49 protein-coding genes and 1 riboswitch are annotated in these 49,792 nt (G+C 72.3%); of the genes, 23 read left to right on the forward strand and 26 right to left on the reverse strand.

The window, feature by feature from the left end; all coding sequences use genetic code 11:
• Positions 1 to 75 precede the first annotated feature (75 nt).
• Entirely contained in the window at positions 76 to 594 is a 519-nt protein-coding gene (gene ftsL / locus M8J74_RS34050; RefSeq protein ID WP_249840138.1) for a cell division protein FtsL, read from the reverse strand.
• A gap of 42 nt (positions 595 to 636) precedes the next feature.
• Positions 637 to 1,596 carry a 16S rRNA (cytosine(1402)-N(4))-methyltransferase RsmH gene (gene rsmH / locus M8J74_RS34055; protein WP_249840139.1) on the reverse strand — a complete coding sequence of 320 codons (960 nt, stop codon included), beginning with the start codon at positions 1,594 to 1,596 and terminating at the stop codon, positions 637 to 639.
• Between the two features lie 355 nt (positions 1,597 to 1,951).
• Here rsmH and M8J74_RS34060 point away from each other — a divergent pair, with 355 nt between their 5' ends.
• The 4 genes from M8J74_RS34060 to M8J74_RS34075 all read left to right on the forward strand — a co-directional run bounded on the left by M8J74_RS34060 (position 1,952) and on the right by M8J74_RS34075 (position 7,719).
• Complete coding sequence (locus M8J74_RS34060) at positions 1,952 to 2,560, forward strand: beta-class carbonic anhydrase (protein WP_372500352.1); 609 nt, start codon at positions 1,952 to 1,954, stop codon at positions 2,558 to 2,560.
• A 238-nt stretch (positions 2,561 to 2,798) separates the two neighbouring features.
• Positions 2,799 to 3,836: an AAA family ATPase gene (locus M8J74_RS34065; protein ID WP_249840173.1), complete on the forward strand. Its 1,038-nt coding sequence runs from the start codon at positions 2,799 to 2,801 to the stop codon at positions 3,834 to 3,836.
• Complete coding sequence (locus M8J74_RS34070) at positions 3,836 to 5,215, forward strand: DUF58 domain-containing protein (protein ID WP_249840140.1); 1,380 nt, start codon at positions 3,836 to 3,838, stop codon at positions 5,213 to 5,215. Before M8J74_RS34065 ends, M8J74_RS34070 begins: the two co-directional genes overlap by 1 nt.
• Positions 5,212 to 7,719, forward strand: a complete 2,508-nt coding sequence (locus M8J74_RS34075; RefSeq protein ID WP_249840141.1) for a transglutaminase TgpA family protein — start codon at positions 5,212 to 5,214, stop codon at positions 7,717 to 7,719. The genes M8J74_RS34070 and M8J74_RS34075 overlap by 4 nt, the downstream gene beginning before the upstream one ends.
• Before the next feature lie 89 nt (positions 7,720 to 7,808).
• Here the strand turns inward: M8J74_RS34075 and M8J74_RS34080 are convergent, their stop codons facing one another.
• The 3 genes from M8J74_RS34080 to M8J74_RS34090 all read right to left on the reverse strand — a co-directional run bounded on the left by M8J74_RS34080 (position 7,809) and on the right by M8J74_RS34090 (position 10,045).
• A complete protein-coding gene (locus tag M8J74_RS34080) occupies positions 7,809 to 8,201 on the reverse strand; it encodes an SCO2097 family morphological protein (protein WP_058925830.1) in 393 nt (130 codons plus the stop codon).
• A 276-nt stretch (positions 8,202 to 8,477) separates the two neighbouring features.
• Positions 8,478 to 9,248 carry a methyltransferase gene (locus M8J74_RS34085; RefSeq protein WP_249840142.1) on the reverse strand — a complete coding sequence of 257 codons (771 nt, stop codon included), beginning with the start codon at positions 9,246 to 9,248 and terminating at the stop codon, positions 8,478 to 8,480.
• Between the two features lie 230 nt (positions 9,249 to 9,478).
• The gene (locus tag M8J74_RS34090) at positions 9,479 to 10,045 is read right to left on the reverse strand and encodes an SAV_6107 family HEPN domain-containing protein (RefSeq protein ID WP_058925828.1); all 567 of its coding nucleotides are present in this window, start codon (positions 10,043 to 10,045) and stop codon (positions 9,479 to 9,481) included.
• A 171-nt stretch (positions 10,046 to 10,216) separates the two neighbouring features.
• Between M8J74_RS34090 and M8J74_RS34095 the strand changes: the two genes are divergently transcribed.
• The 5 genes from M8J74_RS34095 (at position 10,217) to M8J74_RS34115 (ending at position 16,199) form a co-directional block, all read left to right on the forward strand.
• Positions 10,217 to 10,954: an ATP-binding cassette domain-containing protein gene (locus M8J74_RS34095; protein ID WP_249840143.1), complete on the forward strand. Its 738-nt coding sequence runs from the start codon at positions 10,217 to 10,219 to the stop codon at positions 10,952 to 10,954.
• The gene (locus M8J74_RS34100) at positions 10,926 to 13,010 is read left to right on the forward strand and encodes a YhgE/Pip family protein (RefSeq protein ID WP_249840144.1); all 2,085 of its coding nucleotides are present in this window, start codon (positions 10,926 to 10,928) and stop codon (positions 13,008 to 13,010) included. Before M8J74_RS34095 ends, M8J74_RS34100 begins: the two co-directional genes overlap by 29 nt.
• 47 nt (positions 13,011 to 13,057) lie before the next feature.
• Positions 13,058 to 13,693 (forward strand): TetR/AcrR family transcriptional regulator, encoded by a 636-nt coding sequence (locus M8J74_RS34105; RefSeq protein ID WP_058928469.1) that lies wholly within the window; start codon positions 13,058 to 13,060, stop codon positions 13,691 to 13,693.
• A 352-nt stretch (positions 13,694 to 14,045) separates the two neighbouring features.
• A complete protein-coding gene (locus M8J74_RS34110) occupies positions 14,046 to 14,663 on the forward strand; it encodes a DUF4126 domain-containing protein (RefSeq protein ID WP_249840145.1) in 618 nt (205 codons plus the stop codon).
• 30 nt (positions 14,664 to 14,693) lie between these two features.
• Positions 14,694 to 16,199: a phytoene desaturase family protein gene (locus tag M8J74_RS34115; protein WP_249840146.1), complete on the forward strand. Its 1,506-nt coding sequence runs from the start codon at positions 14,694 to 14,696 to the stop codon at positions 16,197 to 16,199.
• A 21-nt stretch (positions 16,200 to 16,220) separates the two neighbouring features.
• Here M8J74_RS34115 and M8J74_RS34120 read toward each other — a convergent pair whose 3' ends face one another.
• The 5 genes from M8J74_RS34120 to M8J74_RS34140 all read right to left on the reverse strand — a co-directional run bounded on the left by M8J74_RS34120 (position 16,221) and on the right by M8J74_RS34140 (position 20,725).
• Positions 16,221 to 17,180 carry an SCO2102 family sporulation regulator gene (locus tag M8J74_RS34120; protein ID WP_249840147.1) on the reverse strand — a complete coding sequence of 320 codons (960 nt, stop codon included), beginning with the start codon at positions 17,178 to 17,180 and terminating at the stop codon, positions 16,221 to 16,223.
• 56 nt (positions 17,181 to 17,236) lie between these two features.
• A complete protein-coding gene (gene metF / locus M8J74_RS34125; RefSeq protein WP_249840148.1) occupies positions 17,237 to 18,160 on the reverse strand; it encodes a methylenetetrahydrofolate reductase [NAD(P)H] in 924 nt (307 codons plus the stop codon).
• Between the two features lie 109 nt (positions 18,161 to 18,269).
• Positions 18,270 to 18,929: a thiamine phosphate synthase gene (gene thiE, locus M8J74_RS34130; protein WP_249840149.1), complete on the reverse strand. Its 660-nt coding sequence runs from the start codon at positions 18,927 to 18,929 to the stop codon at positions 18,270 to 18,272.
• 128 nt (positions 18,930 to 19,057) lie between these two features.
• Positions 19,058 to 19,429 (reverse strand): Rv2175c family DNA-binding protein, encoded by a 372-nt coding sequence (locus M8J74_RS34135; protein ID WP_058925820.1) that lies wholly within the window; start codon positions 19,427 to 19,429, stop codon positions 19,058 to 19,060.
• A gap of 66 nt (positions 19,430 to 19,495) precedes the next feature.
• Positions 19,496 to 20,725: an NAD(P)/FAD-dependent oxidoreductase gene (locus M8J74_RS34140; RefSeq protein WP_372500353.1), complete on the reverse strand. Its 1,230-nt coding sequence runs from the start codon at positions 20,723 to 20,725 to the stop codon at positions 19,496 to 19,498.
• A 136-nt stretch (positions 20,726 to 20,861) separates the two neighbouring features.
• Positions 20,862 to 20,973, forward strand: a riboswitch (TPP riboswitch).
• Here M8J74_RS34140 and thiO point away from each other — a divergent pair.
• From thiO to M8J74_RS34170, 6 genes are all read left to right on the forward strand, one after another.
• Entirely contained in the window at positions 20,971 to 22,125 is a 1,155-nt protein-coding gene (gene thiO / locus M8J74_RS34145) for a glycine oxidase ThiO (RefSeq protein ID WP_249840150.1), read from the forward strand. Its footprint overlaps the riboswitch before it by 3 nt.
• The gene (gene thiS / locus M8J74_RS34150) at positions 22,122 to 22,322 is read left to right on the forward strand and encodes a sulfur carrier protein ThiS (protein ID WP_249840151.1); all 201 of its coding nucleotides are present in this window, start codon (positions 22,122 to 22,124) and stop codon (positions 22,320 to 22,322) included. Before thiO ends, thiS begins: the two co-directional genes overlap by 4 nt.
• Positions 22,323 to 22,325: 3 nt before the next feature.
• Entirely contained in the window at positions 22,326 to 23,120 is a 795-nt protein-coding gene (locus M8J74_RS34155) for a thiazole synthase (RefSeq protein ID WP_249840152.1), read from the forward strand.
• A 118-nt stretch (positions 23,121 to 23,238) separates the two neighbouring features.
• Complete coding sequence (gene pknB, locus M8J74_RS34160; RefSeq protein ID WP_249840153.1) at positions 23,239 to 25,161, forward strand: Stk1 family PASTA domain-containing Ser/Thr kinase; 1,923 nt, start codon at positions 23,239 to 23,241, stop codon at positions 25,159 to 25,161.
• 34 nt (positions 25,162 to 25,195) lie between these two features.
• Entirely contained in the window at positions 25,196 to 26,074 is an 879-nt protein-coding gene (locus M8J74_RS34165; RefSeq protein ID WP_249840154.1) for a deoxyribonuclease IV, read from the forward strand.
• A 76-nt stretch (positions 26,075 to 26,150) separates the two neighbouring features.
• Positions 26,151 to 26,651: a DUF4396 domain-containing protein gene (locus tag M8J74_RS34170; protein WP_249840155.1), complete on the forward strand. Its 501-nt coding sequence runs from the start codon at positions 26,151 to 26,153 to the stop codon at positions 26,649 to 26,651.
• Positions 26,652 to 26,667: 16 nt separating this feature from the next.
• On the opposite strand, the gene M8J74_RS34175 is transcribed toward M8J74_RS34170, so the two are convergent.
• Positions 26,668 to 27,309: a sulfite oxidase-like oxidoreductase gene (locus M8J74_RS34175; protein WP_058925813.1), complete on the reverse strand. Its 642-nt coding sequence runs from the start codon at positions 27,307 to 27,309 to the stop codon at positions 26,668 to 26,670.
• Positions 27,310 to 27,464: 155 nt separating this feature from the next.
• Between M8J74_RS34175 and bfr the strand changes: the two genes are divergently transcribed.
• Entirely contained in the window at positions 27,465 to 27,944 is a 480-nt protein-coding gene (bfr, locus tag M8J74_RS34180; RefSeq protein ID WP_133042876.1) for a bacterioferritin, read from the forward strand.
• A gap of 10 nt (positions 27,945 to 27,954) precedes the next feature.
• On the opposite strand, the gene M8J74_RS34185 is transcribed toward bfr, so the two are convergent.
• Both M8J74_RS34185 and M8J74_RS34190 read right to left on the reverse strand, forming a co-directional pair.
• A complete protein-coding gene (locus tag M8J74_RS34185) occupies positions 27,955 to 28,188 on the reverse strand; it encodes a (2Fe-2S)-binding protein (RefSeq protein ID WP_249840156.1) in 234 nt (77 codons plus the stop codon).
• 134 nt (positions 28,189 to 28,322) lie between these two features.
• A complete protein-coding gene (locus M8J74_RS34190; RefSeq protein WP_249840157.1) occupies positions 28,323 to 29,675 on the reverse strand; it encodes a class II 3-deoxy-7-phosphoheptulonate synthase in 1,353 nt (450 codons plus the stop codon).
• 96 nt (positions 29,676 to 29,771) lie between these two features.
• Here M8J74_RS34190 and M8J74_RS45085 point away from each other — a divergent pair, with 96 nt between their 5' ends.
• Positions 29,772 to 29,828, forward strand: coding sequence for a trp operon leader peptide (locus M8J74_RS45085; protein WP_071528813.1), 57 nt, complete (start codon positions 29,772 to 29,774; stop codon positions 29,826 to 29,828).
• A 96-nt stretch (positions 29,829 to 29,924) separates the two neighbouring features.
• The gene (locus M8J74_RS34195) at positions 29,925 to 31,805 is read left to right on the forward strand and encodes an anthranilate synthase family protein (RefSeq protein WP_249840158.1); all 1,881 of its coding nucleotides are present in this window, start codon (positions 29,925 to 29,927) and stop codon (positions 31,803 to 31,805) included.
• On the opposite strand, the gene M8J74_RS34200 is transcribed toward M8J74_RS34195, so the two are convergent.
• The 5 genes from M8J74_RS34200 to M8J74_RS34220 all read right to left on the reverse strand — a co-directional run bounded on the left by M8J74_RS34200 (position 31,757) and on the right by M8J74_RS34220 (position 36,620).
• On the reverse strand, positions 31,757 to 32,752 hold the full coding sequence (locus M8J74_RS34200) for a 2-hydroxyacid dehydrogenase (protein ID WP_249840159.1): 996 nt from the start codon (positions 32,750 to 32,752) through the stop codon (positions 31,757 to 31,759). The two genes, M8J74_RS34195 and M8J74_RS34200, sit on opposite strands and share 49 nt — an antisense overlap.
• Before the next feature lie 63 nt (positions 32,753 to 32,815).
• A complete protein-coding gene (locus M8J74_RS34205; protein WP_249840160.1) occupies positions 32,816 to 33,844 on the reverse strand; it encodes a 6-phosphofructokinase in 1,029 nt (342 codons plus the stop codon).
• Between the two features lie 108 nt (positions 33,845 to 33,952).
• On the reverse strand, positions 33,953 to 34,630 hold the full coding sequence (locus M8J74_RS34210) for a response regulator (RefSeq protein ID WP_249840161.1): 678 nt from the start codon (positions 34,628 to 34,630) through the stop codon (positions 33,953 to 33,955).
• Positions 34,627 to 35,841: a MacS family sensor histidine kinase gene (gene macS, locus M8J74_RS34215; protein ID WP_249840162.1), complete on the reverse strand. Its 1,215-nt coding sequence runs from the start codon at positions 35,839 to 35,841 to the stop codon at positions 34,627 to 34,629. The genes M8J74_RS34210 and macS overlap by 4 nt, the downstream gene beginning before the upstream one ends.
• A gap of 26 nt (positions 35,842 to 35,867) precedes the next feature.
• The gene (locus M8J74_RS34220) at positions 35,868 to 36,620 is read right to left on the reverse strand and encodes a lysophospholipid acyltransferase family protein (RefSeq protein ID WP_249840163.1); all 753 of its coding nucleotides are present in this window, start codon (positions 36,618 to 36,620) and stop codon (positions 35,868 to 35,870) included.
• 173 nt (positions 36,621 to 36,793) lie between these two features.
• Between M8J74_RS34220 and M8J74_RS34225 the strand changes: the two genes are divergently transcribed.
• The 3 genes from M8J74_RS34225 to M8J74_RS44660 all read left to right on the forward strand — a co-directional run bounded on the left by M8J74_RS34225 (position 36,794) and on the right by M8J74_RS44660 (position 38,361).
• Positions 36,794 to 37,573 (forward strand): alpha/beta hydrolase, encoded by a 780-nt coding sequence (locus M8J74_RS34225; protein WP_058928466.1) that lies wholly within the window; start codon positions 36,794 to 36,796, stop codon positions 37,571 to 37,573.
• Positions 37,566 to 38,132: a hypothetical protein gene (locus tag M8J74_RS34230; protein WP_249840164.1), complete on the forward strand. Its 567-nt coding sequence runs from the start codon at positions 37,566 to 37,568 to the stop codon at positions 38,130 to 38,132. Before M8J74_RS34225 ends, M8J74_RS34230 begins: the two co-directional genes overlap by 8 nt.
• Positions 38,133 to 38,229: 97 nt before the next feature.
• Entirely contained in the window at positions 38,230 to 38,361 is a 132-nt protein-coding gene (locus M8J74_RS44660; protein WP_283948957.1) for a hypothetical protein, read from the forward strand.
• 1 nt (position 38,362) lies between these two features.
• Here M8J74_RS44660 and M8J74_RS34235 read toward each other — a convergent pair whose 3' ends face one another.
• From M8J74_RS34235 to M8J74_RS34260, 6 genes are all read right to left on the reverse strand, one after another.
• Complete coding sequence (locus tag M8J74_RS34235) at positions 38,363 to 39,121, reverse strand: endonuclease/exonuclease/phosphatase family protein (protein WP_249840165.1); 759 nt, start codon at positions 39,119 to 39,121, stop codon at positions 38,363 to 38,365.
• Between the two features lie 74 nt (positions 39,122 to 39,195).
• Complete coding sequence (locus M8J74_RS34240; protein WP_249840166.1) at positions 39,196 to 40,149, reverse strand: ROK family glucokinase; 954 nt, start codon at positions 40,147 to 40,149, stop codon at positions 39,196 to 39,198.
• Between the two features lie 108 nt (positions 40,150 to 40,257).
• Entirely contained in the window at positions 40,258 to 40,755 is a 498-nt protein-coding gene (locus M8J74_RS34245; RefSeq protein ID WP_249840167.1) for a DUF5304 domain-containing protein, read from the reverse strand.
• Between the two features lie 57 nt (positions 40,756 to 40,812).
• The gene (locus M8J74_RS34250; RefSeq protein ID WP_249840168.1) at positions 40,813 to 41,982 is read right to left on the reverse strand and encodes an ArsA family ATPase; all 1,170 of its coding nucleotides are present in this window, start codon (positions 41,980 to 41,982) and stop codon (positions 40,813 to 40,815) included.
• A gap of 44 nt (positions 41,983 to 42,026) precedes the next feature.
• On the reverse strand, positions 42,027 to 42,470 hold the full coding sequence (locus tag M8J74_RS34255; RefSeq protein ID WP_058925799.1) for an SRPBCC family protein: 444 nt from the start codon (positions 42,468 to 42,470) through the stop codon (positions 42,027 to 42,029).
• A 92-nt stretch (positions 42,471 to 42,562) separates the two neighbouring features.
• Positions 42,563 to 43,381 carry a metallophosphoesterase family protein gene (locus tag M8J74_RS34260; protein WP_249840169.1) on the reverse strand — a complete coding sequence of 273 codons (819 nt, stop codon included), beginning with the start codon at positions 43,379 to 43,381 and terminating at the stop codon, positions 42,563 to 42,565.
• Between the two features lie 295 nt (positions 43,382 to 43,676).
• Between M8J74_RS34260 and M8J74_RS34265 the strand changes: the two genes are divergently transcribed.
• Complete coding sequence (locus M8J74_RS34265) at positions 43,677 to 45,473, forward strand: AMP-dependent synthetase/ligase (RefSeq protein ID WP_249840170.1); 1,797 nt, start codon at positions 43,677 to 43,679, stop codon at positions 45,471 to 45,473.
• A gap of 19 nt (positions 45,474 to 45,492) precedes the next feature.
• Here M8J74_RS34265 and M8J74_RS34270 read toward each other — a convergent pair whose 3' ends face one another.
• Together M8J74_RS34270 and M8J74_RS34275 are read right to left on the reverse strand one after the other, a co-directional pair.
• Positions 45,493 to 47,133, reverse strand: a complete 1,641-nt coding sequence (locus M8J74_RS34270) for a GMC oxidoreductase (protein ID WP_372500357.1) — start codon at positions 47,131 to 47,133, stop codon at positions 45,493 to 45,495.
• Positions 47,134 to 47,173: 40 nt separating this feature from the next.
• On the reverse strand, positions 47,174 to 48,316 hold the full coding sequence (locus tag M8J74_RS34275) for a glycosyltransferase family 4 protein (RefSeq protein WP_249840171.1): 1,143 nt from the start codon (positions 48,314 to 48,316) through the stop codon (positions 47,174 to 47,176).
• Between the two features lie 141 nt (positions 48,317 to 48,457).
• Between M8J74_RS34275 and M8J74_RS34280 the strand changes: the two genes are divergently transcribed.
• Complete coding sequence (locus M8J74_RS34280) at positions 48,458 to 49,696, forward strand: glycosyltransferase 87 family protein (protein WP_249840172.1); 1,239 nt, start codon at positions 48,458 to 48,460, stop codon at positions 49,694 to 49,696.
• The last annotated feature ends 96 nt before the right edge of the window (positions 49,697 to 49,792 follow it).

The following is a 49,792-nucleotide window of genomic DNA, read 5'->3' on the forward strand; positions in this document are numbered from 1 at the left end:
GGCCGGCGGCGGGGCGGACGGGGCGCGCGGGGCCGGGCACGCGGCGGCGCGGCGGTTCCCTGTCGGACACTTCCGTCACCTGCCGGGGGTCGTGGTGGGAGTGGGGCTCAGGGAGGGAGTGGGGACGGCCGCGGGGGTGCCGGCCTGCGCGACGGTGTCGGCGGGCGACTGGGCGACGGTCTCCGGCGGGCGCAGGACCAGCGGGATCTGGGCGGCGGACTGCTGGGCGGCGGCCGAGGGGACGCCCTTGACCTTGCCGTCGGGGCCGAGGAAGGCGGGGTCGCCGCCGGGGACCATGCCGAGCTCCCGGGCGCGGCGCTGGAGGGCGTCGGGCGCGGAGTAGGCGTCGATGTCCCGCTGGAGCGCCTGTTCCTCGTCGGTGAGGTTCTTGGTGTCCCTCTGCAGGTCGTCCTGCTTGAACGAGCCCTCGCTGAGCGCGGAGTTCAGCACCAGCAGACCGATCAGGCCGCCGCCGAGGAGGAGCACGACGAGGAGCACGAAGGGGGTGCGGGCCGCCTGCCCGGAGCTTCCCGGGCCGGGGAAGAGCCGGGCGAGACGAGCGGCCCGCCCCCTCAGTTCGGGTTTCCTACTCACACGGCCTCCAGTGAGTCCGGTTTCCCAACTCACTCACGCCCCTCATTGTTCGGCGTCCTCCCTGATGCGCTCGGCCCCGCGCAGCCGCGCCGGTGCCGCACGCCGGTTCTCGGCGACCTCTTCCTCGGTGGGAAGTTCGGCACCGCGTGTGAGCAGCTTGAGCCGGGGCTGGTACCGCTCGGGGACGACCGGCAGCCCGGGCGGCGCGGTGGTGGCCGCACCGGCCGCGAAGACCTGCTTGACCAGCCGGTCCTCCAGCGAGTGGTACGACAGCACGGCGATCCGCCCGCCGACGGCGAGCGCCTTCACCGCGGCCGGGATCGCCCGTTCCAGCACGGACAGCTCGCCGTTGACCTCGATCCGCAGGGCCTGGAAGGTCCGCTTGGCCGGGTTGCCGCCGGTGCGCTTGGCGGCCTGCGGCAGGGCGTTGCGGATGAGCTCGACGAGCCGTGCGCTGTTGTCGAACGGCTCCTTCTCGCGCTCGCGCACGATGGCGGACACGATCCGCTTGGCCTGCTTCTCCTCGCCGTACGCGCGCAGGATCCGGACGAGTTCGCCGGGCGGGTAGGTGTTGAGGACCTCGGCGGCGCTGATGCCGGTCGTCTGGTCCATGCGCATGTCGAGGGGGGCGTCCTGGGCATAGGCGAAGCCGCGCCCGGCCTCGTCGAGCTGCATGGAGGAGACGCCGAGGTCGAACAGCACGCCCTGCACGCGCGCGATGCCGAGCCGGTCCAGCACGCCGGGCAGTTCGTCGTAGACGGCGTGCACCAGAGTGGCGCGCTCGCCGAAGGTCGCCAGCCGCTCGCCGGACAGGCGCAGCGCCTCCTTGTCGCGGTCGAGGGCGACGAGCCGGGCCTCCGGGAAGCGCCGGAGAAGAGCCTCGCTGTGACCGCCGAGTCCGAGGGTGCAGTCGACGACCACCGCTCCCGGCCGCTCCAGCGCGGGCGCCAGCAGGTCCAGGCACCGCTGGAGCATCACCGGGACGTGTCGACTCTCGCTCAAGGGGCCCTCTCAGATCCGGCTCGGCCGTACGCACCGCCGGGTCCCCGCCCGCTCGTGAAGGGGAGGCCTGCCGGCGCCGGAAGCGTCAGCCGGCCGGGAGCGGGAGGAGGCCGAGCCGTACGTACGCGCCGCGCACGTGGGGAGAGCCCGGAAAATCGCCGGGTCTCCGGGATGTCAGTCCAGCAGGGAGAGCCTCGCCTCCCGCTTCGCGTCACTTTAGTCCACGGTGTCTCGCGGTCAATCAACCGGCCTGCGCGTCGCGCCCCGAGGTGCGCGCGAAGCGGCATACCGGGGAAAATCACCCGTACGGCTTTCCACCCGCCACCTGTGTGGGTTACCTCACACGAGGACCGTGATGACGCTCTTTTCCCGCTCCCACCCGCAGACCAGATCGGCGGTGACCAGTAACGTCATGAGTATGACGACTTCCGCATCCGTTTCCACCGAATCCGAAGGCGCCATACGAGGCGGCACGGTCACCGACCGCCTGGTCGAGGCGAACGAACGCTACGCCGAGGCGTTCACCGACCCCGGGATGGACGCCCGTCCCGTGCTGCACGTGGCGGTCGTGGCCTGCATGGACGCCCGCATCGACCTGCACAAGGCGCTCGGTCTGCAGCTCGGCGACTGCCACACGATCCGCAACGCCGGCGGTGTGGTCACCGACGACGTGATCCGCTCCCTCACCATCAGCCAGCGCAAGCTCGGCACCCGCAGCATCGTCCTCATCCACCACACCGGCTGCGGCATGGAGACGATCACCGAGGACTTCCGCACCGAGCTGGAGGAGGAGGTCGGCCAGCGTCCCGCCTGGGCCGCGGAGGCCTTCGCCGACGTCGACCAGGACGTCCGCCAGTCCATGCAGCGGGTGCGCACCTCGCCGTTCCTGCTGCACACCGACGACGTGCGCGGCTTCGTCTTCGACGTGCGGACCGGTCTGCTGCGCGAGATCGACCCCGCGTGACCGGTCCCCGGCCCTTCTCGTTCCTCGCACAAGTCGCGCATGCTGGAGCCCAAGCACCGTAAAACCCGACATATCGCGGCCACTTGTCCACAGTCGAGTGACACGAATCGGTAACGGCAGCAAGAATGCGGGGTGTGGCGCCGCGCGGGACGTTTCCCGCGTGGTGTCCGTGATTCGGGGTGGGCCGGGGCGTGCAGCTGAGCATCGGCCCATGAAAGAACGGGCCGAGGAGGGCCGGGTGACGACCTATGACGATCGAGCGAGCCTTAGTGATCTGACTGCCACTGTGGAGCGCGTCCGCAGTTCGGTGGAAGGAGTGATCGAGGGCAAGCCCGAGGTCGTACGGCTTTCGCTGACCGTACTGCTCGCCGAGGGACATCTTCTGATCGAGGACGTCCCCGGCGTGGGCAAGACCATGCTCGCCAAGGCACTGGCGCGGTCCATCGACTGTTCCGTGCGGCGTATCCAGTTCACCCCGGACCTGCTGCCCTCGGACATCACGGGCGTGTCGATCTGGGACCAGCAGCGCCGCGACTTCGAGTTCAAGCCCGGAGCGATCTTCGCGCAGATCGTGATCGGCGACGAGATCAACCGCGCCTCGCCCAAGACCCAGTCCGCGCTGCTGGAGTCCATGGAGGAGCGCCAGGTCACCATCGACGGGCAGACCTACGAGCTGCCGAGCCCCTTCATGGTGGTGGCCACGCAGAACCCGGTGGAGATGGAGGGCACCTACCCGCTGCCCGAGGCCCAGCGCGACCGCTTCATGGCCCGGGTCTCGGTGGGCTACCCGAGCGTGGAGGCCGAGCTGCAGATGCTCGACGTGCACGGCGGCGTGTCCCCCCTGGAGGACCTGCAGCCGGTCGCGCACGCGCACGACATGGTCAAGCTGATCGAGGCCGTCCGCTCGGTGCACGTCGCCGAAACGGTCCGGCGCTACGCGGTCGACCTGGTCACGGCCACCCGTACCCACCCCGACCTCAGACTCGGCGCCTCCCCGCGCGCGACGCTGCACCTGCTGCGCGCGGCGAAGGCCTCCGCGGCCCTGAGCGGCCGGGAGTACGCCCTGCCGGACGACATCCAGGCGCTCGCCGTCGCCGTCCTGGCCCACCGGCTGCTGCCCACGGCGCAGGCCCAGCTCAACCGCCGCACCTCCGAGCAGGTCGTCCAGGAGATCCTGCAGCGCACGCCGGTGCCCGCGACACCGCAGCAGGGCGGCTTCGGCGGCCTCGGGCGCGGCACCTCGGCCTACGGCCAGCAGCCGCCGCGGAGGCTGTGATGGCCACCGGGGCGGGCGGGCCCGCGGACGCCGACCGCGGTGAGAAGGGCGGTATCCGCACCGCCCTGGCGGGTCTGACCACCCGCGGACGCTCCTTCCTGGCCGCCGGCATCGCGGCCGCGATCTGCGCCTACGTCCTCGGCCAGAGCGACCTGCTGCGCGTCGGCCTGCTGCTCGCCGCGCTGCCCCTGGTCTGCGCGGTCTTCCTCTACCGCACGCGCTACCGGGTGGCCGGCAGCCGCCGGCTCTCCCCCGCGCGCGTGCCCGCAGGCAGCGAGGCCCGGGTCCATCTGCGGATGGACAACGTCTCCCGGCTGCCCACGGGCCTGCTGATGCTCCAGGACCGGGTGCCCTACGTCCTCGGCCCGCGGCCCCGCTTCGTGCTGGACCGCGTCGAGCCGGGCGGGCGCCGCGAGGTCTCCTACCGCGTCCGCTCCGACCTGCGCGGCCGCTACCCGCTGGGCCCGCTCCAGCTGCGCCTGACCGACCCGTTCGGCATGTGCGAGCTGACCCGCTCCTTCTCCTCGTACGACACCCTGACGGTGATCCCGCGCGTGGAGGCGCTGCCACCGGTGCGCCTCAGCGGCGAGTCCAAGGGGTACGGCGACGGAAGGCAGCGGTCGCTCGCGCTGGCCGGCGAGGACGACGTGATCCCGCGCGGCTACCGCTACGGCGACGATCTGCGCCGGGTGCACTGGCGCTTGACCGCCCGCTACGGCGAGCTGATGGTGCGCCGGGAGGAGCAGCCGCAGCGTGCCCGGTGCACGGTGCTGCTGGACACCCGGGGCATCGGCTTCCGGGGCGCGGGCCCCGACTCGGCCTTCGAGTGGGCCGTCTCGGGCGCGGCGTCCGTCCTGGTCCACATGCTGGAACGGGGCTTCTCGGTACGGCTGTTGACCGACACGGGCAACTCGGTGCCCGGCGAGGGCGCCGACGGGTTCGCGGGGGCGAGTCAGGAGACCGCCGACGCGGCGGGGCTGATGATGGACACCCTCGCGGTCGTCGACCACTCGGACGGCGCGGGCCTGTCCCGGGCGTACGACGTGCTGCGCGGCGGCAACGAGGGGCTGCTGGTGGCCTTCTTCGGCGACCTCGACGAGGAACAGGCCACGATCGCCGCCAAGATGCGCCAGCGCAGCGGGGGCGCGCTGGCCTTCCTGCTGGACAGTGACACGTGGGTGCGGGAACCCACCGATGTGCCCGGGCCGTTGAACCGGCGTGAGGAGCGGCTGCGGATGCTGCGGGAGGCGGGCTGGACGGCCCTGAGCGTGCCGCGCGGCACCGCGCTGAGCGAGCTGTGGCGCCAGGCGGACCGCGAGCGCGCGGGCCTGGGCGTGGCCGCGGCGAACGCGGCCGACGCCGAGGGGGCGGGCTCATGAGCGGGCGGGCACGACTGGCACTGTGCGCCTGGGCGGCCACCCTGATGGCGTCCTGCGCCCTGCTGCCCTTGGTGACGCCCGCCACCTGGATCCTGCAGGCGGCCCTCATGCTGGGCGTGCAGAGCGGTGTGGGCGCGGCGACCCGGCGGGTGCCGCTGGCCCGGCCGCTGACGGTGGCGGCGCAGGCGCTCGTCACCCTGCTGATGCTCACCCTCGTCTTCGCCCGGCAGCAGGCGTTCCTCGGGATCGTCCCCGGCCCCGAGGCCTTCCGGCACTTCGCAGAGCTGCTGCAGCAGGGCGGCGACGACATCGCGCGGTACGCGATACCGGCACCGCTGGAGTCGCACGGCATCCGGCTGATGCTGCTCGGCGGTGTGATGATCATCGGGCTCGCGGTGGACACCCTGGCGGTGACCTTCCGCAGCGCGGCTCCCGCCGGGCTGCCGCTGCTCGCGCTGTACTCCGTCGCCGCCGGGCTGTCCGACGGCGGCACCGACTGGCTGTGGTTCCTGGTGGCGGCGGCCGGCTATCTGATGCTGCTCCTCGCGGAGGGCCGGGACCGGCTCTCGCAGTGGGGGCGGGTGTTCGGCGGGGCGCCGCGCACGCCGGGCGGGGAACCGGGCGCGGTGGCACCGGTCCGTACCGGGCGGCGCATCGGGGTGCTCGCCCTCGGGCTCGCCCTCGTGGTGCCGGCCCTCCTGCCGTCGATGAGCGGCGGTCTGCTGGACGGCGCCGGGACGGGCGTGGGCGCCGGCAACGGCAGCGGGGGCACGATCTCCGCGGTCAACCCCCTGGTCTCGCTGCGCGACAGCCTGAACGTGGACGAGGACCGCCAGGTCCTGTCCCTGAAGACCAACGGCGACGTCGCCGACCTGTACCTGCGGATCGTGTCCCTGGACGACTTCGACGGCAGCACCTGGAAGCCGTCCAAGCGGCACGTCACCGGCGTGCCGGACAAGCTCCCCACCCCGACGGGCCTCGGCCCGGACGTCAAGCGCGCGGAGATCGAGACCCGTGTCTCGGCGGCCGACTGGTACGCCCAGGACTGGCTGCCGATGCCCTACCCGCCCAGCGGCGTGCAGGTCGGCGGCAAGTGGCGCTACGAACCGGTGGGCATGACGCTCGTCGGCGACCACGGCGAGACCACCCGCGGCAAGACCTACCTGGTCAAGAGCCTCGACGTGCAGCCGACGGCGGAGCAGCTGGCCGACGCGCCGGAGCCGCCCAAGGCACTGAAGGACGAGTACACCCAGCTGCCGAAGTCGCTGCCCGACGTGGTGCGGACGACCGCCCGCAAGGTCACCGAGGGCGCGACGAGCCACTACGAACAGGCGGTCAAGCTCCAGGACTGGTTCGCGGTCAACGGCGGCTTCCAGTACAGCACCCAGGTGCAGGTCGGCACCGGCTCGCAGGCCATAGCGAAGTTCCTGAAGGACAAGGAGGGCTTCTGCGTCCACTTCTCCTTCGCGATGGCCGCGATGGCCCGCAGCCTGGGCATCCCGGCCCGGGTCGCGGTCGGTTTCGCGCCCGGCACCCCGCAGTCGGACCGTTCGGTGTCCGTCGGCCTGAAGGACGCGCACGCCTGGCCCGAGCTGTACTTCGAGGGCGTGGGCTGGACCCGCTTCGAGCCGACCCCCAACCGGGGTGTGACGCCCTCCTACACCCAGTCGGACACGCCGGGCAGCAGCCTTCCGGACCTGCCGCGGAGCTCGCAGTCGGCGGGAGCGTCCGTGTCCGCGGCGCCGTCGGCGACCACGAGCTGCGGGGTGCAGCAGAAGAAGCTCCAGGAATGCGGCAACGCCCTTCCGGCGGACACGGCCACCCCCGGTGGCGGCGGTCCGGCCTGGTACGAGATCGCGGGATGGACGCTCCTCGGCCTGCTCGCGCTCGTCGTGCCGCTGCTGCCCATGCTGTGGCGCATCCGCCGGCGCACGGTGCGGCTCGCCTCGGCCCAGCACTCGGCGTCCGGCACGGTGTCGGCCCGCGGTCGCGACGAGCGGGCGGCGGACGGCCTCGCCGCCGGTGAGGTCACGCTGACGGGCGTCTCGACGACGGCGGTCGAGGCGGAGGCGCGGTACGCGGCCGAGATGGCCGCCGGGCATGTGCTGGCCGTCTGGCGCGAGCTCACCGACACGGCCTGGGACTACGGCATCGTGCCGGACGACGCGCTGACCCCGCGGAAGGCGGCGGCGCGGATCGTACGGCTCGGGGAACTGGAACCGGCCGCCGCGGAGTCGGTGCACCGGGTGGCGAGCGCGGTGGAGCAGGTCCTGTTCGCGCCCCGGCCGCACGCCGCGCCCGGGCTGGCCGACGACGTCCGCAGGCTGCGGACGGCGCTGCGGGCACGGGCGAGCCGGACGACCCGGGTGCGTGCGGTGCTGGCGCCGCGGTCGGCGGTGCGCGCGCTCTGGGACGCCTCGGACCGCTGGAACGCCTTCAAGAGCCGCACGGCGGAGCGCCTGACCGCACTGGCCCGCCGCCCGTCGGGACAGCAGAGCGGCTGACGGGCGCAGGCGGCGAGGGCCCGCCGCCGCGCATACGTGAAGGGGTGACCACCCGGTGGGTGGTCACCCCTTCATCGTCATGGGGAGCGCTAGTGGCCCTGCTCGTCGCGGCGCCGCTGCCAGCGCTCTTCGATGCGGTCCATCATGGAGCGCTTCGGCCGTCCCTGGCGACGCGCGTGCGGGGCGCCCGCGGCGGGCTGTTCACCCGGCTTGGGAGCCTTGCGCCAGCCGGTCACGGCCAGAACCGCACAGCCCAGCATGACGAGGAAGCCCACCACGCTGAGCCAGACCTGCTTGGCGACCATTCCAGCCATGAGGAGCGCGATACCCACGAGGAAGCCCGCGACCGCCTGGTAGACCCGCCGCCGGGTGTACGTACGCAGCCCGCTTCCCTCGAGCGCCGACGCGAACTTGGGATCTTCGGCGTACAGCGCTCGCTCCATCTGCTCGAGCATGCGCTGCTCGTGCTCCGAGAGCGGCACGGAGTCCTCCTCATCGTGCAGTCGCCGGGGCGACCCGGGGGTCCCTTCAGGATAGGCAGGGAATCGCCCCCGTGAAACCCGCCCCTCTGCGCCAATTGGCCAACCGGATTCCGTCATCGACGTCCCGGCTCGTTGAATCTTCCATTCCCCAGCGGCCGACCCGTCATGCCGGGTGATCTCCTTCGATCATACGGCCCCGAGCCCCCGAACGGGGGGCCTGTGGCGTACTCCATGCGCAGCCAACCCGCTGATCAGCGGCGCGCCCCGGGAGGAGGCTCAGGCCCCGTCGGCCCCTCGCGTCTCACCGAGCACATGAAGCTGGGTGGCCACGGAGTGGAACGCCGGCAGTTCGGCCGCCGCCTCCTCCAGCTTCAGCAGCGCCTCCAGGGCACCGGGCTCGGTGTCGACGAGCACGCCCGGGACGAGGTCGGCGAAGACCCGTACGCCGTGCACGGCGCCGACCCTGAGGCCCGCGCCCTCGACGAGCGCGGTGAGCTGCTCGGCGGTGAACCGGCGCGGCACGGGGTCGCCCTCGCCCCACCGGCCGTTCGGGTCGCCGAGCGCCTGCCGGGCCTCCTTGAAGTGCCCGGCGAGGGCCCGCGCGAGCACGGCGCCGCCGAGGCCGGCCGCGAGCAGGCTGAGGACGCCCTCGGAGCGCAGGGCGGCGACCGCGTTGCGCAGGCCCTCCGCCGGGTCGTCGACGTACTCCAGGACGCCGTGGCACAGCACCACGTCGTGACTGCCGCGCTCGACCACGTCGAAGAGGCCGTGCGCGTCGCCCTGCACACCCCGCACCCGGTCGGCGACGCCGGCCTCGGCGGCGCGGCGCTCCAGCGCGAACAGCGCGTTCGGGCTGGGGTCGACGACGGTGACGCGGTGGCCGAGGCGGGCCAGGGGCACCGCGAAGTTGCCGCTGCCGCCTCCGGTGTCGAGGACGTCCAGCGCGTCGCGGCCCGTGGCCTTGATCCGCCGGTCGAGGGCGTCCTGGAGGACTTCCCAGACCACGGCGGTACGGAGAGAGGCGCGAGGTCGTAGCGGGTCCGACACGGCAGTTGACTCCTCGGCGCGGCACCGCCTGTTGCACGGCGGAGCGAACGGGCTGCCTTCCCGGCCCGGGGGTCGCGGCGGGGAAGACTTCAGGCGTTCTCCACCCTATTGCCTCGGACGCCCTGCCTGGTCACCGTGCGGCGTGCCCTGCGGAACGTTTCGTACGGCGGCCTCGGCCTCCCCGCGCCGGAGCTTCGCGTCGGTGCCTCGCGTCGGTCGCACCTGGCCGGTCAGCCCGTGTCGGGGAAGTCCCGGCCGGTGTCCGGGTCCGCCCCGGGGTGGTCGGCGTCCTGGCGGGGCTGGGGCAGGACCGGCTGGAGGACGAGCATCCGCTCGACGAGGCGCAGGAACATCGCCACGTCGCGTATGAGGTCGTCGGCGTCCCGGCGGGTGGCCGCGCCCTGGATGCCGGCCTCGGCCCGGGCGCGGCGCCGGGCCCCGGAGGCGAACAGCGCGCTCCACTCGGTGAGTTCGGGCGCGATCTCGGGGAGCACTTCCCAAGCGCTCCGGATGCGGGCCCGGCGCCTCGGGGTGAGCTCCGGGCGGCCTCGCGCGGCGAGGACCGCGGCGGCCGTGCGCAGGGCGGCGAGGTGGGCCGTGGCGTAGCGCTCGTTGGGCGTCTCGAGGACCGCCGCCTCGTCCAGTCCGGCGCGGGCCTGGGCGAGCAGGTCGAGGGCGGCGGGCGGGGCGGCGGCCCGGCGGAGCACCGGGTGCACGTCGCTGGCCGGTCCGGTCAGTGAGGGGGCAGGGCCGGTGGCGCGGCGCCGGCGGGCGGCTGCTGCGGGGTGACTGGCCATGACGAACCTCCTGTCGTCTGCGTGACGGCATGCCCACATACGGGATGTCGTATGTGGGCATCGTGGGGTATGGCACTGACAATCCGTTCCGACCTGGGCTTTTGCTTCGATCGAAAGTTCGGAGTAGTTTTTGCACTGACCAGTCAGTTCAATTGCACTACACATCGAGGGATGGGGGGAACCGTGCCCGGAATCGGTGTCACGGCCCGCGGACTCGGGCTCAAGGGGCCGCGCGGCTGGGCCTTCCGCGACATCACGTTCGACGCGGAGCCCGGCGCGCTGCTCGCGATCGAGGGCCCGTCCGGGTCCGGCCGCACCTGCCTGCTGCTGGCGCTCACGGGCCGGATGAGGTCCACCGAAGGAGTGGCCACGGTCGGCGAGTGCAAACTGCCCAAGCACCTGGCGGCCGTCCGGCGCGTCGCGGCGGTGGCCAACGTCGCCGGGGTGACCGACCTCGACCCGGCCCTGACCGTCGGCGAGCACCTGCGCGAACGGGCGCTGCTGCAGCGCCGGTTCGGCGACTCGCTGCGGGAGCTGCTGCGCCCGCGCGCCGAGCGCCTGCTTGAGGCGCGGCTGCGGATCGACGCAGCCCTCGCCGCCGCCGGCCTGGACACGGAGACGCTGCCCAAGGGCTCGCGCACCGCCGTACGCGACCTGGAGCGGCTCGAGGCGCTGCGCCTGTCCGTCGCCCTCGCCCTCATCGGCGGCCCGCGGCTGCTGGGCGTCGACGACACCGACCTCAAGCTCTCGGACGCCGAACAGGCCGAGGTCTGGGCGCTGCTGGAGTCCGTGGCCCGGGCCGGGACCACGGTGCTGGCCGTCTGCAGCCAGGCCCCGCGGGACCTCGCGACCGTGAGCACCTCGGGGAAGGAGAAGGCCGATGCGCTCGCCGAGACTGGCCGCTCTTGAGCTGCGGCGCTTCGGCAGGGGGAAACTGCCGCGCGCCGCGCTCGTCGCCCTGCTGGTGCTGCCGCTGCTCTACGGCGCCCTGTACCTGTGGTCGTTCTGGGACCCCTACGGCCGCCTCGACCGCATCCCGGTGGCGCTCGTGAACGACGACAAGGGGGCCACCGCCGACGGCAAGCGGATCACCGCGGGCGACGATCTGACGAAGGGGCTGCGCGACAGCGAGGTCTTCGAGTGGCACGAGGTGAGCGACGCGCAGGCACGCGCGGGCGTGGAGAACGGCACCTACTACCTGTCGCTGACCATGCCGGCCGACTTCAGCAGGCGGATCGCCTCCAGCGCGGGCGACTCCCCCGAGACGGGCGCGCTCCGGGTGCGCACGAACGACGCCAACAACTACATCGTCGGGCAGATCTCCAAGACGGTCTTCAACGAGGTCCGCACGGCCGCGTCCACGAAAACCTCGCGCTCGTTCCTGGACCGGATCTTCATCTCCTTCTCCGACATCCACGGCAAGACCGTGCAGGCCGCCAAGGGCGCCGACCAGCTCCACGGGGGCATCGGGAAGGCGAAGAAGGGCTCCAAGGACCTCGCCGACGGACTGAAGGACGCCGAGGGCGGCAGCGGGAAGCTGGTCAAGGGGCTGACGAAGCTCCACAAGGGCGCCGGTGACCTGGCGGACGGCTCGCGGCAGGTCGCTGCCGGCACGCAGACGCTCGCCGACAAGGTGAACGCGGTCGACAAGAAGGTGGGCCCTTTCCTGAAGGGCAACGAGAAGACCATCGGGGACACCGCCCGCCTGGTCGCCCACTCCGCCCAGGGCATCCGCGACAACCTCGACGTCCTGGTGCGCACGGCCCCGGCCGCCGCCAAGGGCGCCCACACCGCCTCCGACGCGCTCGACGCCGTCTACCGGGCGCGCTGCGAGGACCCCGTGCTGCCCGATCCGGCCTGCTCCGACCTGAAGAAGGCCAAGGTCGCCGCCGCCGACGTGGCGACGATCGCCGACGACCTCAACACGCTGATCGACGACCAGGACGGCGACCTGAAGAAGCTCGACGCCAACCTCGCCACCCTCCAGAAGCAGGCCCAGGCGCTCGCCGACCGCGCGCCGCACCTGTCGGAGGACCTCACCGACGCCGTGGCCAAGATCAACAAGCTGAACGAGGGCGCCGGGAAGGTCGCCGCGGGCGCGAAGAAGCTGAACCAGGGCCTCGGCACGGCGGCCTCCGGAGCCTCGGCCCTGGACAAGGGCATCGGACAGCTCGAGACCGGCGCGCAGACCCTCAACGGCGGCATGTACAAGCTCGCCGACGGCTCCGGGAAGCTCGCGGGCGGCCTGCACGACGGTGCGGGCAAAATCCCCGACTACGACAAGAAGGACCGCGATCAGCGCACCGAGGTGATGGCCGACCCGGTCGGGCTGGTCTCCAAGGACCTGCACAAGGCGCCCAACTACGGCACCGGCTTCGCCCCGTACTTCATCCCGCTCTCGCTGTGGGTGGGCGCGATGGTGGCGTACATGCTGATCGCGCCGATGAACCGGCGCGCGCTCGCCACGGGCGCCCCGGCCTGGCGGATAGCGCTGGCCGGCTGGCTGCCGGTGGTGGCCGTCGGCGTCCTGCAGACGGTGGCCCTGATGTCCGTCCTGCACTGGGCGATCGGCCTGGAGATGGCCCGGGCGGCCGGCACGGTGGCCTTCCTGTTCCTGGTGACGGCGTGCTTCGCGGCGATCGTGCAGTGGCTGAACGCGCGCTTCGGGGCGGCGGGCCGGATCCTGGTGCTCGCCCTGCTGATGCTGCAGCTGACGTCCGCGGGCGGCACGTATCCGGTGCAGACCAGCCCCTGGTTCTTCAACGCCATCCACCCCTTCCTGCCGATGAGCTACATCGTGGAGGCCCTGCGCAGGCTCATCACGGGCGGCGGTCTGGTGCCCGTGTGGCACGCGTGCGTGGTGCTCCTCGCCTTCACGGCCGGCTCCCTCGCGCTGACGGCGCTGTCGGCGCGCCGCCGGCAGGTGTGGACGCTGGACCGGCTGCACCCGGAGCTGACCCTGTGATCCCGAAGAAGGCCCTGCACACGCGCGTACCTGTGACAATCGGGGCCATGGAAAGCAGCAGTCCCACGACGGGTGGCAGCACGCGCCGCGAGGCCACCCGGCAGAAGCTCTACGAGGCGGCCGTCACGCTCATCGCCGAGCAGGGGTTCTCCGCCACCACCGTGGACGAGATCGCGGAGCGGGCCGGGGTCGCGAAGGGCACCGTCTACTACAACTTCGCCAGCAAGTCCGTCCTCTTCGAGGAGCTGCTGCGGCACGGCGTCGGGCTCCTGACCGCCTCGCTGCGCCAGGCGGCCGAGCAGACCGCGCGGGACGGCGGCGGCAAGGTCGACGCCCTGGACGCGATGATCCGGGCGGGCCTGGTGTTCATCGAGCGCTATCCGGCCTTCACCCAGCTCTACGTCGCCGAGCTGTGGCGCACCAACCGGGCCTGGCAGTCCACGCTGATGGTGGTGCGCCAGCAGGCGGTGGCCGTCGTGGAGGACGTGCTCCGGGACGGCGTGGCGGCCGGCGAGTTCAGCGAGGAGATCGATGTGCCGCTGACCGCGTCGGCCCTGGTCGGCATGGTCCTGGTGGCCGCCCTGGACTGGCAGTCCTTCCAGCCGGAGCGCTCCCTGGACGACGTCCACGCGGCGCTGTCCCGGCTGCTGCAGGGCCGGGTCAGCGGCCGCGACCGGGACTGACGCACGACGAAAGCGCCGGTCCGCCGTGGCCGCGTCCCCCGCGGGCCACCTCGAACCGGCGCTCTGTCGTGCTCCCCCCGTCGGGACCCCCGTTGCGGTCGTTCCCTCGGGTTCCCCCGTGCCTCGCTCCCGCCGACCTCGGCCGGCGGAAGGAGCGGATCGTGGGCCGCTCCGTTCCGGCGCCCCGTGTCGCCGGTGCCGCAGCCGCGCCCCTCTCCGTGCCTCCACCTTCTCGTTCGCGCAGGTCCGCCCCCATCCGCGCGCGTACTCATCTCGCCCACTAGGTACGGATACTCAGCTCTGCGTGCTCATCCCCAGGACGCGGTGCCGCCCACTGGTTACGATCGCGTCCGTGTCCGTACTCCCTCTCGTCTTCACCAGCGGCTGGGCCAGCGGCATCAACGCCTACGCCGTGGTGCTGCTGCTCGGCGTGTTCGGTGCCACCGGGATGAGCGACGACGTCCCCGGGGCGCTCCAGCGGCCCGAGGTCCTCGTCCTTGCGGGCGTGCTGTTCCTGTGCGAGGCGGTCGCCGACAAGATCCCGTACGTCGACTCGGTGTGGGACTCGGTGCACACCGTGGTCCGCCCCGTCGCGGGCGCCTGGGTCGGTGCGCTGCTCGCCGGGCAGAGCGGTTCCCTGAACGACGTGGTCGCGGGCCTGATCGGCGGCTTCACCGCGCTGGCCAGCCACACCGTCAAGGCCGGGACGCGGATGGCGGTCAACACCTCGCCGGAACCGTTCAGCAACATCGTCATCAGCATCGCCGAGGACCTCGGGGTCGGCGCGATCGTGACGTTCGCGATGTTCCACCCGGTCGCGGCGGCCTCCCTCGCCGGCGCGCTGCTGCTGACCGGTCTGGTGGTGCTGGTCTTCCTGGTCTCCCGGATCCGGCGTTTCCTGCGGCGCAGGGCCCAGCGGCGGGAGGAACGGCGGCTCGCCGCGCAGCCGGAACCGCCTCCCGTTCCGTGACGGTCGGTGGCGGTCGATAAAGTCGCGGTCATGGGACGGATTGCGGTGATCGGCGCCGGGCTGGGCGCGATGGCGGCCGCCGCCCGGCTGGCCGTCGCGGGCCACCGGGTGACGGTGTACGAGCGTACGGAGACGTACGGCGGCGCGGTGCGCCGGTTCGAGCGCGACGGCTTCGGCTTCGACACCGGTCCCGGACTGCTGACCCTGCCCGCCGTCTGGCGCGATCTGTTCGTCAAGACCGGCAAGGAGCCGCTGGAGGACCGCGTCGAGCTGGTCCAGGTCGACCCGTCCTCCCTGCACGTCTTCGCGGACGGCACGCGCGTCCGCCTGCCCAACGCCTCGCGCGCGGGCGTCGTCGCCGCCCTGGACGAGGCGCTCGGGGCGCCCGCGGGCGAGCGCTGGGGCGACTTCCTGGTGCGGGCCCGCGAGGCCTGGGACCGCACCCGGCGGCCGCTGCTGGAGGAGCCGCTGTGGCCCAACTGGTCGGTGCTGGCCGAGCGCGAGCCCTATCCGGCGGTGGCGCACAAGCGGCTGCTGCGCACCCGGCGGGCGAGCACGCTCGGTGAGGTCGGCGCCTTCGAGCTGCGGGAGCCCCGGCTCACGGCGCTGCTGGAGGGCCACGCCCTCGCGTACGGCCTCGATCCGCGCGTCACCCCGGCGAGCGCGGCCGTCCTGCCGTACATGGAGCACGCCTTCGGCGTCTGGTATGTGCGCGGCGGCATGCGGGAGTTGGCGCGCGCCGTCCACGAGCGGTGCCTGGCGCGCAGGGTCGAGTTCCGTTTCGGCGCCGAGGTGACGGGGGTGCTGGAGAAGGACGGCCGGGCGACGGGGGTGGAGCTCGCGGACGGGACGGTCGAGGAGGCGGACTTCGTGGTCGCCGGAGTCGCGCCCGGGACGCTGAGCCGTTGTGTACGGGGTTCGGCCGTCCGGGCCGACGGCGAGGTCCCGCCGCGGCGCGGTCTGCCGAGCCGTCTCACGGTGCTGCTGGCGCTGCGCGGCGGCCGCCCGGAGGGGACCGCGCACCGGACCGTGGTGCACGCGGCCGACCGGCAGGCCGAGTTGGACGCCCTGTTCGGCACCCCGGCGGCGCTGCCGGACCGCCCCACGCTCACCGTCCTGCGCCCCGACGACCCGCGGCTGGTCCCGGATGCCGGCCACGAGGCGGTCACGCTCACCGCGGTGGTCCCGGCCCGGCCCGAGGGAAGCCGGGAGGACTGGGCCGCTCTGGCCGAGAAGCTGATCACCGTCGCCGAGCGGGCCGTACCGGATCTGCGCGAGCGGCTGCTGTGGCACGAGGTGCGCTCCCCGGCCGACATCGCGGAGGCGACCGGCGCCGAGGGCGGCGCCGTCCCGCCGCCGGCGCTCGCCGCGGGCGAGGGCGGCCTGCTGCACCCGGCCAACACCACCGCCGTTCCCGGCCTGTTCACCGTCGGCGGCTGGTCGCACCCCGGCGGCGGGCTCCCGCACGCGGGCATGTCGGGCGCGCTGGTGGCCGGACTGATCGTGGAGGGGCCGGAGTTCCGGGGCTCGCAGTGACCGGCCGGTGCTGAGGGGTCCTCAGAAGCGGTACTGCTCGTCGTACCCGGCGCCGCCCTGCTGCTGGCCGTCGCCCTGGTACGGGTACTGCTGCTCGGGCGGGAGTTCGCCGCCGTAGGTCTCGTCGGTGCGCTGCTGCGGGACCCAGACCCCGGCGGACGGCGTCTCGCCGTACCCGCCGGTGCCGTACTGCTCCTGGCTGTAGCCCTGCTGGCCGTACTGGTCGTAGCTCGCGTCGTAGCCGCCGCCGTACGTCTGGGTGCCGATGTAGGGATCGGAGTAGGCGGCGTACTGCTGCTGGCCGGTGGTGTCGTAGCCGTACTGCTGCTGGCCGTAGCCGGAGTAGTCGTAGCCGTAGCTCTGGTCGGCGCCCTGGGCGGCCGTCGCGTACTGGTCCTGGGCCTGGCCGGCGTTGGCGTACGACGGGTCGGCGGCGGCGTACGAGGTGTCGCCGTAGATGCCGTAGGAGCCGGTGTCGTCGGGCAGGGGCTGCGGCTCGTAGACGGCGGTGGTCTCGGCGGCCGCGGGGCGGGCGGGGGTGAAGACGTCGTCGCGGTCGTAGTCGTCGTCCGCGCCGTAGGAGGCGGGGTCCTGGGTGTAGGCGGCGCGCTCCGGGCCGTAGTCCGTGTCGGCCTCCGGCTCCAGCTCGGACACCTCCAGGGTCGGGTCGCGGCGCTCCGCCTTGCCGCGACGGCCCTTGAGGCCGGCGCCGAGACCGTCGCCCTCGGGGCGCTTGACCGCCCAGCCCGCGGAGAAGCCGCGGCGGAACGACAGCGTGACGAAGGTCTGCCCGACCGCGAACGCCGCGGCGCCCAGGCCGATGACGATGACCGAGGGGATCAGCACGCCGAGCACGACGCCGAGGAATCCGGCGAAGGCGAGCAGCCGCCAGCGCAGCCGCGCCTTGTACTGCAGCAGCACCTCGCCCAGCAGCCACAGCGCGACGATGCCGAACGCGATGTAGAGGACCGTCCAGCCCATGTACGCCCCTCTCCCAGTCGCCGCTACGCAGTGTGTCGTATACCCGTGCGGCCGGTCTAGGCCTGCGGGGGGTGATGCAGGCCCAGGTTCTCGTAGATTTCCAGCGTCGCCGTGGAGTTGTTGAGCGTGATGAAGTGCAGTCCGGGCACTCCCTCGTCCAGCAGTCGCGCGCAGAACTCCGTGGCGAATTCGATGCCAATGGAGCGTACAGCGGCCGGATCGTCTTTTGCTGTGAGGATCCGCTCTTTCAGGACGGAAGGGATCCGGGCGTTGCTGAGCTGCGGCAAACGCTGCAGCATCTTCACACTCGTGACCGGCATCACTTCCGGGATGACGGGGGTCGCGCAGCCCGCCGTGGCCACCCGGTCGCGCAGTCGCAGGTACGACTCCGGCTGGAAGAACATCTGCGTGATGGCGTAGTCGGCGCCGGCCCGGCACTTGTCGACGAAGCGGGCGACGTCCGTGTCCCAGTCGGCGGAGCGCGGGTGCATCTCCGGGAAGGCCGCCACGCCGACGCAGAAGTCGCCCGACTCCTTGATGAGCTGGACGAGTTCGGCGGCGTAGGTCAGGCCCTGCGGGTGCGGAACCCAGTCGGCCATGGGGTCGCCGGGCGGGTCGCCGCGCACGGCGAGCATGTTGCGGATGCCGGCGTCCGCGTACTGGCCGATGATGTTGCGCAGCTCGGCGATGGAGTGGTTGACGGCGGTGAGGTGGGCGACCGGCGTCAGCGTGGTGTCGGCGACGATCTGCTCGGTCTCCTTGACCGTGCCGGCGCGCGTGGAGCCGCCGGCGCCGTACGTCACGGAGACGAAGTCGGGAGCCACCGCCTCGACCCTGCGCAGCGCGCTCCACAGGTTCCGCTCGCCCTTGGGGGTCTTCGGCGCCGAGAACTCGAAGGAGTACGTCGTCTTGCCCGTCGCGAGCATGTCGCGCACCGTACGTGCGCGATCAGTCCTGGTGGATGCGGTTCCGAGGGCCATACTGGCAGGTTAACCAGGGGCGCCCGGTCCCCCAACCGAGAGCCGGGAATTTGCCCGTTTTGCCGCGCTGTTGTCCACCCCTTGGACACCGGGGTCGCTCAGGGCCCCGTCAGGGCTGCCGCAGCCGCTTCGCGAAGTCCGCGGCGGCCGCACCGGGGTCGTCCGCCTCGGTGATCGCCCGCACGACCACGACCCGGCGGGCCCCGGCCTCGATCACCTCGTCGAGGTTGGCGAGGTCGATGCCGCCGATGGCGAACCACGGGCGGTCGGTGTTCAGGGCGGCGGTGTGCCGGACCAGGCCGAGCCCGGGGGCGTGGCGGCCGGGCTTGGTGGGGGTCGGCCAGCAGGGGCCGGTGCAGAAGTAGTCCACGCCCTCCTGGACGGCGGCCGCCTCGGCCTCCGCCTCCGCGTGCGTGGAGCGGCCGATGAGCACGTCCTCGCCGAGGATCACGCGGGCCGCGGGGACCGGGAGGTCGCCCTGGCCCAGGTGGAGGACGTCGGCGGCGGCCGCGTGGGCGACGTCCGCGCGGTCGTTGACCGCGAGGAGCCTGCCGTGGCGGGCGGCGGCCTCGGCGAAGACCTGGAGGTGCTCCAGTTCCTCGGCCGCCTCCATGCCCTTGTCGCGCAGCTGCACGATGTCGACCCCGCCCGCCAGGACGGCGTCCAGGAACTCGGGCAGGTCGCCCTGGGTCCTGCGGGCGTCCGTGCAGAGGTAGAGCCGGGCGTCGGAGAGCCGGGCGCGGGCGTCGGCGCCGGACGTGACGGGCATGCGGGTGTCCCCCGGGTGTGGATGGTGCACGGGCCGCGGCCCGGTGCGGCAGGCCGCGGTGGTCCGCGGCCGTGGCCTCACCGGCCACGGCCCGTGCTCCGGACGGTGTTCGGTTCGTTCTGGCTGGTTCAGACGGCGAGCGCCTGGGCCCGGCGCTTCACCTCCGTGCCGCGATTCTCGCTCAGGGCCTGCGCGGGCGTGCCGGGCAGGCTCTCGTCGGGCGTGAAGAGCCACTCCAGCATCTCTTCGTCGGTGAAGCCGTCGTCCCTCAGGAGCGTCAAGGTGCCCGACAGGCCCTTGACGACCTTCTGCTCGGCCCCGTCGATGAAGGCGGCGGGGACGTGCAGCGCGCGGTTCTCACCCCGGCGTACGGCGATGAGCTGGCCGTCCTTGACCAGCTGCCGCACGCGCGTCACCTCCACGTCGAGCATTTCGGCGATGTCGGGCAGGGTGAGCCAGGCGGGGACGAGAGCATCGATCTTTGCGTCAATCTCGGTCACGGAATCAAGCCTGCCATCCGGGACCGACAGTCGGAAGTCGGGCCCGCCCGAGCAGTGGCGTCCGGGCTACGCCGTCGCCGCCTTCAGGGGCTTCGCCGGGTCGGCCAGCAGCGCCGCGTCCATCGGGGTGCCCGCCTCGATCAGCCGCCGTCCCTGGGCCAGGTCACGCGGCCTGCCGACGGCGAGCAGCGCCACCAGGCGGTCCTCGCGCAGCCAGCAGACCGACCAGGCCGGTCCGGCGGGGTCGCCCCGCCACACGGCCGCGTCGGCGGACGCGTGGTGCCCGGCGTACTGCACGAACCGGCCGAACTGCTCCGACCAGAAGTACGGGACCGGGTCGTAGACGGCCGGGGGTTCGTCGGTGGCCTCGCCGACGATGTTCGCGGCGACCGTGCGCGGGCCCTGGAGGGCGTTGTCCCAGTGGTGGACGAGCAGGCGCTCGCCGTACCGGGCGGAGGGGAAGGAGGCGCAGTCGCCGACGGCGTAGACGTCCGGCACCGAGGCGCGCAGGCGGTCGTCGGCCAGGACCTCGCGGTGCGCGCCGAGCTCGACGCCGGAGCCGGCGAGCCAGGCGGTGGCGGGGCGGGCGCCGATGCCGACCACGACCGCGCCCGCGGGCAGGCGTGTGCCGTCGTCGAGGACGACCGCACCGGGTTCGACGCGCTCCACGCGCGCGTGGGTGCGCAGCTCGACGCCGGCGTCCCCGTACCAGGCGGCCATCGGGGCGGCGACCTCGGCGGGCAGCGCGCCGGCGAGCGGCCGGTCCGCCGCCTCGACGACGGTCACCGCGCAGCCGGCCTCACGGGCGGCCGTGGCGAACTCGGCGCCGATCCAGCCCGCGCCGACGACCACGATGTCGTGCTGCCGGGCGAGCACGGGCCGCAGCCGTTCGGCGTCGTCCAGGGTGCGCAGCAGGTGCACGCCGGGCACGCCCTCGGCGCCGGGCAGCATGACGGGTTCGGCGCCGGTGGCCAGGATCAGGACGTCGTACGGGACGGGGCCGGCATCGGTGTCCAGCCGGTGCTCGGCGGGGCGCAGGCCCAGTGCCTCGCGGCCCAGGCGCAGTTCGATGCCGAGCGCCTCGAAGTCGACGTCGAAGGCGGAGCCCTCGGACTTGCCGAGCAGGACGGCCTTGGACAGCGGCGGCCGGTCGTAGGGCTGATGGGGCTCGGCGCCGATCAGGGTGACGGTGTCGGTGAAGCCCTGTTCGCGCAGCGCGACCGCGGTCTGCACACCGGCCATGCCGGCGCCGACCACGACCGCACGCCGCTGTGCCTGCGTCGTCTGCTCGCTCACCTGATCACCATAGACACTGACTACCCGTCAGTCAGGGGGCGTGCTCCGTGACCTGTTCCACACCGTCGGTGAGCGCGCCCGGCGGCCGGAGGCCGTCTTACCGAGGCGCGCGGGGCCGGGCTAGGGTGGCACCCGTACACGCACTCGCGGGAGCCCGGACGCACCGGGCTGAGAGGGAGGCTGGCGGCCTCCGACCGTACGAACCTGATCCGGGTCATGCCGGCGAAGGGAGGGGCTGGACGCCCATGTCGTCACGTACGTCAGACGTCCTCGTCATCGGGGGCGGAATCATCGGCCTGGTCACGGCCTGGCGGGCCGCGCAGCGCGGTCTTTCGACAGCCGTGGTCGATCCCAAGCCGGGCGGCGGGGCCGCCCAGGTGGCCGCCGGGATGCTGGCCGCCGTCACGGAACTGCACTACGGCGAGCAGACCCTGCTCGGCCTCAATCTGGCCTCCGCCCGCCGTTACCCGGACTTCGCGGCGGAGCTCACCGAGGTCAGCGGTCACGACGTCGGCTACCGCCGGTGCGGCACGCTCGCCGTCGCGCTCGACGCCGACGACCGCGCCCACCTGCGCGAACTGCATGCCCTGCAGCGGCAGTCGGGCCTGGAGTCCGAGTGGTTGTCCGGGCGCGACTGCCGGCGCCTGGAGCCGATGCTCGCGCCGGGCGTGCGCGGGGGGCTGCGGGTCGACGGCGACCACCAGATCGATCCGCGGCGCCTGGCGCACGCGCTGGTGGCCGCGTGCGAGCGGGCCGGCGTGGTGTTCCACCGGGTGTGGGCCGAGCGCTTCCGGGTCGCGCGGGACCGGGCCGCCGGCGTCGTCACGGCCGAGGGCACCGAGCTGGCCGCGGGACAGGTGGTGCTGGCGGCCGGCAGCCTCAGCGGGCGGCTGCCGGGGGTGCCGGACGACGTGCTGCCGCCGGTGCGTCCGGTCAAGGGGCAGGTGCTGCGGCTGACCGTGCCGAAGCGGTACGCGCCGTTCCTGAGCCGTACCGTGCGGGCGCTGGTGCGCGGCAGTCACGTCTATCTGGTGCCGCGCGAGAACGGCGAGCTGGTCGTCGGCGCCACCAGCGAGGAGCTGGGCTGGGACACGACGGTCACCGCCGGCGGGGTGTACGAGCTGCTGCGCGACGCGCACGAGCTGGTCCCCGGGATCACCGAACTGCCGCTGACGGAGACGCGCGCGGGTCTGCGCCCCGGCTCCCCCGACAACGCGCCGCTGCTCGGCCCGACCGAACTGCCCGGGCTTGTGCTGGCCACCGGCCACTACCGCAACGGCGTGCTGCTCACGCCGGTCACCGGCGACGCCATGGCCCAGGTCCTGGCCACCGGTGAACTGCCCGAAGAGGCCCGCCCGTTCACCCCGAAGCGGTTCGCGCGCGTGGAGCAGCCCGCATGAACGTCTCTGTCAACGGCCAGGCGCGCGAGTTCGCCCCGGGCACGGCCCTGGACACCGTCGTCCGCACCCTGACCCCGGCCGCCTCCGGAGTGGCCGCCGCCCTGAACGAGACCGTCGTCCCGCGCGCGCAGTGGCCCGCGACGCCCCTCTCCGAGGGGGACCGCGTCGAGGTCCTCACCGCCGTCCAAGGAGGCTGACCCATGGCCGACGATCCCTTCGTCATCGGCGGTACGTCCTTCACGTCCCGCCTGATCATGGGCACCGGAGGCGCCCCCAGCCTGGAGGTGCTGGAGCGCGCGCTGGTCGCCTCCGGCACGGAGCTGACCACGGTCGCCATGCGGCGGGTGGACGCCTCGGTGCACGGCTCGGTGCTGTCGGTGCTGACCGGGCTGGGCATCCGCGTCCTGCCGAACACGGCCGGCTGCTTCACGGCCCAGGAGGCCGTCCTGACCGCGCGCCTGGCACGCGAGGCGCTCGGCACCGACCTGGTCAAGCTCGAGGTGATCGCCGACGAGCGCACCCTGCTGCCCGACCCGATCGAGCTGCTGGACGCCGCCGAGACCCTGGTGGACGACGGTTTCACCGTGCTGCCGTACACGAACGACGACCCCGTGCTCGCGCGGAAGCTGGAGGACATCGGCTGCGCGGCGATCATGCCGCTCGGCTCGCCCATCGGCTCCGGCCTGGGCATCCGCAACCCGCACAACTTCCAGCTGATCACCGAGCACGCGCGCGTGCCGGTGATCCTGGACGCGGGCGCCGGTACGGCCTCGGACGCGGCGCTCGCGATGGAGCTGGGCTGCGCGGGCGTGATGCTCGCCTCGGCGGTGACGCGGGCGCAGGAGCCGCAGCTGATGGCCGAGGCGATGCGGCACGCGGTGGAGGCGGGCCGGCTGGCGTTCCGGGCGGGCCGCATCCCGCGCCGGCACTTCGCGGAGGCGTCCTCGCCGCAGGAGGGGCGCGCGCGTCTCGATCCGGAGCGCCCCGCGTTCTGAACGTACGTTCGATCAGATCCGGACGGCGGTGCGGGGTCCGTCACAGCTCGGCTGCAGTACCGCCCCGATCTCACCCGAACCGACGGCTCTGTCAGTCTCGGCTCGTACACTCACCTGCGTGGATACGACCCTTCAGGACCCATTGGTCGGGCAGGTGCTCGACGGCCGCTATCGCGTGGACGCGCGGATCGCGGTCGGCGGGATGGCCACGGTCTACCGGGCCCTGGACACCCGCCTCGACCGCGTGCTCGCGCTGAAGGTGATGCACCCCTCGCTGGCGGCCGACGGCTCCTTCGTCGAGCGGTTCATCCGGGAGGCGAAGTCGGTCGCCCGGCTCGCCCACCCGAACGTGGTGCAGGTCTTCGACCAGGGCACCGACGGGTCGTACGTCTACCTCGCCATGGAGTACGTCGCCGGGTGCACCCTGCGCGACGTGCTGCGCGAGCGCGGGGCGCTGCAGCCGCGCGCCGCCCTGGACATCCTGGAGCCGGTGCTCGCCGCGCTGGGCGCCGCGCACCGGGCCGGATTCGTGCACCGGGACATGAAGCCGGAGAACGTCCTCATAGGAGACGACGGCCGGGTGAAGGTCGCCGACTTCGGGCTCGTGCGTTCCGTGGACACGGTCACCAACACCACCGGGACCGTCCTCGGCACCGTCTCCTACCTCGCGCCGGAGCAGATCGAGCACGGCACGGCCGACCCGCGGGTCGACGTGTACGCGTGCGGTGTCGTCCTGTACGAGATGCTCACCGGCGACCGGCCGCACGAGGGGGACTCCCCGGCCACGGTCCTGTACAAGCACCTCCACGAGGACGTCCCGCCCCCGTCGGCGGTCGTCCCGGGGCTGCCGTACGCGCTGGACGAGCTGGTCGCCTCGGCGACCGCGCGCACTCCCGACGTCCGCCCGTACGACGCGGTGGCGCTGCTCGCGCAGACCCGCGAGGTGCGCGCCGCGCTCAGCGTCGAACAGCTGGACGCGGTGCCGCCGCGGGCGGTCCCGGCCGACCACCGGGACATCTCCGAGGACCGTACGAGCGTCATCCCGCGCGCGCTGACCACGCCCCGGCCGCAGCCGGTGAACGACGAGTCCGCGCTGCACCGCACCAGTCGGCTGGAGTCTCCCCCGCCGCTGCCGCCGCGCCCGCGCGAGGGGCGCTCCCGGCGCGGGCCGCTGGCGATCGTCGCGGCGGTGCTGCTGATCCTCGGCGTCGGCACGGGCGTGTGGTACATCAACTCCGGCCAGTTCACCAAGGTCCCGCCGGTGCTGGCGAAGACCCGGACGCAGGCCGAGAAGAAGCTGAGCGACGCCGGGCTGGACCTGGGGACGGTCAAGCACGCCTACAGCGACACGGTGGCCCGGGGCACGGTCATCAGCTCCGACCCGGAGCCCGGCGCCCGGGTCCGGGACAACGCCTCCGTGTCGATCACCCTCTCCGACGGCCCCGAGACCGTGAAGGTGCCCGACGTCCAGGGGCGGACCCTGGCCGAGGCCAGGGCCCAGCTCAAGAGGGGCGGGCTCGAGGCCGGCATGGTCACCCGGGAGTTCAGCGACAGCGTCCAGCGGGGCTCCGTGATCTCCACGGACCCGGCATCCGGCGTACGGCGGCACGCGGGCTCGGCGGTCGCGCTGACGGTCAGCAAGGGCAGCCCGGTGGACGTCCCGGACGTCACCGGCGAGGACCTCCAGTCCGCGCGGTCCGACCTGGAGGAGGCGGGCCTCACGGTGAAGGTCGCCGCCGAGCGGATCAACTCCGACTACGACAAGGGCCAGGTCGCCGCGCAGACCCCCACGGGCGACGGCCGGGCCGCCGAGGGCGACACGGTGACGCTGACGCTGTCGAAGGGCCCCGTGATGGTCGAGGTCCCTGACGTCACCGGTGACAGCGTCGACGACGCGCACAAGGCCCTGGAGGGCGCCGGATTCAAGGTCGACGAGGACCGCGGCCTGCTCGGCCTGTTCGGCGACACGGTCAAGGCGCAGTCCGTGAAGGGCGGCCAGACGGCGCCCAAGGGCTCGACGATCACCATCAAGATCCGGTGACGAAGGGCTGCCGCAGGCATGACACCCTGAACGGGTGAAGAGCCGGTACCCCTCCCTCCCCCGCAACCCCGTCGGCGGCCACGTGCCCGTGGCCGGCGGCCTGAACTCCGTCGGTCTGAGCTACGCCCGCGACCTCGGGGCCGAGACCGTGCAGGTCTTCGTCGCCAATCCGCGCGGCTGGGCCACGCCCGTCGGCAATCCGCGGCAGGACGAGGAGTTCCGCGCGGCCTGCGCGGCCGAGGCGATCCCGGCGTACGTCCACGCTCCCTATCTGATCAACTTCGGCTCCCACACCGAGGCGACGGTCGAGAGGTCGGTGGAGTCGCTGCGGCACTCGCTGCGCCGCGGGCGGGAGATCGGGGCGCTCGGCGTGGTCGTGCACACCGGCAGCGCGACCGGCGGCCGGGAGCGGTCCGTGGCCCTGAAGCAGGTGCGCGAGCATCTGCTGCCGCTGCTCGACGAGCTGACCCACGACGACGACCCGTTCCTGCTCCTGGAGTCGACCGCCGGCCAGGGCGCCTCCCTGTGCTCGCGGACCTGGGACTTCGGGCCGTACTTCGAGGCACTGGACGCCCATCCGAAGCTCGGCGTCTGCCTGGACACCTGCCACATCTTCGCCGCCGGGCACGACCTGACCGGCCCCGCCGGCATGCACCAGACCCTCGACCTGCTGGTGGACACGGTCGGCGAGGGCCGGCTGAAGCTGATCCACGCCAACGACTCCAAGGACGTCGTCGGCGCCCACAAGGACCGGCACGAGAACATCGGCGCCGGTCACATCGGCGAGGACCCGTTCCGCGCCCTGATGACGCACCCCGCCACCGAGGGCGTTCCGCTGGTCATCGAGACCCCCGGCGGCAAGGAGGGGCACGCGGCGGACGTGGAGCGGCTGAAAAAACTCCGGGATTCCTGACGTACGGAGGAATACCCCCCGGGGGTATGCGGTTCTGTCCGGTGCAGGCATCCGTCATCCGCCGTTGGGGGCAGACATGCAGCACGAGGCGCACACCGCACACCTCCACCACCACGAGGGCCACGAAACCCATGGGCACGGCCCCGCGAGCTGGTCCATGGCCGCGCAGGCCACCCTCCACTGCCTCACCGGCTGCGCCATCGGCGAGGTGCTGGGCATGGTGATCGGCACCGCGCTCGGCTGGGGCAACCTGCCGACCATGATCCTGGCGATCGTCCTCGCCTTCTTCTTCGGCTACTCGCTCACCCTGCGCGGCGTACTGAAGGCCGGCGTCGGCTTCCGCGCCGCCTTCCGGGTGGCACTGGCCGCGGACACCCTGTCGATCGCCGTGATGGAGCTGATCGACAACGGCGTGATCGTGCTGTGGCCGGACGCCATGGACGCCGGGCTCGCCGACGCGCTCTTCTGGATCTCGCTGACGATCTCCCTGGTGATCGCCTTCGTGGTCACCACGCCCGTCAACAAGTGGATGATCGGCCGCGGCAAGGGCCACGCCGTGGTCCACGGCCACCACTGAGCGGCCGGGGGCGGGCTCAGAGCTCGGGGCCCTCCCCCGGTTCCTCCTGGTAGGAGTACCGCTGCTCCTTCCAGGGATCGCCGATGTTGTGGTAGCCGCGCTCCTCCCAGAAGCCGCGCCGGTCGGCGGTCATGTACTCGATGCCGCGCACCCACTTCGGGCCCTTCCAGGCGTACAGGTGGGGCACGACCAGGCGCAGCGGGAAGCCGTGCTCCGCCGTCAGGAGCTCGCCGTCCTTGTGGGTGGCGAACAGGGTGCGGTCGGAGGCGAAGTCGGCGAGGCGGAGGTTGGAGCTGAAGCCGTACTCGGCCCAGACCATGACATGGGTGACGGCGGGGGCGGGCGGGGCGATCTCCAGGATCGCGGAGGCGGGGACGCCGCCCCACTCGGCGCCGAGCATGCTGAACTTCGTGACGCAGTGCAGATCGGCGACGACCGAGGTGTACGGCAGCGCCGTGAACTCCTCGTGGTTCCAGCAGTGCTTCTCACTGTCCGCGGTGGCGCCGAAGACCCGGAACTCCCAGCGCTCGGGCCGGAACTTGGGCACGGGCCCGTAGTGCGTGACCGGCCAGCCGCGCTGCAGGCGCTGGCCGGGGGGAAGCCCCGGGTGCACGGGATCTCCGGTTTCTCCTGATGCGCGTTCCACCGGCTGACCCATGTCTCCATCCTGACAGACCCGGGGCGATGCCCATGACCGGCCTCCGCGCGATTCGGGCAACTCCTACTAAGCGTGAACTTACTGGACGGCCTCGCACGCCGGTGCAATCATGCGGCGCAACCTGCCCGTTCCCCCGGTCGGAAGGAGCCTCTGCGATGCAGGGCGACCCCGAGGTCATCGAATTCCTCAACGAGCAGCTCACCGGCGAGCTGACCGCGATCAACCAGTACTTCCTGCACGCGAAGATGCAGGAGAACTTCGGCTGGACGAAACTCGCCAAGTACACCCGGCACGAGTCGTTCGACGAGATGAAGCACGCCGAGGTGCTCACCGACCGGATCCTGTTCCTGGAGGGGCTGCCCAACTACCAGCGGCTGTTCCACGTACGGGTGGGCCAGACCGTCAAGGAGATGTTCGAGGCCGACCGGCAGATCGAGGTGGAGGCGATCGACCGCCTCAGGCGCGGGATCAAGGTGATGCGCGACAAGGGCGACATCACGTCCGCGAACATCTTCGAGTCGATCCTCGAGGACGAGGAGCACCACATCGACTACCTCGACACCCAGCTGGAACTGGTGGAGAAGCTCGGCGAGGCGTTGTACATCGCCCAGCTGATCGAACAGCCGGAGAGCTGAGCGGGCCGGGCTAGGCCGCTTCGTCGAGGTCCGCGAGCCCGGCGAGGACCGGGCGGCCCTGGTCCGCCGTCTCGCGGCGCGAGCAGGCGCCCCGGCCGAGGATGGCCTGGATGCGGCGTACGCACGAGCCGCAGTCCGTGCCCGCCTTGCAGGCGGAGGCTATCTGGCGGGGGGTGCAGGCGCCGTCGTCCGCATGCTGCTGGACCTGCGCCTCGGTCACGCCGAAGCAGCTGCACACGAACACGCGGACTCACCTCCCGCCTAGATCACTAAGGATAACCTAACCTTACCCGGCGCCCGGGGGCCGCAAAAGAGGGAAGGGGCGCGGATCGCATGTGATCCGCGCCCCACTTCATGCCCTGGTGACGGGCACCGCCGTCACTGGTCCCGGTACATCTCCGCGACGAGGAACGCCAGGTCGAGCGACTGGCTGCGGTTCAGGCGCGGGTCGCAGGCCGTCTCGTAGCGCTGGTGCAGGTCGTCGACGAAGATCTCGTCGCCGCCGCCCACGCACTCGGTGACGTCGTCGCCGGTGAGCTCCACGTGGATGCCGCCCGGGTGGGTGCCGAGGGCCTTGTGGACCTCGAAGAAGCCCTTGACCTCGTCGAGCACGTCGTCGAAGCGGCGGGTCTTGTGACCGGAGGCCGCCTCGTAGGTGTTGCCGTGCATCGGGTCGGTGATCCAGGCGACGGTCGCGCCGGAGGCGGTGACCTTCTCCACCAGCTCGGGCAGCTTGTCGCGGACCTTGTCGGCGCCCATGCGCACGATGAAGGTCAGCCGGCCCGGCTCGCGGTCGGGGTCGAGGCGCTCGATGTACTGCAGCGCCTCCTCGGCCGTGGTCGTCGGACCCAGCTTGATGCCGATCGGGTTGCGGATCTTCGAGGCGAACTCGATGTGCGCGTGGTCCAGCTGCCGGGTGCGCTCACCGATCCACACCATGTGCCCGGAGACGTCGTACAGCCGTCCGGTGCGCGAGTCGACCCGGGTCAGGGCCGACTCGTAGTCGAGCAGCAGCGCCTCGTGCGAGGCGTAGAACTCGACGGTCTTGAACTCCTCCGGGTCGGTGCCGCAGGCCCGCATGAAGTTCAGCGCGTTGTCGATCTCCCGCGCGAGCTGCTCGTAGCGCTGGCCGGAGGGGGACGACTTCACGAAGTCCTGGTTCCAGGCGTGCACCTGGCGCAGGTCGGCGTAGCCGCCGGTGGTGAAGGCGCGCACCAGGTTCAGCGTCGAGGCGGACGCGTGGTACATCCGCTTCAGCCGCTCGGGGTCCGGGACGCGGGCGGCCTCGGTGAAGTCGAAGCCGTTGACGGAGTCGCCGCGGTAGGTCGGCAGGGTGACGCCGTCGCGGGTCTCGGTCGGTTTGGAGCGGGGCTTGGAGTACTGGCCGGCGATGCGGCCGACCTTCACGACCGGCACCGAGGCGGCGTAGGTCAGGACGGCGCCCATCTGCAGCAGCGTCTTGAGCTTGTTGCGGATGTGGTCGGCCGACACGGCGTCGAACGCCTCGGCGCAGTCGCCGCCCTGGAGGAGGAACGCCTCTCCCTTGGCGACGGCCGCCAACCGGGCGCGCAGCTGATCGCACTCGCCCGCGAAGACGAGCGGCGGATACGACTCGAGGTCCGCAACGACTGCGCGCAGAGCCTCAAGGTCGGGGTACTCGGGCTGCTGCGCCGCGGGCAGATCTCGCCAGGTGTTGCCAGCGCTCGCGCTGGTCTTAGCGTTCACGGTCACCCCCCAAACACTACGGGGTCGTGTCACGGCTCCAGGACCATGCCCAACAAATGAGACACCGCGTACACGGTACGGACATGGGGTAGGGTGCGTCGCATGTTCGCGCACTCGACCCAGAACTGGTGGTGGACCGCTCATCCGGCGGCCCACTGACTGCGCGTACGCAAGACTTCGCGAAGGCCGCCCGAGGGGCGGCCTTCGGCGTTTCCCGGGGGTCCGTTCCTCTCCAGCGAGAAGGAAAACGGACTCATGCATCTGGCCGACCTGCTCGACGATCCCCGACCGTTCGCCCTGCTGCGCCGCCGCACGCCGGGCCACGACGAGAACACCGTGGAGGTGCTGCTCGGCCCGGTCACCGCGTACGACCGGCTCGCCGACCTCCCCGACGAGGGCCTCGCGCTCGTCCCCTTCCGGCAGATCCGCGAGCGCGGCTTCGACGTGCGGGACGACGGCACGCCCCTGCTGGCGCTGACGCCCGAAGTGGTGTGCGACATGCCACTGGACGAGGCGCTCGCCGCCCTCCCCTCCCATGACGTCCGCGTCGACCGCGGCGGCTTCGACGTGGACGACGCGGAGTACGGCGAGATCGTCGGGCGCGTGCTGCGCGAGGAGATCGGGCAGGGCGAGGGCGCCAACTTCGTCGTCCGGCGCACCTACCAGGGCGAGATCGCGGGGTTCTCCCGGGCCGACGCCCTGGCGCTTTTCCGGCGGCTGCTGGAGGGCGAGCGGGGCGCGTACTGGACGTTCGTCGTGCACACCGGGGACAGGACGCTGGTCGGCGCCAGCCCCGAGGTGCACGTGCGGATGTCCGGCGGCACGGTCGTGATGAACCCGATCAGCGGGACGTACCGCTATCCCGCCGAGGGCCCCACCCCGGAGCACCTGCTCGGCTTCCTCGCCGACTCCAAGGAGATCGAGGAGCTGTCGATGGTCGTCGACGAGGAACTGAAGATGATGTGCACCGTCGGCGACATGGGCGGGGTCGTGATCGGGCCGCGGCTGAAGGAGATGGCCCATCTCGCGCACACCGAGTACGAGCTGCGCGGCAGGTCCTCGCTGGACGCGCGCGAGGTGCTCAGGGAGACCATGTTCGCGGCGACCGTGACCGGCTCGCCCGTGCAGAACGCCTGCCGGGTCATCGAGCGGCACGAGGTCGGGGGGCGCGGCTACTACGCGGGAGCGCTGGCCCTGCTCGGCCGCGACTCCGGCGGCGCCCAGACCCTGGACTCCCCCATCCTCATCCGTACCGCCGACATCGACGCCGACGGCCGGCTGCGGGTGCCGGTCGGCGCCACCCTGGTGCGGGGTTCGGACCCGGCGGGCGAGGTCGCGGAGACCCACGCGAAGGCGGCGGGCGTGCTGGCGGCGCTGGGCGTACGTCCCTCCCGGCCGCGCACGGAGCACACGCGCGCGCGGCTCGCCGACGACCCCCGCGTGCGTGCCGCGCTCGACAGGCGCCGGGCCTCGCTCGCCCCCTTCTGGCTGCGGATGCAGGAGCAGGCCGCGGAGCCGGCCGGGCACGCCCTGGTCGTCGACGCCGAGGACACCTTCACCGCGATGCTCGCGCACGTCCTGCGGGCCGGCGGGCTGGAGGTGACGGTCCGGCGCTACGACGAGCCGGGTCTGCGGGAGGCCGTGTCCGCGCACGCGGGGCCCGTCGTGCTCGGGCCCGGCCCCGGCGACCCCCGCGACCTGGACGATCCCAGGATGCGGTTCCTGCGCGAGCTGACCGCCGAGGTGATCGGCACGCACCGGCACGGCGTGCTGGGCGTCTGCCTCGGGCACGAGCTGATCGCGGCCGAGCTCGGCCTGGACATCGTCCGCAAGGAGGTGCCGTACCAGGGCGCGCAGACGGCGATCGACCTGTTCGGGCGGGAGGAGACGGTCGGCTTCTACAACAGCTTCGTGGCGCACTGCCCCGACGAGGCGGCCGAGGAGCTGGCCGCGCACGGCGTCGAGGTCGCCCGGGCCGGCAACGGCGAGGTGCACGCCCTGCGCGGGCCGGGCTTCGCGGGCGTGCAGTTCCACCCGGAGTCGGTCCTGACGCTGAACGGCGCGTCCGTCGTCCGTGACCTCGTCGGTCAGCTGCGCGGCACGAGCACGTTCTCCGAGCGGCGGCCCGCCCGGTAGTCGAGGACGTTCTGCACGGTGGCCTCGATGATCTGGCCGACGGCGTCCCGGGTGTAGTACGCCTGGTGCGAGGTGACGAGGACGTTCGGGAAGGTGACCAGGCGGGCCAGGGTGTCGTCCTCGATCGCCTCCAGCGAGCGGTCGACGAAGAACAGGCCCGCCTCCGCCTCGTACACGTCGAGGCCCACGCCCGTGAAGCGGCCCTCGCGCAGTTCGGCGACGAGGGCCGCGGTGTCGATGAGGCCGCCGCGGCTGGAGTTGACCAGGATCGCGTCGTCCTTCATGCCCTTGAGCGCGTCGGCGTCGATGAGGTGCTGCGTCTGCGGCATCAGCGGCACGTGCAGGGTGATCAGGTCCGACTCGGCGAGGAGCTGCTCCTTGGGGACGTAACTCATGCCAAGGTCCACGCAGGCGGGGTTCTCGGCGACGTCCCAGCCCAGCAGCCGCATGCCGAAGCCGTGGGCGATCCGGGCGAACGCCTCGCCAATCTTGCCGGTGCCGAGGACGCCCGCGGTGCGGCCGTGCATGTCGCGGCCCATCAGCCCGTCGAGGCGGAAGTCGAAGTCACGCGTACGCGTGGAGGCGCGCACGATACGGCGGTTGACCGCCATGGCGAGCGTCCAGGCGAACTCGGCGACGGCGTAGGGCGAGTAGTACGAGACGCGGGCGACGGTCATGCCGAGCCGCTCGGCGACCAGGAGGTCGATGTTGTTGAAGCCGGTGGAGCGCTGGGCGATCATCTGCGTGCCGCCGACCGTGAGGGTCTGCAGGACGCGGTTGCCCAGGCCGCAGTTGACGCTGGTGCAGACGATCTCGTAGCCGGCGGCGATCGGGGCGGTGTCCTCGTTGAGGAAGACGTCGAGACACCGGACCTCGTGGTGTCCCTCGAAGGCCCGCTCGATCAGGGGCTTCTCGTCCGCCTGCACACCGAAGGCAAGGATCTCCACGCGCCGCTCCCGCTGTGATGGGTTATGGGCCGAATATACGGCCCATAACCCCGGGATGCCGGTTCAGCCGAAGAAGACGCCGACCTCCTCGTACAGCTTCGGGTCCACCGTCTTCAGCTTGGCCGTGGCGTCCCCGATCGGGACGCGGACGATGTCGGTGCCGCGCAGGGCGACCATCTTGCCGAAGTCGCCGTCGCGGACCGCGTCGATGGCGTGCAGGCCGAAGCGGGTGGCGAGCCAGCGGTCGAAGGCGCTCGGGGTGCCGCCGCGCTGGATGTGGCCGAGGACCGTGGTGCGGGCCTCCTTGCCGGTGCGCCTCTCGATCTCCTTGGCCAGCCACTCGCCGACACCGGAGAGCCGGACGTGCCCGAAGGAGTCCAGCGACTCGTCCTTGAGCACCAGGTGGCCGTCCTTGGGCATGGCGCCCTCGGCGACGACCACGATCGGGGCGTAGGAGGACTTGAAGCGGGAGGTGATCCAGGCGCAGACCTGGTCGAGGTCGAAGCGCTGTTCGGGGATGAGGATGACGTTGGCGCCGCCGGCGAGGCCGGAGTGCAGGGCGATCCAGCCGGCGTGACGGCCCATCACCTCGCAGACCAGGACGCGCATGTGGGACTCGGCGGTGGTGTGCAGGCGGTCGATGGCCTCCGTGGCGATGCCGACCGCGGTGTCGAAGCCGAAGGTGTAGTCGGTGGCGGACAGGTCGTTGTCGATGGTCTTCGGCACGCCGACGCACGGCACGCCGTACTCGTCGGACAGGATCGCGGCGACGCCGAGGGTGTCCTCGCCGCCGATCGTGATGAGCGCCTCGACCTCCTGCTTGGCGAGGTTCTCCTTGATCCGCCGGATGCCGTTCTCCTGCTTGAGCGGATTGGTGCGCGAGGAGCCGAGGACGGTGCCGCCGCGGGGCAGGATGCCGCGCACCGCGGGGATGTCGAGGGGAACGCTGTCGCCTTCGAGCGGACCCCGCCAGCCGTCCCGGTAGCCGACGAAGTCGTAGCCGTACTCCTGTACGCCCTTGCGAACGATGCCCCGGATGACGGCGTTGAGCCCGGGGCAGTCGCCGCCTCCGGTCAGTACTCCGACCCGCATGGAAATGTCCCTTCGCCGCGGTTGCCTGGTGCAGCCACGCTAATGGTGATCCAGGTCACACAGGGATGGGTCGGAGCGGCAATTCCGGTGAATCACCGGGCGGTCGGTTTACTCGTCGTCAAGTCCGCGTTCGATGGCGTACCGGACGAGTTCCACCCGGTTGTGCAGCTGCAGCTTGCCGAGGGTGTTCTGCACGTGGTTCTGGACCGTGCGGTGGGAGATGACCAGGCGTTCGGCGATCTGCTTGTAGCTCAGGCCCTTGGCGACCAGGCGCAGCACCTCGGTCTCGCGGTCGGTGAGCTGCGGGGCCCCCGGCTCGTCGGTGCCCGGGGCGGGGCCCGGCTCGGAGGCGAGGCGGCGGTACTCGCCGAGGACGAGCCCGGCCAGACCCGGCGTGAAGACCGGGTCGCCGACGGCCGTCCGGCGGACCGCGTCCAGCAGTTCCTCCGTGGACGCCGACTTCAGCAGGTAGCCGGTGGCGCCCGACTTCACGGCCTCCAGCACGTCGGCGTGCTCACCGCTCGCGGACAGCACCAGGACGCGCAACGCCGGGTTGTGGCCGACGAGTTCCTTGCAGACCTGCACGCCCGGCTTCAGCGGCAGATTGAGGTCCAGCACGAGGACGTCGGGGGCGGCGGCCCGGGCGCGGCGCACGGCCTGCTCGCCGTCGCCCGCGGTGGCGACCACGTCGAAGCCGGACTCGGTCAGGTCGCGGGCGACGGCGTCGCGCCACATCGGGTGGTCGTCGACCACCATGACCCTGATCGGGCCCTGCTGCTCACTCATCTGTGCCCCGCCTTCGCGTTCTTGGGTACCTTCAGCTCGACCTCCGTGCCCTGCCCCGGGACCGAGATCAGCTCGGCGCTGCCGCCGAGGTCGCGCAGCCGGCCCCGGATCGACAGGGCGACACCGAGCCGCCCCTCCCCCTCGGCCTGGGCGAGCCGCCCCTCGGGGATGCCGGGCCCGTCGTCGCGGACGCTCACCACGACCTCGTCCGGCTCGTCCTCGACGAGGATCCACGCGCGCGCGTCCTCGCCTGCGTGCCTGCCGACGTTGTCCAGGGCGGCGCCGACGGCGGCGGCCAGCTCCCTGGCGGCGGGCGCCGGCAGCAGCACCGGGGCGCCGGGCTCGGCGAGGGCGACCTTCGCGGCGGCGTACGGCGCGAGCAGCGCCCGCAGGTCCACCGGGCCCTCCTCGTCGTACGACGGCTCGTCCACCGCCCGGACCAGCGCGCCGTCGGCCGCGTCCTCCGAGACCCGCGACACCGGCAGCAGGCCGCCGGAGACCAGGGTGCGCAGGGCGACCTCCTGCTCGCCGGCCATCCGGCCGAGCTCGGCCGCCTCGCCGCCGAGGACCGCGCCGCGGCGCTGCACCATGGCCAGCACCTGAAGGACGCCGTCGTGGATGTCCCGGGCCAGCCGCTCGCGTTCGCGCGTGGCGGCCTCGATCTCCAGGGCGCGGGCGAGGGTGCGCTCGGAGGCGCGGGCGACCTCGACGACGTAGCCGATGGCGATGGAGGCGACCCAGACGAGGATCACGTTGTGGACGGTGTCGCGGGCCGGGGCGCCGCGCTCGACGAGGTTGGCGACGGCGACCGGCGTGGAGGCGAAGGCCGCCCAACGCCAGCCGCCCTTGATGGCGTAGGCGAGGACCGAGCCGGCGGTCCATATCGACGGCAGGGTGGGCCCGCCGTTCTGGATGTGGTGGTCGTTGACGGCGATCGGGGTGAGCAGGATGCCGGTGAGGGCGACGGCGAGGTCGACGGCGAGGAAGCGCTTGGTGCAGGCGGCGGCGTTCTGCACGCGGGGCAGGGTGGCGAGCGTCCAGACGAACAGCACGGCGTAGTAGCCGACGGCGACGCCCGCGTGGTCGTACTCGTCGTAGGCGGTGGCGAACAGGCCGACCGCGTACAGCATCGTCAGCACCCGGTACGCGGTCAGGGCACGCCACAGGGGCTGCTCGACCGACATGCGCATGACGCGCTCGCGCTTGGGCACGTCCCCCACCCCCCTGGACCGGAAGCCTAGGCCTCGGGCTTCTCCTCGGTCGCCTGTTCCCCCGACTGCTCCTTGGCCTGTTCCTTGGCCTGCTCCTTCTCGGCCTTCGCCGCCTCCGCGATCTGCCGCTTGGCGGCCGTCGCGTACATGTCGACGTACTCCTGGCCGGAGAGCTTCATGATCTCGTACATGACCTCGTCGGTCACGGCGCGCAGCACGAACCGGTCGTGCTCCATGCCCTGGTAGCGGCTGAAGTCCAGGGCATTGCCGATGCGGATGCCGGGCCGCATGAGCTTCGGCATGACCTTCCCCGGCGGCTGGATCTTCTCCGTGTCGATCATCGCGACCGGGATGACCGGGGCGCCGGAGGCGAGCGCCACGCGCGCGAGGCCGCCGGGCTTGCCGCGGTAGAGCCGGCCGTCGGGCGAGCGCGTGCCCTCGGGGTAGATCCCGAACAGCTCGCCGCGCTCCAGGACCTCCAGGCCGCTGCGGATCGCCGCCTCGCCCGCGCCGCGCGCGCCGGAGCGGTCCACCGGCAGCTGGCCGACGCCCTTGAAGAAGGCGGCCGTCAGCCGGCCCTTCACGCCGGGCGTGGTGAAGTACTCGGCCTTGGCGATGAACGTGACCTTGCGGTCGAGCACCGCGGGCAGGAAGAACGAGTCCGAGAAGGACAGGTGGTTGCTCGCCAGGATCGCGGCCCCCTCGGCGGGGATGTTCTCCAGGCCTTCCACCCAGGGCCTGAAGGTGACCTTGAGCGGTCCCCCGATAGCGACCTTCATCGCGCCGTACAACACCCGTGTGCCTCCAGTTTCCGTCGATCAGACCTTAACCCGGCCCGCCGTCAAAGGCGCCGACGGCCCTGGTCGGTGTCAGTGCGGTCGCGTACGGTGAAGCACAACCTGGACTTCACGCCACTTCCCGAACCGTCCCTCTCATGAACAGGAGACCGATGGTGCCGGTCCTCCCTGGAGCCGAGCCGTTCCGCCACGAAGGCGGCGAGGTCGGTGTCCTCCTCTGCCACGGCTTCACCGGTTCACCCCAGTCGCTGCGCCCCTGGGCGGAGTATCTGGCCGAGCACGGCCTCACGGTCTCGCTGCCTCTGCTGCCGGGCCACGGCACCCGCTGGGAGGACATGCAGCTCACCGGCTGGCAGGACTGGTACGCGGAGGTGGACCGCGAGCTGCGCGCCCTCACCGAGCGCTGCGAGCAGGTCTTCGTCGCCGGCCTGTCCATGGGCGGCGCGCTGGCGCTGCGGCTGGCCGCGAAGCACGGCGACGCGATCAGCGGCGTCGTGGTCGTCAACCCGGCGAACAAGGTGCACGGCCTTTCCGCGTATGCCCTTCCGGTGGCCCGGCACTTCGTGCGGACGACGAAGGGGATCGCCAGCGACATCGCCAAGGAGGGCAGCACGGAGCTGGGATACGACAAGGTGCCGCTGCACGCGGCCCACTCCCTGCGCGTCTTCTTCCGGCTGGTCGACTCCGAACTGCCCCAGGTCACCCAGCCGCTGCTGCTGCTGCACAGCCCGCAGGACCACGTCGTGCCGCCGGTCGACTCCGCGCGCATCCTCGGCCGGGTCTCGTCCCGGGACGTGCGCGAGATCCTGCTGGAACAGAGCTACCACGTCGCGACGTTGGACCATGACGCGGACCGGATCTTCGAGGAGAGCCTCGCGTTCATCGGCCGGCTCGCAACCGGTGTCGGCAAGGAAGGGACGGCCGCAGGTGGCTGAGCACGACTCGGAGCGCGAGGACCGCGAGCCGGACGAGCAGGGCGTCCCCTTCGACGAGGACGCGGCCTGGGCGGCGATCGTCGCGGGGTACGGCGAGGAGCCGAAGGACCCGCCGGGCACGAAGCCGTTCAAGTCGGTGGAGGACCTGGCGCTGCTGGAACCGGAGCCGAACGACTCCGGGGCCGCGACCGCCCCGAAGCCGGAGAAGCCCGTGAAGCCGCTGGGCGGCTCGGTCTCCTTCGCGCCCGGCGTCGGCCCGCGCGACCACACGGCGCCCGAGCCGTCCGAGGACGACTTCGACGAGGACGACGAGGGCCACTTCGAGCCGCCGGAGCCGCCGCCGCTGCCGACGGCCGACACGACCGCCAAGTTCGCCTGGCTCGGCGTGGTCGGCGGGCCGGTGCTGCTCCTGCTGGCCGTGGTCCTCGGCTGGGAGATGACCTGGTGGCTGGCCACGCTCGCCGTCGGCGGCTTCCTGGGCGGCTTCGCCACGCTGGTGATGCGGATGCGCACGGACGACGAGGACGACGGCGACCCGGGACGCGGGGCCGTCGTCTGACGGGGGCGGCGCGCGGGACACAGGGCCCGTCCGGAGATCCTCCGGACGGGCCCTCGCATGTCCGGGCGCCCAGGCCTTCGAGACGTTCGGACGAACGATGGTCACGTACCGGCTCCTCGGCTTCCGCGACACCCGTACGTCGGGTGACGGGGCGGCGGGGAAGACGTACACCCGGCTGTCGTACCTGGACGGCTGGGCCGTCGTGGACAAGGTCAAGCAGCGCCCCTGACTCAGGAGGCGGCGGGCACCCTGAGGGCGGCCAGGACCGGGAGGTGGTCCGTGGCCGCCCTCAGGTCTTCCTCCGTGACGCCGGGCAGACCCAGGGGGACGCCGCAGCCGAGGACGTCGATGCCCTTCGTCGCGAAGATCGCGTCGATGCGCTGGAAGGGCGCGGCGGGCGCGAAGGTGAACTCGCCGCCCCAGGGGGCGGTGGCCCAGCAGTCCTGCAGCCCCTCGGTCAGGCGGCCGAAGGCCCGTCCGGTGGGCCGGTCGTTCAGGTCGCCCCCGGCGATCGCGTGGTCGACGCCCAGGCCCGCGAGGCGGTCCAGGAGCATCCCGGCCTGCTCGTGGCGCTCCTCCCGCTGCAGGGAGAGGTGGCAGCTCAGGACGCCGACGCGGGCCGCGCCGAACCGGACGACGGCGGTGGCGAAGCCCCGGCGGTGCTGGCCCGGGACGAGGGGCAGCAGCACGTCCTCGGTGCGCTCGACGGTGGCCCGCAGATGGCACAGGATCGCCGGTCCGGCGGCCGTCGCGCCCCCGGTGAGCACGACCTGGCCGGAGGCGGCCGCGAGGCGGGCCAGCTTCTTGCGCCAGCGGAAGAACCGCGGAGCCTCCTGGACGAGGACCAGGTCGGGGGCGCAGGCGCCGATCACCCGGGCGAGGGCGTCGGTGTCGTCGCGCATCGAGCGGATGTTGTAGCTCAGGACCCGGATGACGGCCGAACCGTCGGGCTCGATGTGGGAGTTGGGCAGTCGCTCGCTCGTCTCCATGAGATCAACATACGACGATGCCCGCCGTCCCGAGGTGGGGCGCGGCGGGCTCATCACGTACGTGGTCCGGTCGGCTACATGATCGGGTCGGGTTCCCGGGCCAGGTCCGCCGCGCCCACCAGGCCCGCCTCGTTGCCGAGCTTGGCCGCGATGACGTCGGCCACCGGGCGCCAGTTGCCGCCCACCAGCCAGCGCTTGTAGGACTTGCGGATCGGGTCGAGGACCAGTTCGCCCTCGTCGGACAGACCGCCGCCGACGATGAACGCGGACGGGTCGAACAGGGAGGCGAGGTCGGCGAGACCGGCGCCGACCCAGCGGGCCAGCTCGCGGTAGGAGTCGACGGCGACCGGGTCGCCCTGGCGGGCGGCGATGGAGATGTGCTTGCCCTCGATGCCGTCGGGGGTGCCGTCGCCGAGGGCGAGGAGGGTGTCGGCGCGCTCGGGGGTGGCGTTGGCGCGCTGCTTGGCGTACCGGACGAGGGCGCGCCCGGAGGCGTACTGCTCCCAGCATCCCTGCGAGCCGCAGCCGCACAGCAGGCCGTCCGGGACCATCCGGATGTGGCCGAACTCGGCGGCCACGCCGAAGTGTCCGCGGCGCAGCTTGTTGCCGATGATGATGCCGCCGCCGAGGCCCGTGCCGAGGGTGATGCAGATGACGTTGCGGTGGCCCTTGCCGGCGCCGAACCTGTACTCGCCCCAGGCGGCCGCGTTGGCGTCGTTCTCGACCACGACGGGAAGGCCGACGCGGGCCTCGACCTTCTCCTTCAGCGGCTCCTGGCGCCAGTCGATGTTCGGCGCGAAGTAGACGGTGGAGCGCTGCCGGTTGACGTAACCGGCGGCGCCGATGCCGACACCGACGATCTCGTGCCCGGCGCGCGCGCCCTCCACGGCGGAGGCGATGGCGTCCACGATCGCCTCGGGCGTGCCCGGGGTCGGCACCTTGTGCGTGGAGAGGATGTTGCCTTCCTCGTCGACCACGCCGGCCGCGATCTTGGTACCGCCGATGTCGACGCCGATGGTGAGTCCCATGAATCCCTCAGTTCGGTCGAGCCCCGCTACGGCCAACCGTACCCGAGGCCCCGGCACCGGGGTTCCGGCCGTCCGCCCGGCGGACAGCCCGTGAGACGCGCCGGGGCGTCAGTCGAGGTCGATCCGCTGACCGGGTCCGGTGCCCTCGTCGCCCCCGCGGTTGTCGTCCAGGTCCTTGTGCAGGTCGGCCGGGCGGCTGGTCCAGCGCCGCTCCTGGGCCTGGACCGCGGAGCGGTAGGCGGCGAGCAGTTCGCCGCCGGCCGCGGCCAGGTGGTCGAAGACGTCGGGGTTGCGCTCTATGACGGGCTCGACGGCGGCCTTGGCCTGCTGGACGACCTGCTTGACCACCTGCTGGGCGGCCGGTCCGGCGACCGCGCCGAGCAGCGGCGACTGGATCGACGACAGCTTCTCCGCCACCACGTCGACGAGCTTGCGCAGTTCCTCCGCGGCCGACACCGGCGGCTGGCCGTGCTCGGCCCGGCGGCGGGCCTTCTCCGCGGCGAGGTCCTCGGCGCACGCCGTCGCCCAGGCGTCGGCGTCGGTGGCCCGCACCTCGTCGACGGCATCCTTCTCACCGGCATCCGACGGGGGGAGCTCTTCGCTCATGACGGACTCCTGACTACGGTTCGTCCCTCCGACGTTACCCGAACGGGCGTATGTCCTTCACTGCCTGCCGGGCCACAGTGCCGGGTCCGGCGCGAAACGGATCCGCAGCTCGCCCTCGCGCAGCGCGGCCCCGTCGACGGTGCAGCGGCGCAGGGCGGAGGGCAGGGACACGATCCGGCGGAAGGCGCCCGCGCTGACGACGAGTTCGTCGCCGCGCCGGATCAGGTCCAGGTCACCGCGTATCGCGCCGGGCAGGGGGATGTGCCAGACGAGCACGCCGTCCGCGGCGAGCCGGTCCACGACCGGCCACTCGACGGTGGAGGTCGCGTCGTTGACGCCGGGCACGGGCAGCGCGGTGAGGTCGTCGGTGCCGCGCGGGTCGCGGCCGAGGTGGTGGACCGGCCGGACGTCGTACGACTCCCGCCATTCCTCCAGTGCCTTGCGCTGCTGGGCGAGGGGCCCGGCCAGCCAGCCGTCCGCCGCGGACTCGGGCAGCACCCGGTTGGCGACCAGGGCGTCGGGGCGCAGGCCGCGCAGGGCGAGGGCGAGGGTGGCGGCGCGCACGGCGTCGGCCCCGGCCGGTCCGGGCTCGGCGACCAGCCGCACGACGGTGCCGCGGTCGGCGAGCACGGCCTCGACGGCGCCGAGCTCCAGGTCCCACCGGGCGGCGGTCTCGTACAGCCACTCCGAGGGCATGGGGACCCCGGCCAGCCGGCCGAGGACGGGTCGCAGGGCGCGGGCCGCCTGCCGCTCGGGCGGCAGCAGCCGGCGCAGGTAGCGGCGCAGTTCCTCGGGCAGCGAGAGCAGGGCGAGGGCCTGGGCGGTGGCGGGGAGGTCGACGACCAGCAGGTCGTGCGCCTCGGCGAGGGCCGCGTCGCGCAGCGCCCGCAGCAGGGTCAGCTCCTCGGCCCCGGGCAGCGGGGTGACCTCCTCGGCGTCCAGCCGGGAGGCGCCGAGCAGGTCCAGGACGTTGGCCGCGCGCTCCTGGAAACCGGTGAGGTCGTCGCGGAAACCGGCGGTGGCGTCGGGGCGCCAGGCGGTGAGGTTCGGGGCGACGGTGGTGGGGGCCGGGCCGGTGGCCGCGCCGAGGGCCGTGCCGAGGGCGTCGGTGCGGTCGGCACTGAGCACCAGGGTGCGGGTGCCCTCGCGGGCGGCGGCCAGGGCGGTGGCGGCCGCGATGGTGCTACGACCGCTGCCGCCAGGGCCGGTGATCAGGATGGTGCGCATGATGGTGAACGGTACCGTCGCGCGCCCGTCGCAAACCGCCGCGTCTACTTCTCCCCGGCCTCGACGCGCTTCTTCAGTCCGGCCAGCGCCCGGTCGATGATGACCTTCTCGGCCTTGCGCTTGATCATCCCGAGCATCGGGATCTTCACGTCGACGGTGAGCCGGTAGGTGACCTCGGTCGCGCCGGCCCCGGCGGGCTTGAGGATGTACGTCCCGTCGAGCGAGCGCAGCATCTGCGACTTCACCAGCGTCCAGGAGACCTCGTTCTGCCCGGTCCAGGTGTAGGCGAGCACCTGGTCGTCCTTGATGGCGCCCGCGTCCATGACCAGGCGGACCTGCTCGGCACGCCCCTGGGCGTCGGTCTGCAGGACCTCCGCCTCCTTCACCTCGCCGGTCCAGTCGGGGTAGCGCGCGAAGTCGGCGATCACCCCCATGACGTCGGCCGGTGCCGCCTCGATCGTGATGCTCGAGCTGGTGTGTTCCGCCATCGCCGTGGCTCCTCCAGATGCGGGCCGGTAAAGAGGTGTGCGTGCGCACGTGTGTGCAGCGTGAAGGCTACCGCGCACGTGAGCGCCCGAGTTCACCCCCTGCCCGCGTTCACCGGCCATTCCAGCGCCCAGGGCCGGCCGGTCCCCGCGAAGTGCCCCACGTTCACGCACTCGGTGGCCCCGATCCGCATGCGCCGTACCAGCGGCTGGTGGACGTGGCCGAACAGGGCGTAGCGGGGCCGGGTCCTCCTGATCGCCTCCAGCAGGGCCACGCTGCCCCGCTCGAAGCGCCGGGCCACCGTGTCGTAGACGAGTTCGGGCACCTCCGGCGGGATGTGCGTGCACAGCACGTCGACCTCGCCGACGGCCTCGATCTTCGCCGCGTACTCCTCGTCGTCGATCTCGTACGGCGTGCGCATCGGGGTGCGCAGGCCGCCGCCGACGAAGCCGAACGTCCAGCCGCCGATCTCCACGCGCTCGCCGTCGAGCACGGTCGTCCCCGGTCCGGCGTACTCGGGCCAGAGGGCCGGCATATCGACATTGCCGTACGTGGCGTACGTCGGGGCCGGAAGGGCCGCGAACATCTCGGCGTACTGCTTGCGCACCGCCTTCTCGATCGCGGTGCGCCGGTCCGTGCCGATGCCCGCCCACAGCCGGGCGCCGAACGCGCGGGCCTCCTCGAAGCGGCGGGCGGTACGCAGTTCGACGAGGTGGTCGGCGTTCTCCGTGCCGAACAGGTCGGGGAAGATCCCGCGCGAGTGGTCGGCGTAGTCCAGGAAGAGGACCAGGTCACCGAGGCAGATCAGGGCGTCCGCACCCTCGCCGGCCCGGGCCAGGTCGCGGGCGTTGCCGTGCACGTCGCTGACCACGTGGACGCGGGTGGTGCGCCTGCCGGCCGGTGTGGATGCCATGACGATCAAGGGTAGGCGTGTGCGGTGTACGTGAACAGTGCCGGGCCCGCCTGCGGTTACTGGCCAGTCAGTTAGCGGGTGGACTACCGTACGCGGAGGAACACCAAACCGTGTGACGCAGCGAACATCTCGCCGGGACCCCCTGTCGAAGAAGCCATACCGGCGGGTAACGTCCGGGCAGTCCAGTCGTGCTCAGGATTTCAACCAGTGATCACCTGAGTACCTGCCCGAGCCTTGGACCGACCGTCGCATCACACAACGTCGTGGCGCCGGCGCCCTATGAGGAGCAGCAGTCTTGCGCGAGTTCAGCCTTCCGGCTTTGTACGAGGTCCCTGCGGACGGCAATCTCACCGACATCGTCCGGAGAAACGCAGCGCAGCACCCCGATGTGGCCGTCATCGCCCGCAAGGTGGACGGGGCGTGGCAGGACGTGACGGCCACCGCCTTCCAGGCCGAGGTGCGGGCGGCCGCGAAGGGCCTCATCGCCTCGGGCGTCCAGCCCGGCGACCGGGTGGGCCTGATGTCGCGCACGCGTTACGAGTGGACGCTGCTGGACTTCGCCATCTGGAGCGCGGGCGCGGTCACCGTGCCGGTGTACGAGACCAGCTCGCCGGAGCAGGTGCAGTGGATCCTGTCGGACTCGGGCGCCACGGCGGTCGTCGTCGAGCTGGACACCCACGCGGCCGCGGTCGAGTCGGTGCGCGACCGGCTGCCCGCCCTCAAGCACGTCTGGCAGCTCGAGGCCGGCGCGGTCGAGGAGCTGGGCGAGCTCGGCAAGGGCGTCACCGACGCCATGGTCGAGGACCGCAGCTCGCTGGCGAGAGCCGACGACCCGGCGACGATCGTCTACACCTCCGGCACCACCGGCCGCCCCAAGGGCTGCGTGCTCACCCACCGCAGCTTCTTCGCCGAGTGCGGCAACATCGTCGAGCGCCTGCGGCCGCTGTTCCGCACCGGCGAGTGCTCCGTGCTGCTGTTCCTGCCCCTCGCGCACGTCTTCGGCCGGCTGGTGCAGATCGCCCCGATGATGGCGCCGATCAAGCTCGGCTGCGTCCCGGACATCAAGAACCTCACCGACGAACTGGCCTCCTTCCGGCCGACGTTGATCCTCGGCGTCCCGCGCGTCTTCGAGAAGGTCTACAACTCGGCGCGCGCCAAGGCCCAGGCGGACGGCAAGGGCAAGATCTTCGACAAGGCCGCGGACACCGCGATCGCGTACAGCAAGGCGCTGGACACCCCCTCGGGCCCGTCGCTCGGTCTGCGGATCAAGCACAAGACGTTCGACAAGCTGGTCTTCAGCAAGCTGCGGGCCGTGCTGGGCGGGCGCGGCGAGTACGCCATCTCCGGCGGCGCCCCGCTCGGCGAGCGGCTGGGGCACTTCTTCCGCGGGATCGGCTTCACGGTCCTGGAGGGCTACGGCCTGACCGAGTCCTGCGCGGCGACCGCCTTCAACCCCTGGGACCGTACGAAGATCGGCACGGTCGGACAGCCGCTGCCCGGCTCGGTCATCCGGATCGCGGACGACGGCGAGGTGCTGCTGCACGGCGAGCACCTGTTCAAGGGCTACTGGAACAACGAGGCCGCCACGGCCGAGGCGCTGACCGACGGCTGGTTCCACACCGGTGACATCGGCACCCTCGACGAGGACGGCTACCTCAGGATCACCGGCCGCAAGAAGGAGATCATCGTGACCGCGGGCGGCAAGAACGTCGCCCCGGCCGTGATCGAGGACCGCATCCGGGCGCACGCGCTGGTCGCGGAGTGCATGGTGGTGGGCGACGGGCGGCCGTTCGTGGGCGCGCTGGTCACCATCGACGAGGAGTTCCTGGGCCGTTGGGCCGCCGAGCACGGCAAGCCCGAAGGAGTGACCGCGGCGTCGCTGCGCGAGGACCCGGATCTGCTCGCGGCGATCCAGGACGCGGTCGACGACGGCAACGCCGCGGTGTCGAAGGCGGAATCGGTGCGGAAGTTCCGCATTCTGTCCTCCCAGTTCACGGAGGAGTCGGGCCACCTGACGCCCTCGCTGAAGCTGAAGCGGAACGTGGTGGCGAAGGACTACGCGGGCGAGATCGAGGCGATCTACGCGAAGTAGTACGCCTGCTGACGGAGCGTCATGGCGCGGTGTCCTCGACGAGGACCCGCGCCATCGTCCGTTCGGCGAGCGCGGTGATGGTGACGAACGGGTTCACGCCGATGTTGCCCGGCACGAGCGAGCCGTCGGTGACGTACAGCCTCGGATACCCCTTCACCCGGCCGTAGTCGTCGGTGGCCTTGCCGAGCACGCAGCCGCCGAGCGGGTGGTAGCAGAAGTCGTCGGCGAAGACCTTGCTGCTCGAACCGAACAGGTCGTAGCGGTAGATGGTGGCGTTGGCCGCGTTGATCCGGTCGAACAGTTTCTTGGCCATGGCGACCGAGACGGCGCTCTGGGCCGCCGTCCAGCCCAGCTTGACCCGGCCGCTCGCGGAGTCGTAGGTGAAGCTCGCCCGCTCCGGGTTCTTGGTGATCGCCAGATAGAGGCTGACCCAGGTCTCCAGCCCCGTCGGCAGCGGGGCGATCTCGGCGAAGACCGGGTTGTCGGCGTTGGCCCAGTCGTCGATGCCCATGACGGGCATGGTCGACTGGTTGGCGCCGGTGGTGTCCCACAGGTGGTTGGCGCGGCCCACCATGGTGTTGCCGTTGGGCCCCCAGCCGGCCCCGACCGTGGAGTTCAGCGCGGGCAGCGCCCCCGTGTCCCGGGCCCGGACGAGGAGTTCGGTGGTGCCGAGGCTGCCGCCGCCGAGGAAGAGGTACGTGCAGGCGTACTGCTTGGTCTCCACGACCGCGCCGGTCAGGTCGATGCGGTCGGCGGTCAGCACCCAGCTGCCGTCGCCCGCCCGGCTGATGGAGCGCACCTTCTCCAGGGTGTTGATGGTGACGTTCCCGGTGCCGAGCGCGGCGGCCAGATACGACTTGTCGAGGCTGCGCTTGCCGTAGTTGTTGCCGTAGATGACCTCCTGCCCGAGCGCGGACTTCGTGGCCGTGCCGGCCGCCTCGCGCTGCATGTAGGCGAAGTCGTAGACGCTGGGGACGAACGTGGTCTTCAGCCCGGTGTTCTGGGCGTGCTTGCGGGACACGCGCGTGAAGCGGTACCACTCCGTCGACTCGAACCACGTGGGGTCGACGGTGTTGACGCCGAGCATGGAGTTGGCCCGGGGGAAGTACGTGCGGTACATCTCGTCCGCGTCGACGGTGGGGAACTGCTCCGCGAAGTAGGACTTCAGGGGCGTGACGGCCATCGAGCCGTTGACCAGGGAGCCGCCGCCGACCCCGCGCCCGACGTAGACGGACATGTTGTCGTAGTGGACGCGGTCCAGGGCGCCGGGGTAGGGGCTGATGTCCTTGTTGACGACGTCCAGCCACAGGAAGGTGGCCAGCGGGGCCTCGGTGCGGGTGCGGAACCACATGGAGCGCTGGTCCGGGTTGGCGGTGGAGCAGAACACCTTGCCGTCGGGGCCCGGGGTGTTCCACAGCCGGCCCATCTCCAGGACCAGGGTGCGGATACCGGCCTGGGCGAGGCGGAGGGCGGCGACGGCGCCGCCGTAGCCCGAACCGACCACGATGGCGGGCGCGTTGTCGACGGCCGCCGCCTCCTCCGCGGCCTGCGCGGACGTGAGGCCGATGCGGGTGAGTCCGGCCGCGGCGGCGGCCTGGAGGGCCGCCATGCCCAGTATGTGACGTCTCGTCAGCTGACGCTGCATCAGTTTTGCTGTCATGCGCGCAGCATGGGCGGATTATCGGGTTCCGGCTAGGCCTCTATAGCAGCGTCTTCAACTTTTCCGCGAGCAGGTCCCAGCGCCACTTCTCCTCCACCCACTCGCGCCCCCGCTCCCCCATCCGGCGCCTGAGTTCCGCGTCCCCGAGGAGGACGACGATCCGCTCGGCCGCCTCCTCCGGGGAGCCGCCGCGCACCACCCAGCCGGTCTCGCCGTCCAGCACGGCGTCGGGGGCGCCGCCGGAGTCGCCGGCGACCACCGGCAGGCCGGTCGCGGACGCCTCCAGGTAGACGATCCCGAGCCCCTCGACGTCGAGGCCGCCGCGCCGGGTCCGGCACGGCATGGCGAACACGTCCCCGGCGCCGTAGTGCGCGGGCAGCTCGGACCAGGGCACGGCGCCGGTGAACCGCACGGAGCCGGCGACGCCGGTCTCCTCGGCCAGCTTGCGCAGGTCCTTCTCGTAGGGCCCGCCGCCGACGACCAGCAGCGCCGCCTCCGGCTCGGCGGCCAGGATGCGGGGCATCGCGAGGATGAGGGTGTCCTGGCCCTTGCGCGGCACCAGCCGGGAGACGCACACGACCACCGGCCGGTCGGTCAGTCCCAGCCGGGCCCGCACGGCGTCGCCGCCCGAGGCCGGGTGGAAGACCTTCTCGTCGACGCCCGGCGGCAGCTGCACCATCCGGCCGGCCGCCGCGGGCGTCAGGGCGGAGGCGATCCGTGAGCGCGTGTACTCGCCGAGGTAGGTGACGGTATCCGTCGCCTCCCCGATCCGGCGCAGCAGCTGCCGTGCGGCGGGCAGCTGGGCCCAGCCCGCCTCGTGCCCGTGGGTGGTGGCCACCAGCCGCTCGGCGCCGGCCTTCCTGAGCGCCGGCGCCATCAGCCCGAGCGGCGCCGCCGCCCCGAACCACACCGACGTGCAGCCGTGCTCCCGCAGCAGTCCGACCGCCGTACGCGTCGCCGCCGGCGTCGGCAGCAGCATCGTCGTACGGTCGCGTACGACGGTGAAGGGCTGCTCGGCGTCGAAGGCGGCGGTCGCCTCGACGCCCTCCCTGCTCCGCCTCCACGTGGACGCGTAGACGACCAGCCGCTCGGGGTCCAGCCGCAGCGCCATGTTGTGCAGGAACGCCTGGATGCCGCCGGGGCGGGGCGGGAAGTCGTTCGTCACGATCAGGGTCTTGCGCACGCCGCCGACCCTATCCAAAGGCCACCCCGCCGCCGGGTCCGGCCCGTCCGCTCGGCCGCGCGCGGCCGCGTGTGTGGCACGCACACAGCCGGGCAGGACATCATGTTCCCCTCAAGACGATGCGGACAGGCAGGGGCTCAGGTGGACGGTGCGGGTGCGAGGCGGTCTTTCACGGGCCTGCTGATGACCTGGGGTCTGACCAGGCTGGTGCTGCTGCTGTGGGTGTTCAAGGTGTGGGTCTTCCCGGGCCCCGACGTCACGAGCGACGTCTCGGTGATCTACCAGGGCTGGTACGACGTCCTGCGTACCGGAACGTTCCCGCTGGGCGACGTCACCTGGCAGTACCCGCCCGCCGCCGCCCTGGCGGTGCTCTCCCCCGCGCTGCTGCCGTTCCTGCGGTACGCGCAGGCCTTCTTCGTCCTGGCCTGCCTCGCCGACCTGGTGGTGCTGTGCCTGCTCGCGTACGCGGGCGGGCGCCACGGCAAAACGCTGCGCGGGGCCTGGGTGTGGGTGGTGGGCGTGCCGCTGCTCGGGCCGACCGTGTACGCCCGCTACGACGTCATGGTGACCGCGGTGGCCGTGGCGGCGCTGCTCGCCGGGGCCCGGCACCCGCGGGCGGCGGGCGTGCTGGTGGGCTTCGGGGCGATGCTGAAGGTGTGGCCGGCGGTGCTGCTCCTCGGCGTCCGCAGGCGCAGCACCTGGGGCTGGGCCGCGGGCACCGTCGCCGTGCTGGCGGGGCTGTTCGCGATGTTCATGCCGGGCGCGTTCGAGTTCCTGACCTTCCAGAAGAACCGGGGCACCGAGGTCGAGTCGCTCGGCTCGCTGGTCGTCCACGTCGCCCGTCACTTCGGCGCCTGGGACGGGCAGGTGCTGCTCAACTACGGCTCCATCGAGTTCCTCGGCCCGTGGGTCACGGCCATCAGCACCGGCGCCCTGTTCCTCACCGGCGTCGCCTTCGGCTGGCTGGTGCTGTGGCGGCTGATGGCGACCCGCTTCCTGCCGCACACGCTCGCCGACGCGGCGTTCGTGGCGGTGCTGATGTTCACCGTCACCAGCCGGGTGATCAGCCCCCAGTACATGGTGTGGCTGGTCGGCACGGCCGCCGTCTGCCTGTGCTTCCGCGGCAGCCGGATGCGGGCGCCCGTCCTCCTCGCGCTCGCCGCGTGCTTCGTGACGGTGCTGGAGTTCCCGCTGTGGTTCCAGCACGTCGTCGCGAGCGACACTCAGGGCATCACCCTGCTGTTCCTGCGCAACGGCCTGCTGGTGCTGGCCGCCGTGCTGGGCGCGCGGGAGCTGTGGCGCTCCACGGTCACCCGCGAGCCGGTGCCCTCCGTACCGGCTCAAGCGACCCGCACGAAGGAACCCTCCACCCCCGCCTGACCCGGCCCCGGCGCACGGGCCATACGCCGCGCCTCCGCCGCCTCCCCCGGCTCGGCCCTGCCGGCGAAGGCTCCCCGCAGTCGCCCGGACCCGCCG

The organism is Streptomyces panaciradicis (genome assembly GCF_023516615.1).
In the GTDB taxonomy this organism is placed as follows: Bacteria; Actinomycetota; Actinomycetes; order Streptomycetales; family Streptomycetaceae; genus Streptomyces; species Streptomyces panaciradicis.

What these genes read in the sequence shown, in the direction of transcription:
- M8J74_RS34060 (WP_372500352.1), top strand. Translation starts at nt 1,952, where the DNA reads ATGACGCTCTTTTCCCGCTCCCACCCGCAGACCAGATCGGCGGTGACC.
- M8J74_RS34070 (WP_249840140.1), top strand. Translation starts at nt 3,836, where the DNA reads ATGGCCACCGGGGCGGGCGGGCCCGCGGACGCCGACCGCGGTGAGAAG.
- M8J74_RS34075 (WP_249840141.1), top strand. Translation starts at nt 5,212, where the DNA reads ATGAGCGGGCGGGCACGACTGGCACTGTGCGCCTGGGCGGCCACCCTG.
- M8J74_RS34090 (WP_058925828.1), bottom strand. Translation starts at nt 10,045, where the DNA reads ATGGCCAGTCACCCCGCAGCAGCCGCCCGCCGGCGCCGCGCCACCGGC.
- M8J74_RS34095 (WP_249840143.1), top strand. Translation starts at nt 10,217, where the DNA reads ATGGGGGGAACCGTGCCCGGAATCGGTGTCACGGCCCGCGGACTCGGG.
- M8J74_RS34100 (WP_249840144.1), top strand. Translation starts at nt 10,926, where the DNA reads ATGCGCTCGCCGAGACTGGCCGCTCTTGAGCTGCGGCGCTTCGGCAGG.
- M8J74_RS34105 (WP_058928469.1), top strand. Translation starts at nt 13,058, where the DNA reads ATGGAAAGCAGCAGTCCCACGACGGGTGGCAGCACGCGCCGCGAGGCC.
- M8J74_RS34115 (WP_249840146.1), top strand. Translation starts at nt 14,694, where the DNA reads ATGGGACGGATTGCGGTGATCGGCGCCGGGCTGGGCGCGATGGCGGCC.
- M8J74_RS34120 (WP_249840147.1), bottom strand. Translation starts at nt 17,180, where the DNA reads ATGGGCTGGACGGTCCTCTACATCGCGTTCGGCATCGTCGCGCTGTGG.
- metF (WP_249840148.1), bottom strand. Translation starts at nt 18,160, where the DNA reads ATGGCCCTCGGAACCGCATCCACCAGGACTGATCGCGCACGTACGGTG.
- thiE (WP_249840149.1), bottom strand. Translation starts at nt 18,929, where the DNA reads ATGCCCGTCACGTCCGGCGCCGACGCCCGCGCCCGGCTCTCCGACGCC.
- thiO (WP_249840150.1), top strand. Translation starts at nt 20,971, where the DNA reads ATGTCGTCACGTACGTCAGACGTCCTCGTCATCGGGGGCGGAATCATC.
- thiS (WP_249840151.1), top strand. Translation starts at nt 22,122, where the DNA reads ATGAACGTCTCTGTCAACGGCCAGGCGCGCGAGTTCGCCCCGGGCACG.
- M8J74_RS34155 (WP_249840152.1), top strand. Translation starts at nt 22,326, where the DNA reads ATGGCCGACGATCCCTTCGTCATCGGCGGTACGTCCTTCACGTCCCGC.
- M8J74_RS34170 (WP_249840155.1), top strand. Translation starts at nt 26,151, where the DNA reads ATGCAGCACGAGGCGCACACCGCACACCTCCACCACCACGAGGGCCAC.
- M8J74_RS34175 (WP_058925813.1), bottom strand. Translation starts at nt 27,309, where the DNA reads ATGGGTCAGCCGGTGGAACGCGCATCAGGAGAAACCGGAGATCCCGTG.
- bfr (WP_133042876.1), top strand. Translation starts at nt 27,465, where the DNA reads ATGCAGGGCGACCCCGAGGTCATCGAATTCCTCAACGAGCAGCTCACC.
- M8J74_RS34195 (WP_249840158.1), top strand. Translation starts at nt 29,925, where the DNA reads ATGCATCTGGCCGACCTGCTCGACGATCCCCGACCGTTCGCCCTGCTG.
- M8J74_RS34205 (WP_249840160.1), bottom strand. Translation starts at nt 33,844, where the DNA reads ATGCGGGTCGGAGTACTGACCGGAGGCGGCGACTGCCCCGGGCTCAAC.
- M8J74_RS34210 (WP_249840161.1), bottom strand. Translation starts at nt 34,630, where the DNA reads ATGAGTGAGCAGCAGGGCCCGATCAGGGTCATGGTGGTCGACGACCAC.
- M8J74_RS34220 (WP_249840163.1), bottom strand. Translation starts at nt 36,620, where the DNA reads ATGAAGGTCGCTATCGGGGGACCGCTCAAGGTCACCTTCAGGCCCTGG.
- M8J74_RS44660 (WP_283948957.1), top strand. Translation starts at nt 38,230, where the DNA reads ATGGTCACGTACCGGCTCCTCGGCTTCCGCGACACCCGTACGTCGGGT.
- M8J74_RS34235 (WP_249840165.1), bottom strand. Translation starts at nt 39,121, where the DNA reads ATGGAGACGAGCGAGCGACTGCCCAACTCCCACATCGAGCCCGACGGT.
- M8J74_RS34240 (WP_249840166.1), bottom strand. Translation starts at nt 40,149, where the DNA reads ATGGGACTCACCATCGGCGTCGACATCGGCGGTACCAAGATCGCGGCC.
- M8J74_RS34245 (WP_249840167.1), bottom strand. Translation starts at nt 40,755, where the DNA reads ATGAGCGAAGAGCTCCCCCCGTCGGATGCCGGTGAGAAGGATGCCGTC.
- M8J74_RS34250 (WP_249840168.1), bottom strand. Translation starts at nt 41,982, where the DNA reads ATGCGCACCATCCTGATCACCGGCCCTGGCGGCAGCGGTCGTAGCACC.
- M8J74_RS34255 (WP_058925799.1), bottom strand. Translation starts at nt 42,470, where the DNA reads ATGGCGGAACACACCAGCTCGAGCATCACGATCGAGGCGGCACCGGCC.
- M8J74_RS34260 (WP_249840169.1), bottom strand. Translation starts at nt 43,381, where the DNA reads ATGGCATCCACACCGGCCGGCAGGCGCACCACCCGCGTCCACGTGGTC.
- M8J74_RS34270 (WP_372500357.1), bottom strand. Translation starts at nt 47,133, where the DNA reads ATGACAGCAAAACTGATGCAGCGTCAGCTGACGAGACGTCACATACTG.